Here is a 46,011-nt window from a genome sequence, read left to right on the forward strand (position 1 = left end):
AGACCAAGGACATCCCTGTCCGCGACTGGGTGAAGCTCGCCGTCAACCGCGCCCGCGCGTCGCAGACCCCGGCGATCTTCTGGCTCGACGAGTCCCGCGCCCACGACGCCGAGCTGATCAAGAAGGTCGCCAGCTACCTGCCCGAGCACGACACCGACGGGCTGGACATCAAGATCCTCAGCCCCACCCTCGCGACGGCGTACTCGCTGGAGCGGATGCGGCGCGGCGAGGACACCATCTCGGTGACCGGCAACGTGCTGCGCGACTACAACACCGACCTCTTCCCGATCCTCGAGGTCGGCACGTCGGCCAAGATGCTCTCGATCGTCCCGCTGATCGCCGGCGGTGGCCTCTTCGAGACCGGCGCGGGCGGCTCCGCGCCGAAGCACGTGCAGCAGCTGGTGGAGGAGAACTACCTGCGCTGGGACTCCCTGGGCGAGTTCTTCGCCCTGGCGCCCTCGCTCGAGCTGTACGCCGAGCAGGCCGGTGCCCCGGCCGCCAGGGTGCTCGCCGCGACGCTCGACCGGGCGACCGGCACGTTCCTGGAGAACGACCGCTCGCCGGGGCGCAAGCTCGGCACGATCGACAACCGCGGCTCGCACTTCTACCTGGCGCTCTACTGGGCCGAGGAGCTGGCCAAGCAGGAGGACGACACCACCCTGGCGGCTGCGTTCGCGCCACTGGCCAAGGAGCTGCGCGAGAAGGAGCAGCGGATCGTCGACGAGCTCCTCGCCGTCCAGGGACAGCCCGCCGACATCGGCGGCTACTACTTCCCGGACGCCGAGAAGGCCTCCGCCGTGATGCGGCCGAGCACGACGCTCAACGAGGCGCTGGCCTCGCTCTGAGCCCGACGCTCGACTCCGACGCCCCGGTCGTCCGCGCCCGGGGCGTCGGCGTCTCCGAGCACGGCCGGACGAGCAGAAAACGGGGAGAGAAGTGTCGGCCATCGGACGTAGCGTCAGCACCCTGATGACCGACACCCTGGCTCCGCCCTCTCCGACCGACCGGACCGCTCCGGCCGCGTCGTCCGACGACCCCTCCAGACGCGTCGACTGGCGCCGGCTGCGCGGCCCGGTCACCGTTGCCGCCCTCATCGCGGCCGCGATCGCCTCCATCAGCGCCACCCTGGGCACGGTCGTCGCCGGCCGTCTGGTCGAGCACCCGAGCGGCCACCTCGTCGGCCTGCTGGCGCTGTGCGTCGTCGGAGCCGCCGTGATCGACACATCCGGCAAGGTCGCCTGGGTCGGCATCTCCGACCGGGTCGAGGGCAGGCTGCGCGAAGACGTCCTGCGCGCCGCGATGCGCCAGCCGCTCGCCGCGCTCAGCGAGCAGGCGGTCGGCGAGATCCTCGACCGGGTCGACGACGACTCCCACGAGGTCGGCAACCTGATGCGCTGGCAGTTGTGGATGATGTTCCGCTCGCTCTTCGGAACGGTCCCGATGTGGATCGTCGCCGGGCTCACCTGGTGGCCGGCGTGGCTGCTCTTCCCCCTGCTCGGAGCCGTCACCTGGCTGGCCATCCGTCGGCTGCTCCAGGAGATCGCCAGGCGCAAGGTCGTCGAGGAGATGGCGTGGACCGACCACGCCGCGGTCCTCGAGGAGGGGATCGCCGGCCGGGACGACATGCGCACCAGTCTCGGCCAGGCTCACGTCATCGCCCGCGTCGCGCGCCTGTCGGCGACGGTGCATGCCAGGTTCGTCGAGGTGGTCGACCTGGAGAGCAGGCTGGTCCGGCGGGCCGGCGTCCTCCTGCACGCCCTGCTAGCCGGCGTCGCCGTCGCGGGCGTCGCGCTCGCCGAGGGCGGCAGCCTGTCCCCGGCCCGGCTGCTCACCCTCTTCCTGGTCACCTCGACGTTCGTCGGCCAGATCGCGATGCTCGCCAACCACCTGCCGGACCTCCAGGCAGGGCTCGGCGCGGTGATCCGGCTGCGCCAGATGCTGGCCGTGCCGTCCGAGCCCGAGGGCGGCCTGCCGCTCCCCGACGGTCCGGCAGGGATCGAGGTGCGCGGGCTGGACTTCGCCTACGACGAGGGCACCTTCGGCTTGCGCGGCATCGACCTGACGGTCCCGGCGGGCCAGACCATCGCGCTCGTCGGGCGCACCGGCTCGGGCAAGTCGACGCTCGCCTCGCTGGTCTCGCGGGCGGTCGAGCCGCCGCGCGGCGCTGTCTTCGTCGGTGGCGTCGACGTCCGCGACCTCGACCTGCAGCGGCTTCGCGCGGCCGTCGGCGTGGTCACGCAGCGGACCGAGATCCTCGCCGGCACGCTCGCCGACAACATCTCCCTCTTCGACGACGACCTGCCACGGTCAGTCCTCGAGTCGGCCGTTGCCCGGCTCGGGCTCGACGGCTGGGTCGCCGGGCTCCCCGAGGGCCTCGACACGCTACTGGGACCCGGCGGGACCTCGCTCTCGGCGGGGGAGGAGCAGCTCGTCGCGTTCGCCCGGCTCCTCGTCCGCGACGTGAAGGTCGTCGTCCTCGACGAGGCCACCGCCCGGATGGACCCGCTCACCGAGCGTCGCGTGGTCGCTGCCTCCGACCGGCTGCTCGCCGGCCGCACGGGCGTGCTGATCGCCCACCGGCTCTCGACGATCGAGCGCGCGCCGCTCGTCGCCGTGCTCGACCACGGCCGGGTCGTCCAGCGCGGCTCGCGCGCCGAGCTGGCGGTCGTCCCCGGCGCGTTCCGCGACCTGCTCGAGGCGAGCCGCGACAGGCACGGCGACCCGGCCACACCGATCGACCACGCCGGCGACGACCGTGCGGGCGACGACCACGCCACGGACGCGCCCGCGGTGGACCCCGCCACGCTGGACCACGCCACGCTGGACCACGCGGCAGGCGTCGGCGGCCGCCGACGCTCCGGCCCGGCGCCGGTGGTGCCCGAGGTCGGGACCGGCCCCACGCTCGGCCGCGGGATCGCGCACGCCCTCGCCGTCCGCCCGGCCTGGGGCGTGCTCGGCGCCCTGATGTTCCTGCTCGCCTCGCTGGCCGGTGCGCAGGGCGCGGTCACCGGACTCGTCTGGGGCCGCATCATGGAGTCGCTCGAGGACGGCGGGACGCCGCGCCTGCTCGTCGCTGCCCTCGTGGTCAGCCTGATCGCCGCCCCGCTGATGCTCGCCGACGCGTTCTGGCGCTACCCGCGCTGGTGGATCGAGGTCATGCTGCGCGCCCGGATGGCCGTGCTCCACGGTCAGACCCAGCAGCACCGGCTGGCCCGCACGCCCGCCGGCGAGGTCGTCGCCCGGTCGATGGACGCCGACCGCTACGCCCGCTACGCCGACCGCTGGGTCGACTTCCTCAACGGCCTCATCATCGCGGGCGTGACGGCCCTGTTGGGTGGGACCTGGCTGGCCGGCACGGTCCTGCTCGTCGTGATGGTGTCCTCGGCGCTGGCCTCCAGCGTGGGCCGGCCGATCGCCGGTCGCTCCGCGGCCGCGTCGTCGACCGCCCGTGCCCAGTTCGGGCGGGCGCTGGTCTCCGCGCTCGAGTCGGCTCGCACGGTGAAGCTGGCCGCCGCCACGCCGCAGGTGCACGCCCACCTGCGCAAGGTCGACGGCGGCCGCGTCGCCGCGGCCGTCAAGGAGCACCGCGTGCAGGCCGTGCTCGACGGCGTCCCCGTCGTGATGGTGCAGTGCGGCGTCGTCGCCGCGTGGTGGTTCTACGTCGGGGGCGGCTGGCCGCTCGCGACAGCGCTGCTCGTCGCGAGTGCGGTGTCCGGCTTCGACTGGTTCGGTCGAGTGGCGGGCATGGTCGTCACCGAGGCGCCCGGCACGCGAGCCTGGCAGAAGGAGACCAGCCGCTTCGCCGGGGGAGCCGACCTCATGGACCTGCCGCCCGGCGTCGACCTGGTGTCCGGGCAGGCGCCGGCGCCCGCGCCGGTCGAGCCGGTGCCGCTGCGCCGGCTGAGCCTGGCCGGGTTCTCCGCCGTGCACGAGGACGGCACCATCGGCGTCACCGACGTGGACCTGACCGTCGAGGCCGGCGAGCTGGTGCTGCTCGTCGGGCAGGTCGGCTCGGGCAAGTCGAGCCTCCTCTCGTCGCTCGCCGGGCTGATCGACCACGGCGGCACGATCCGCTGGAATGACACCCCCGTCGAGGACGCGCAGGCGTTCCTGCGGCCCGGGCAGGTCGCCCACGTTGCGCAGGTGCCGCGGGTGCTCTCCGGCACCTTCGCCGACAACGTCCGGCTGGGCCACGAGCGCGCCTTCGACGGGCCGGTCGCCGACGCCCGGCTCGAGCCCGACATCGACGAGGCCGGTGGCAAGGACGCCCTCGTCGGGCACCGCGGCGTGCGGCTCTCGGGCGGTCAGGTCCAGCGCCTGGCGCTCGCTCGGGCGCTGGCCACCGACGCCGAGCTGCTGCTCGCCGACGACGTCTCCAGCGCGCTCGACGCGGCCACCGAGATCGAGCTGTGGCGGGCCCTGCGCGAGCGGCGGGCGACCGTGATCGGTGCGACCTCGAAGCGGGCGGCGCTGGCGCAGGCCGACCGGGTCGTCGTACTCGTCGACGGGGAGGTGGCCGCGACCGGGCCGTGGAGCGAGCTCGCCCCGGCGTGGGGGCACCTCGCGGGGTGACCGGGCCCGACCGGACCTCGTAGTGTCCCGCTGTGACCACCACTGCGGAGCAGCCGACGTTCGTCCGGTCTGACCTCGTGATCCTGGGGGGCGGAGGCGCGGCCGTCGTCCTGGCCGGCCTGTCGCACTACCTCGACTGGGGCGGGGTGCCGTCGTTCGTGCTGGCGGCCGTCGCGGTGACGCTGCTCGCCAGCATGGTCGGCCGGTCGGTCGAGCAGCTCGGGGACCGGTTCGGCCCGGGCGCCACCGGCGTTCTGCAGAGCGCGCTGGGCAACCTGCCGGAGCTGTTCATCTGCCTCTTCGCGCTCAAGGCCGGCCTCGTCGCGGTCGTCCAGGCCGCGCTGATCGGCTCGATCCTGGCCAACCTGCTGCTCGTCATGGGCATCGCCTTCGTCGTCGGCGGCCTCAAGCACGGCTCGCAGGCGATCGACTCCGCCCGTGCCCGCACCATCTCGGTGCTGATGCTCGTCGCGGTGACGGCGCTGGTGTTCCCCTCGCTCACCAGTCAGCTGCACACGCCTGCCGCAGGCCACGAGGGCGCGCTCTCCGCCATCGCCTCGGTCGTGCTGCTGGTGCTCTTCGCGCTCACCCTGCCGGCGTCGCTGAAGAAGGAGAGCTCGACCGGGATGAGCAACGACACCGCGGAGACCGAGGCGCCGCGGTGGCCGGTGCCGCTCGCGGTCGGGCTGCTCGCCCTGGCGGGGCTGCTCGCCGCCTTCGTGTCGGACTGGTTCGTCAACGCGCTCGAGCCGGCGATGGACTCCTGGGGCGTGTCCGACGCGTTCGCCGGTCTGGTCATCGTCGCGATCGCGGGCAACGCGATCGAGAACGTGGTCGGCGTCCAGCTCGCTGCCCGCAACCAGTCCGACTACGCCTTCCAGCTCATCATCAACTCGCCGCTCCAGATCGCGCTCGTGCTCGCGCCCGCGCTGGTGCTTCTGTCCAAGCTGCTCGGCTTCACGGCGCTCACGCTGGTCTTCAGCCCATTGCTCGTCGTGGCCGTCTTCCTGGCCGTGCTGGTCGCGGTGATCATCACGGTGGACGGTGAGTCCAACTGGATCGAGGGAGCCGCGCTCATCGGCGTCTACATCGTGGTCGCCGCGACCTTCTGGTGGGGCTAGTAGCGGAAGGTCGCCACCAGCTCCTGCAGTCGCGTCGACATCTCGGACAGCTCGCCGACCGCTGCGCTGATCTCGTGGACGCCGTCGGTGGTGGCCCGGGAGGTGCCCGCGAGGGTGTCGATGGCGGAGGCGATCTCGCCGGTACCGCCGGCCGCGTCCGAGACGCTGCGGTTCATCTCCTTGGTCGTCACCGACTGCTCCTCGACGGCGGCGGCGATGGTGTTCTGAGAGTCGCTGATCCGACTCACCACCTCGCCGATGCGGTCGATGGCCGCCACGGCGCCTCCGGCGTCGGCCTGGATGGCGCCGACGCGTGCTGAGATGTCGTCGGTCGCCTTCGCCGTCTCCTGGGCCAGGTCCTTGACCTCGTTGGCGACGACGGCGAAGCCCTTGCCCATCTCGCCGGCGCGGGCCGCCTCGATGGTGGCGTTGAGCGCGAGCAGGTTGGTCTGCTCGGCGATCGAGCTGATCAGCTTGACGACGTTGCCGATCTCCTGGCTGGACTGGCCGAGCTGGTCGATCGTGCGCCGGGTCTCGTCCGCCTCACGGACCGCCTCGTCGGCCACGCCGACGGCGTGCTGGGCGCTCCGGGCGATCTCGTGGATCGAGGCGCCCATCTCCTCCGATGCGACGGCCACGGTCTGCACGTTGGCCGACACCTGGGTCGCCGCGGCGCTCACGTCGGCCGCGCGCGCCGAGGCCTCGGCCGCCGAGCCGGAGATCGTGGCCGTCGTACGCTCGATGCCCGCGGCGGTGCCGCCGAGGCTGCGCGCGGAGTCCGCGAGGGTCGACACGATGCCGCGCAGTGACGCCATCGTCGCCTCGAACGCGGCGGCGAGCCGGCCGACCTCGTCGCGCTGGTCGATGCCCGGGGACGCGGTCAGGTCGCCGTCGGCGACCAGCGTCAGGGCGTGGATCGACCGACGCAGCGGACGGACGATGGACCGGGTGACGATCAGGCCCAGTGCCAGCGCCGCCAGCAGCGCGAGGACCGCGACGATGACGATGGTCGTCCGGGCGAGCCCGGCCGCGTGGCCGGCCTCGTCGGCCAGCGCCGTGTGCCGGGCGTCGAGCGACTTCATCACCTTGTCGGTGCTGTCGAGCAGGTTCGACCACGCGGTGTCGAGGTCGTTGTTGAGGATCTGGTACGCCGCCGCCATGCTCGCCGGCGTGCCCTGCTGGATCTTGGCGACCATGTCGTCGTTGATCCGGAAGTAGTCGTCCCACAGCTTGCGCATGTGGTCGAGCTCGGTCAGCTCCTTGGCGGTGTAGGCCTGCCGGTCGATGCCGTCCAGCAGCGCGTACGCGGCCTTGCGCGACTCGGTCAGGCCGGCCACGTTGGTGTTGTCGGGCGCCACCGCGCCGGCGGGGTCCTCGACGACGGCCTCGGCGTAGATGTAGCCCTGCCAGCCGCTGATGTCGGCGTCGAGGTAACGCAGCTGCTGGACGTCGTCGCGCAGGCTCTGCAGGTGCTGGATGTCCTGGAGCTTGTGCTGCTGGGTCAGGGAGGCGTAGATGCCGGTCCCGGCGACCACGACGAGCAGCAGGCAGACGAGGCCGAAGGCGGCCGTCAGTCGTCGTCCGATGGAGACATCACGCAGCAGGGTTCTCACGGCTGACTGGATCGGCGGGCCGGCGCCCGGTCTGAGGTCAACGCGTGTGGGCCCTCACACGTCGCGGTTCCGGGGAATACCCGGGTGGACCCACGGGGTTGGCGCAGCGTCCGCCTGGAACGATCGAAAGCGACGCGATGACCGTCACCACCGAGCTCACCGCCCCGCCCGAGCGGACGGCGAAGCACGCCGTGGTGGCCATCCTCGCCCTCGGGGTCGGCGGGTTCGCCATCGGCACGACCGAGTTCGTCACGATGGGCGTGCTGCCGCAGATCGCCGACGGCGTCGACGTCTCTGTCCCGACCGCCGGACACATCATCTCGGCGTACGCCCTCGGCGTCGTCGTCGGCGTCCCACTGCTCTCCTTCTTCGTCGCGCACCTGCCGCGCAAGGGCCTGCTGCTCTCCTTCATGGCGACGTACGCCGCCTTCAACGTCCTCTCCGCAGCGGCGCCGAGCTATCCGGTGCTGATGGTCGCGCGCTTCGTCGACGGCCTGCCCCACGGCGCCTACTTCGGCATCGCGTCACTGGTCGCCGCCGGCCTGGTCTCCGAGGAGCGGCGCGGCCGGGCGGTCGCCAGCGTGATGATGGGCATCTCCGTGGCCAACGTGGCCGGTGTCCCGGCTGCCACCTGGCTGGGCCAGCACGTCGGCTGGCGCGCGACCTACCTCGCCGCCGCGCTGCTGGCGGCGCTGACCGTGGCGTTGATCGGCTGGTCGGTGCCGCGCTCCCCGGGCAACCCCGGGGCCACCGGCCGCTCGGAGGCCCGCGGCTTCTTCTCCAACGCACAGGTCTGGCTGACGATGGCGGCGGGCGCCGCCGGGTTCGGCGGCATGTTCGCGATCTACTCCTACATCGGCAAGATCGTGCCCGACGTCGCCGGGCTCTCCGAGCACGTGGTGCCGGTCTTCGTGCTCGTCCTCGGCCTGGGCATGGTGGTCGGCACCCTGCTGGCCGGCGAGCTGGCCCGCTGGTCGGTCTTCCGCACCCTGCTGGCGGCCAGCTCCGGGTCGCTGCTCGTGATGCTGCTGACCTGGCTGGTGGCCCCGCACGGCTGGCTGCTGCTGCCGGCGGTCTTCCTGGTGACGGTCTGCGCCTCGATCCTCGCGGTCAACCTGCAGATCAGGCTGATGGACGTCTCCGGCGACGCGGTCACCCTCGGGGCGGCGATGAACCACGCGACCCTCAACATCGCCAACGCGGCCGGCGCCTACCTCGGCGGCGTCGTCATCGCGTGGGGCTTCGGTTACCGCTCGACGGCGCTGGTCGGTGCGACGCTGGCGGTCTTCGGCATCGCGCTGCTCGGCTGGAGCGCGGTGCTCCACCGGCGTACAGCCCGCTAACGGTCCGCGGCGATCTCCCAGGCCTCGCGCGGCTGCAGCGGCTCGCTGGCCAGCAGGGTGCCGACCCACGCGTCGCGCATCTCGCCGCGCTGCGGGAGCCACTGGCGCACGCAGCCGTCGAAGGAGAAGCCGACCTTCCAGGCCAGCTTGCGGGACGCCCAGTTGCCTGCGTGCGCCCACCAGATGACGGTGGTCAGCGACCGGGCCTCGAAGCCCCAGGCCAGCAGCAGGCGGAGCGCGCGCTCCATCGCGCCCGTGCCGCGGATGTCGGGATGTGACCCGAACGCCACCTCGGCGCGGCCCGGCCCCTCGTTGCGCAGCTCGACCGAGCCACCGAACCGGCGGTCCACCTCGACGGCGAAGGGCCACTCGGTGTCCTCGAGCCACGCCCTGGCCCGCGAGCCGATGTAGTCGCGCGCGTCGTCGAGCGAGTACGGCGTCGGGACCGTCGTCCACCGGACCGACTCGGCGTCGACCGACTGCTCCACGGACCGCTCGACGTCGGAGGGCCGGTGGGCGCGCAGCGTGACGGGGCCGTCGGTCAGGGTCGGGATCGCACCGGGAAAGGTCATGGGTCCATCCTCCCCGTGTGATGCGCGACACTGACACCGGATGGCCGACCCCCTGACAGGCACCGGAGGTGCTCGATGACCCTGACCTCATCAGTGACGCAGGCCCCCGTGGGGGAGCACAACCTGGCGGTGCTCGCCGAGCAGTGGCTCGACCGCGTCGGCGACTACGAGATGCTGCTCTTCGAGGGCACGGGCCACACCTCGGGACAGATCCTCGACCGGGCGAGGCGCGCGGCCGGCGGACTGCGGAGGATGGGCGTCGAGGCCGGCGATCGGGTCGTGGTGCTGACCATGAACACCCCCGAGGTGTTCGTGTCCTACCACGCGCTCTGGCGGGCCGGAGCGGTCGTCACGCCCGTGATCTTCCTGCAGACCCCGCCCGAGCTGCGCCACATCCTGGAGGACTCCGGAGCGGTGGCCGCCGTGGTCAGCCCCGAGCTGGTGCCGCTCATCGGCGCTGCGGCGCAGGGGCTCGACCTGCAGGTGATCGTCGCGGGCGAGGTACCCGACGGGGTGGACGCGATCCCCTTCATGCAGCTGGAGCGGGCCGAGCCGCTCCCGATCGAGCCGCGCGGCGACGACGACCTGGCGGCGCTGCTCTACACCGGCGGCACCACCGGCCGGGCCAAGGGCGTCATGCTGAGCCACCACAGCCTGTGGGAGGCGGGCAGCGGGCTCGCCGTGGTGGCAGAGTCGATGGACACCAGCCGGCTGCTGCTCCCGCTGCCGCTCTCGCACGTCTACGGGCTCAACGTGCTCGTCGCCGGTCTGCACTCCAAGCGCCAGCAGGTCTCGGTCATGCAGCGCTGGTTCGACCCCAAGGGCTGGCTGGAGCTGGTCCAGGAGCACCGCATCGACAACAGCCCGGTCGTCCCGTCGATGTTGCAGATGCTGCTCGACCAGCCGTACGCCGACTACGACCTCAGCTCGCTGCGGACCTTCGGCTCCGGGGGCGCCCCGCTGCTGCCCGCGCTGCGCGAGAAGGTCGAGAAGGCCCTCGGCGTCGCGATCCTGGAGGGCTACGGCTGCACCGAGAGCAGCTCGGTGGTCACCGCCTCCACTCCTGCAGCGAGCAAGGCGGGCAGCGTCGGGAAGCCGGCGCCGCACGCCGAGGTCGCGATCCTCGACCCGACCGGCCGGCCGCTCCCGGTCGGCGAGGAGGGCGAGATCTGCGTCCGGGGCGCGGGCGTGATGATGGGCTACTGGAACGAGCCGGAGCTGACCGCGAAGACGATCGTCGACGGCTGGCTGCACACCGGCGACGTCGGACGGCTCGACGAGGACGGCTTCCTCTACGTGGTCGACCGCGTCAAGGACCTCATCATCCGCGGCGGCTTCAACGTCTACCCGCGCGACGTCGAGGACGCGCTGCTGGCGCACCCGGCCGTCACCGCCGCGGCGGTGGTCGGCAAGCCGGACGAGAAGAGCGGCGAGGAGGTCGTCGCCCTGGTCTCGCTGCGCCCGGGCGCGAGCGCCGATCCCGAGGAGCTGATGGAGTTCGCCAAGGGGCGGCTCGCCCGCTACAAGTACCCGCGCGAGGTCCGGATCGTCGACGCCGTGCCGGTCACGAGCGTGGGCAAGACCGACCGCAAGGCTGTGCGCGTGATGGTGCGCTCGCTGGAGAGCTGAGATCTCGGCCGCGGTCGCCCACCTGCTCCGCCCCACCAAACCCGGTTGGGCCGGTCCCAGGTCCATCAGCGACAATGACCTCATGTCCTCCACCACCCCTGAGGTCCGGCCCCGGGTGCTCTCCGGCATCCAGCCGACCGCCGACAGCTACCACCTCGGCAACTACCTCGGCGCGGTGCGGAACTGGGGCATCCTGCAGGCCGACTACGAGCCGTTCTTCTTCATCGCCGACCAGCACGCGATCACCGTGGAGGTGGACCCGAAGGTCCTGCGCCGGCGCACCCTCGTCGCCGCCGCGCAGCTGCTCGCCGCGGGCGTCGACCCGGAGCGCAGCGCGATCTTCGTCCAGTCCCACATCCCCGAGCACGCCCAGCTCGGCTGGGTGATGCAGTGCCTCACCGGGTTCGGCGAGGCGCGGCGCATGACGCAGTTCAAGGACAAGTCGGCGAAGGGCGGCGAGGGCTCGTCGTCGGTCGGGCTGTTCGCCTATCCGATGCTGATGGCCGCCGACATCCTGCTCTACCGGCCGGCGTACGTCCCCGTCGGCGAGGACCAGCGCCAGCACCTCGAGCTCACCCGCGACCTCGCGCAGCGGTTCAACAGCCGTTACAAGAAGACCTTCCGCCTCCCGGAGCCCTACATCCTCAAGGAGACCGGGAAGATCTACGACCTGCAGGAGCCGACCAGCAAGATGTCGAAGTCGGCCTCGAGCCCGGGCGGCATCGTCGAGATGCTCGACGACCCCAAGGTGAGCGCCAAGAAGATCCGCAGCGCGGTCACCGACTCCGGCTCGGAGGTGCGCTTCGACGAGGCGGAGAAGCCCGGCGTCTCCAACCTCCTGCGCATCTACTCCGCGCTGACCGGCAGCACCATCGAGAAGCTCGAGGACGAGTACGCCGGCCGTGGCTACGGCGACCTGAAGAAGGACCTGGCCGACGTGGTCGTGGACTTCGTGACGCCGTTCCGGAACGCGACCCACGAGCTGCTCGACGACCAGACGCACCTCACGTCGGTGCTCGCGCAGGGCGCCGAGCAGGCCCGCGAGGTCGCGTCGCGCACCCTCGCCGACGTCTACGATCGCGTCGGCTTCGTGGCGCCCGCGGCACGGTAGTGTCGAACACCGTGCGGACGATCGGCGTGGCCGTCGCGATCCCGGAGCCCTGGGCGACCCAGCTCCAGGACTACCGTACGGGGCTCGGCGACGAGACCGCGACGATGATCCCGACCCACATCACCCTGGTGCCGCCGACCGAGGTCGACGAGGCCGTCGTCGGCGACATCGAGGCGCACCTGGAGTCGGTCGCGCGGACCCTGGCCGCCTTCGACGTGCACCTGCGCGGCACGGGCACCTTCCGCCCGGTCTCGCCGGTCGTCTTCGTCGCCGTCGTCGAGGGCATCTCCTCCTGCGAGCAGCTCGCCAACGCCGTGCGGCGCGGGCCGCTCGAGGTGGACCTCTCCTTCCCGTACCACCCGCACGTGACCGTCGCCCACGACCTTCCGGACGAGCTGCTCGACCAGGCGTTCGACGAGCTGGCCGGCTTCGAGTGCCGCTTCGAGGTCGACCGCTTCCACCTCTACGTCCACGACGACGAGGACGGATGGCGCCCGACCCGCCACTTCTCCCTTCCTGCGACCGCACGGCGCTGACCGGACGACGCCGGGGTACCGGCGCGCCATGCCCGGACTGAAGCAGCGCCTCGCCGACCTGCGCGACCGACGACCCCTCGTCGACCACGCCCTGCGCACCCAGGAGCACTACGGGGCGTCCCAGGCGGGGCAGCAGGCCGGTGCGGTGACCTACTTCGGCTTCCTGTCGTTCTTCCCGGTGCTCGCGCTCGCGGTCTTCGTGGTCGGTTGGCTCGCCAAGGTCTACCCCGACGCCCAGTCCGACCTCACCGACGCCATCGACCAGGTCATCCCCGGGCTGGTGGGCGGCGGTGCGGGCCAGATCTCCCTCGACGACGTGCAGCGCTTCTCGGGGGTGGCCGGCATCGTCGGCCTCCTCGGCGTGCTGTACGCCGGCCTCGGCTGGCTCGACGCGACCAGGACCTCCCTCCAGACGGTCTTCGAGATCCCGCCCCGGGAGCGTCCCGGCTTCCTGCGGGCGAAGCTGATCGACCTGCGCGGGCTGGTCGTGATCGGCGGCGTCCTCTTCGCGAGCGTCGTCGCAGCCGGGCTCGTGACTGGCTTCTCCAGCGACGTGCTCGACTGGCTCGGCCTCGACCAGGGGCTGTCCTGGCTGCTCTACGTCCTCGCCCGTCTCGTCGGCTGGGGGATCAACACCGTCCTCTTCTTCGTGCTGTTCCGCCTCGTCGGCCGGCCCGACGTGCCGGCCCGCTCGCTGTGGGTGGCCGCCGCGATCGGCGGTTTCGTCTTCGAGGTGCTCAAGGCCATCTCGTTCCTGCTGTTCGACGTCGCGCAGGGCAATGCGGCGTTCCAGGCGTTCGGTGTGGCCCTGGTGCTCGTCGTCTGGATCAACTACTTCGCGCGCGTGGTGCTCTACTCCGCGGCCTGGGCGCACACCTCGCCGGCCGCTCGCGCACTGCGGGACTCATCGCAGACCGCTGCGCCGGTGCAGGGCCCGCAGACGCCGCCGCTGGTCACGGCCGACGGTGTGGCGCAGGACTCCTCGGGCGGTGGTCGCAGCGTCCCGGTGGGGCCGTTCCTGGCCGGCGCTGGGACCATGGTGGCCGCACTCGGACTGATCAAGAAGGTGGGACGAAAGTGACGTTCTCGAAGAAGCACGCTTGGCTGCTGATCGGCGTCGGGATCTGGAACTTCTTCATCTGGATCACCTTCGCCAAGAACCTCTCCGCGGCGCACTCGCGCGGCGAGGACCACCCGTCGGGCTACTGGATCGCCCACACGGTGCTCATCGTGGTCGACCTGGTGATCGGCGCCATCCTCGCCACCGTCGGCCTGCGCGCGCTCCGGTCCGCCAAGAAGGCCTGAGAACGCCGAGTCGGCAGAGGTTCGCAGCGCTGCTGCGAACCTCTGCCGACTCGGCTCAGGATCAGAAGCCCTGCTTGATCGCGGTTCGCAGGTCCCTGTTGAGCTGCGAGATCACGTCGAGCGGGATCTCCTTGGGGCAGGCGGCGGCGCACTCGCCGATGTTGGTGCAGCCGCCGAAGCCCTCGTGGTCGTGCTGGGCGACCATCGAGGCGACGCGCGAGTAGCGCTCCGGCTGGCCCTGGGGGAGCTCGCCGAGGTGGGTGATCTTCGCGCCGAGGAACAGCGAGGCCGAGCCGTTGGGGCAGGCCGCGACGCAGGCGCCGCAGCCGATGCAGGTCGCCGCGTTGAACGACCGCATCGCCTTGTCACGTGGAGCAGGCACCGAGTTGGCCTCGGGCGCCGAGCCGGTGTTGGCGGAGATGTAGCCGCCGTTCTGGATGATCCGGTCGAAGGCCGTGCGGTCGACGACGAGGTCCTTGAGCACCGGGAACGACGACGCACGCCACGGCTCGATGGTGATCGTGTCGCCGTCCGTGAAGGAGCGCATGTGCAGCTGGCAGGTCGTGGTGACCTCCGGGCCGTGCGCCTGGCCGTTGATCATCAGCGAGCACATGCCGCAGATGCCCTCGCGACAGTCGGAGTCGAACGCGACCGGCTCCTCACCGGAGGTGAGCAGCTGCTCGTTGAGCAGGTCGAGCATCTCGAGGAACGACATGTCCGAGGAGACGCCGTCGAGCTCGTAGGTGTGCATCGCCCCTGCGGCCGACGCGTCGGCCTGCCGCCAGATCTTGAGGGTAAGTTTCACTTGTAGCTCCGGGCCTTCATCTCGGTGGCGGTGTAGATCAGGTCTTCCTTGTGCAGGACCGGCGCGCCGTCCTCGCCGCTCCACTCCCAGGCCGCGACGTAGGCGAACTCCTCGTCGTGACGCAGCGCCTCGCCGTCCTCGGTCTGCGACTCGGCGCGGAAGTGGCCGCCGCAGGACTCCCGTCGGTTGAGGGCGTCGATGCACATGAGCTCGCCGAGCTCGATGAAGTCCGCGACGCGGTTGGCCTTCTCCAGGTCCTGGTTGACGGAGTCCGGGGAGCCGAGCACCTTGACGTTGGTCCAGAACTCCTTCTTGAGCTCGCGGATCAGGCCGATGGCCTTGGTCAGGCCCTCCTTGGTCCGCTCCATGCCGCAGTACTCCCACATGATCTGGCCGAGCTCCTTGTGGATGGACTCCACCGAGCGCGCGCCGTTGACGTTCATCAACCGGTCGACGCGCTGCTTGACCGAGGTGAGGACCTCCTGGACGGCCGGGTGGGACTCGTCGAGCTTGTCGAACGGGCCGTCGGCCAGGTAGTTGGCGACGGTCTGCGGCAGCACGAAGTAGCCGTCGGCCAGACCCTGCATCAGCGCGGAGGCGCCGAGGCGGTTGGCGCCGTGGTCGGAGAAGTTCGCCTCGCCGGCGCAGAAGAGGCCGGTGATGTTGGTCTGCAGCTCGTAGTCGACCCACAGGCCGCCCATGACGTAGTGCACGGCGGGGTAGATGCGCATCGGCACCTCGTAGGGGTTCTCCCCCGTGATCCGCTCGTACATGTCGAGGAGGTTGTCGTACTTCTCCTCGATCTTGTCCTTGCCGAGCCGGTTGATGGCATCGGCGAGGTCGAGGTAGACACCGCGTCGCATCATCTTGACCGACCCGTCGGCCTGCTTCTCCTCGACCTGCGGTCCGACGCCGCGACCCTCGTCGCACATGTACTTCGCGGCGCGGGAGGCGATGTCGCGGGTGACCAGGTTGCCGTAGGACGGGTAGAGCCGCTCCAGGAAGTAGTCGCGGTCCTGCTCGGGGATGTCGCGCGGGTCCTTGTCGCAGTCGGCGGCGTTCTTCGGGACCCAGACGCGACCGTCGTTGCGCAGCGACTCCGACATCAGGGTCAGCTTCGACTGGTGGGCGCCGGTCACCGGGATGCAGGTCGGGTGGATCTGCGTGTAGCAGGGGTTGGCCATGTAGGCGCCCTTGCGGTGCGCCCGCCAGGCGGCCATCACGTTGGAGCCCATGGCGTTGGTGGAGAGGTAGAAGACGTTCCCGTAGCCGCCGGTCGCGAGTACGACGACATCCGCCAGGTGCGTCTCGATCGCGCCGGAGACCATGTCGCGGGCGACGATCCCGCGGGCCCGGCCGTCGACGACGATCAGGTCGAGCATCTCGTGGCGGGTGAACTGCTCCACCGTGCCGGCGGCGACCTGGCGCTCCATGGCCTGGTAGGCACCGAGCAGCAGCTGCTGGCCGGTCTGGCCGCGGGCGTAGAAGGTCCGCGAGACGAGTACGCCGCCGAAGGAGCGGTTGTCGAGGAGCCCGCCGTATTCGCGAGCGAAGGGGACGCCCTGTGCGACGCACTGGTCGATGATGTTGGTCGACACCTCGGCGAGCCGGTAAACGTTCGACTCCCGCGAGCGGAAGTCACCGCCCTTGATGGTGTCGTAGAAGAGCCGGTAGTCGGAGTCGCCGTCGCTCTTGTAGTTCTTGGAGGCGTTGATGCCGCCCTGGGCCGCGATGGAGTGCGCGCGGCGCGGGGAGTCCTGGTAGCAGAAGGACTTCACGTTGTAGCCGGCCTCGCCCAAGGTCGCGGCCGCGGCGCCTCCGGCCAGGCCGGTGCCGACGATGATGATGTCGAGCTTGCGCCGATTGGCAGGGTTGACCAGGCGGTTCTCGAACTTGCGAGTGGTCCAGCGCTGCTCGATCGGGCCGGTCGGGGCCTTGGGGTCGACCAGCTTCTCGCCGAGGGTGTAGTAGCCCGCGGCGTCGTCGGACTTCTGCACGGAAGGTTCGTTGGTGGGCGTGAGCCCGGGGAGGTAGTGAGTGCCAGCAGCCACGATCGGTCCTTACTTGTCGATGACGCCGAAGAGCGTGAACAGGGGCACCAACGAGAAGCCTCCCGCGATCACGATCGCGACGGTCCAGCCGAGGACGCGGGCGCGGGTGCGGGAGGTCAGGGTGTTGGTGAGGCCGAGCGTCTGCAAGGCGCTGAAGGTGCCGTGGTGCAGGTGCAGGCCGAGAGCCAGCATCGCGATCAGGTAGATCACCGTCAGCCACCAGGTGTCGAAGCTGTCGACCAGGAGGTTGTAGGGGTCGTTCGTGGCGCCACCGCTGACGTTGACCTTGCCGATCGTGAAGTTGATCAGGTGCCAGATGATGAAGAGGAGCAGGGTGATGCCGCCCCAGCGCATCGTGCGCGAGGACAGCGACGAGGACAGGTTCCGCTTGACCTCGTAGCGGACCGGCCGCGCCTTGCTCGCCCGCTGCCACAGCGCGACGGCAGCCGCGACGTGCGCCACGAGCGACACGATCAGCATGACGCGGAGGACCCAGAGCGCCCCGGTGCGGGGCAGGATCGGGGTGCCGATGGTGCGGATGTGCTCGGCGTACTCGTTGTAGGCGTCGTGGCCGGCGAAGGCCTTGAGGTTGCCGTACATGTGCACGAGGACGAACAGGATGAACACGATTCCGCTGGCCGCCATGAGCAGCTTCAGCGCGATCGTCGAGCGCGTCGTGCGCACTCCCTTGACGAGGTCGGTGGTTGCCACAGCGCAGCACGATACGCGCGGTGACGGGCGGCATGGCATCGGGGGCGGTGTGACATATGCCCGGTTACCGACGGGTTCCGGCCAGCTGCGGTCGAGCGACGGCTCGCGGCTCCGGCGACGGTTGAGGTGGCTACTGGTTGGAAACCTCACACTCGGTGGCGATCCTCGCCACCGGCTTCCTAAGGTGCCCCGCATGACCGACACGCCTGCGCATCTCGACCTCGCGCAGCCAGACGACGACCACAGCGTCTCCGAGTGGGAGACCGCGGCTGCGGGCGTGCTCCGCAAGGCGCGCCGGCTCAGCGACGAGGACGCCGACTCCGCCGTCTGGGACAAGCTGACCCGGACGACGCTCGACGGCATCGCCGTCACGCCGCTGGGCGTCCCCGCGGACCTGGAGGGACGCTCCACCGCCGGCCGGCCGACCCGGGTCGGCGCCTGGGACATCCGCAGCCACGTCGTCGACCCTGACGCCGGGCGCGCCAACGAGAGCGCGCTGCTCGACCTCGACGGTGGCGTCACCAGCCTGTGGGTGCGCTCCGACGCGGACACCGACCTCGCGACGACCCTGGACCGCGTCCTGCTCGACCTCGCGCCGGTGGTCCTCGACGCACCCACCGCACCACTGCAGGCGGCCCGGTCGCTGCTCGCCCTCCTCGCCGACAAGGGCGTCGAGCCGCACCCCGCCACCAACTTGGGTGTCGACCCGATCGGCGCGGTCCACCGCGGCCTGCGCGAGGGGCCGGGCTGGCAGGACGACCTGGTCGCCGTCGCCGGGCTGGCCGAGGAGCTCGGCGTGCTCGGTGTGGTGGTCGACGCGACCGCCGCGCACGACCTCGGCGCCAGCGACGCGCAGGAGCTCGGCTACGCGATCGCCGTCGGGGCGGCGTACCTCCGTGTGCTGGCCGACGCGGGCATGAGCGTGGCTGCGGCCGCGAAGCTGGTCGAGTTCCGCTTCGCCGCCACCGATGAGCAGTTCCCGACCATCGCCAAGCTGCGCGCCGCGCGCCGGCTCTGGGCGCGGGTGCTCGAGCTGAGTGGTGCGGAGGGTGTCCCGATGCGCATCCACGCCGTCACCAGTCGGCCGATGCTCAGCAAGTACGACCCCTACGTCAACATGCTGCGTGGGACGGTCGCGGCCTTCGCCGCCGGCGTCGGAGGTGCCGACGCCGTCACCGTCCTCCCCTTCGACAGCGCCAACGGCAGGCCCGAGGCGTTCGGCCGCCGGATCGCGCGCAACGTCAACCACCTGCTGATCGACGAGAGCCACGTGGCGAAGGTCGCCGACCCGGCTGGCGGCGCGTACGCCGTCGAGCGCCTCACCGACGACCTGGCCGTGGCCGGCTGGGCCGAGCTCGGCGAGATCGAGGAGTCCGGCTTCGACACCTTCCGCGGCCGCGTGGCCGCGATCGTGGAGCGTCGGGAGGCCGAGATCGCCGCCCGGAAGCGGCCGATCACCGGCCTGACCGAGTTCCCGAACCTCGAGGAGTCGCTGCTCGAGCGCGCCCCCGATCCCGCCGGCGGCGACGTCCGGCGCTACGGAGCGAGCTTCGAGGAGCTGCGCGACGCCCCGCCGGCGCAGCACGTCTTCCTCGCCACCCTCGGCACGGTCGCGCAGCACACCGCCCGCGCCACCTTCGCCAGCAACCTGTTCGCGGCCGGAGGCGTCGCGGTGGACGTCGCCGGCCCGACTGCCACGCCCGCCGAGCTCGCCGAGGCGTACACCGGCCAGCCGGTCGTCTGCCTGGCCGGCTCCGACCCGGCCTACCAGGAGTGGGGTGCCGAGGCGGCCGCCGCCCTGCGCGAGGCCGGCGCCCGGCGCCTGATCGTCGCGGGCAGACCGGTCGGCCCACTCGCCGACCTCGTCGACGACTCCTGCGCCGTGGGCGTCGATGCGCTCGCGTTCCTGCACCGCACCCGAGAGGCACTGGCATGAGCATCCCGGAGACCTTCGCCGGACTCCCGCTGACGAGCGAGGGCCTCACCATCGGCAACGCCGGCCTCGCGCTCGGCGGGGAGCCCTGGCACAGCCCCGAGGGGATCGAGGTCAAGCCGCTCTACACCGCGGCCGACCTCGGCGGCCTCGACGCCCTGGCGACGTACCCGGGCCTCAGCCCGTTCCTGCGCGGGCCCTACCCGACGATGTACACCACCCAGCCCTGGACGATCCGGCAGTACGCCGGCTTCTCCACCGCCGAGGAGTCGAACGCGTTCTACCGCCGCAACCTCGCGGCCGGCCAGAAGGGGCTGTCGGTGGCGTTCGACCTGGCGACCCACCGCGGCTACGACTCCGACCACCCGCGGGTGCGCGGCGACGTCGGCATGGCGGGCGTGGCGATCGACTCGATCTACGACACCCGGACGCTCTTCCACGGCATCCCGCTCGACGAGATGTCGGTGTCGATGACGATGAACGGCGCGGTGCTGCCGGTCATGGCGCTCTACATCGCGGCGGCCGAGGAGCAGGGGGTGAAGCCGGAGCAGCTCGCGGGGACGATCCAGAACGACATCCTCAAGGAGTTCATGGTCCGCAACACCTACATCTACCCGCCCGAGGCGTCGATGCGGATCATCTCCGACATCTTCAGCTTCACCGCCGAGCGGATGCCACGCTTCAACTCGATCTCGATCTCCGGCTACCACATGCAGGAGGCCGGGGCGACCGCCGACCTCGAGCTGGCCTACACGCTCGCCGACGGCGTGGAGTACATCCGCGCCGGGCTCGCCGCGGGTCTCGACATCGACGCCTTCGCCCCGCGGCTCAGCTTCTTCTGGGCGATCGGCATGAACTTCTTCATGGAGGTCGCCAAGCTGCGCGCCGCCCGCGCGCTCTGGTCGCGGCTGGTCCGCGAGTTCGACCCGAAGAACCCCAAGTCGCTCTCCCTGCGGACCCACTCGCAGACGAGCGGCTGGAGCCTGACCGCGCAGGACGTCTTCAACAACGTCGGCCGCACCTGCATCGAGGCGATGGCGGCGACCCAGGGCCACACCCAGTCGCTGCACACCAACGCCCTCGACGAGGCGATCGCGCTGCCGACCGACTTCTCCGCGCGGATCGCTCGCAACACCCAGCTCCTGCTGCAGCAGGAGAGCGGTACGACGGGCACGATCGACCCCTGGGGCGGCTCCTACTACGTCGAGCGCCTGACCCACGACCTGGCCGAGCGGGCGTGGGCGCACATCCAGGAGGCCGAGGCCGCCGGCGGGATGGCGAAGGCCATCGAGCAGGGCATCCCGAAGATGCGCATCGAGGAGGCCGCCGCCCGCACCCAGGCGCGCATCGACGCAGGAAGCCAGAAGGTCATCGGCGTCAACACGTTCCGGCTCGCCGCCGAGGACAAGCTCGACGTGCTCCGGGTCGACAACGACGAGGTCTACCGCCAGCAGGTCGCCAAGCTGGAGCGGCTGCGGGCCGAGCGGTCCGCCGACGACGTCGAGCGTGCCCTCGCCGCGCTGACGAGCAGCGCCGAGTCCGGCCGGGGCAACCTGCTCGAGCTCGCGGTGGACGCGGCCCGCGCCAAGGCGACCGTCGGCGAGATCTCCGACGCGGTCGAGAAGGTGTGGGGTCGCCACCAGGCGGTGATCCGTACGATCTCCGGCGTGTACAGGTCCGAAGCCCAAGGGTCGGGCGACGCCTCGGTTCAGGAGGTCCTGGACGCCACCGCCGCGTTCGAGGAGGCGGAGGGCCGTCGTCCCCGCATCCTGGTCGCCAAGATGGGCCAGGACGGCCACGACCGCGGCCAGAAGGTGGTCGTCACCGCGTTCGCCGACCTCGGCTTCGACGTCGACGTGGGCCCGCTCTTCTCCACGCCCGAGGAGGTCGCCCAGCAGGCCGTCGACGCCGACGTGCACATCGTCGGGGTCTCCTCCCTCGCCGCCGGCCACCTGGCGCTGCTGCCCGCCCTGAAGCAGGCGCTGGCCGAGCAGGGTCGCCCGGACATCATGATCGTCATCGGCGGCGTCATCCCGCCCGACGACGTACCGACGCTGAAGGAGATGGGCGCCGCCGAGGTGTTCCTGCCCGGCACGGTCATCGCCGAGTCGGCGCTCGACCTGCTGAGGCGTCTGCGCGAGCAGCTCGACGAGGTTGATGGTTGAGCAGGGCGCGCCGCGCCCCTCCCGAAGCCTCGACCTCGACACGCTGGTCGACGGCGTCTCCGAGAGTCGGCGGGCAGCCGTCAGCCGGGCGATCACGCTCGTCGAGTCGACCAAGCCGACACATCGCGAACAGGCGCGTGAGCTCCTCACCGCGCTGACGGAGGTCGAGCGGCCGGCCGCCGTACGCGTGGGCATCTCGGGCGTCCCCGGCGTCGGGAAGTCGACCTTCATCGAGGCGCTCGGGTCGCGGCTGACCGCCGCCGGCCACAAGGTCGGCGTGCTGGCGGTCGACCCGTCCAGCCTGCGCACCGGCGGCTCGGTGCTCGGCGACAAGACCCGCATGCCACGGCTCGCCGTCGACCCGAAAGCCTTCATCCGGCCCTCGCCGGCGGCCGGGACGCTCGGTGGTGTCGCCCGCGCGACCGTTCAGGCGATGGCCGTCCTCGAGGCGGCCGCCTACGACGTCGTGCTGGTCGAGACGGTCGGCGTCGGTCAGTCCGAGGTGACCGTTGCGGGCATGGTCGACACGTTCCTCTTCCTGACCATCGCCCGCACCGGCGACCAGCTGCAGGGCATCAAGAAGGGCATCCTCGAGATCGCCGACGTCGTGGCGGTGAACAAGGCCGACCCCGACGACCCGGCCCGTGAGGGCGAGGCCCGCGCCGCTGCGCGCGAGCTGGCGGGCGCGCTGCGGCTGGTCCGTGGCAAGGGGGAGTGGGCGCCGCCGGTCGTCACCGCGAGCGGCCTGCACGATGTCGGAGTCGACGGCGTCTGGGACCAGGTGCTGCGCCACCGCGAGCACCTCGGCGACGACGGGCTGCGCGACAAGCGGGCCCACCAGCAGCTCGACTTCGCCTGGGCGCTGGTGCGCGACGAGCTCGAGCAGCGGCTCCGCCACGCACCGGCCGTCCGGGCCCTCCGCGACGAGATCCGCGCTCAGGTCCTCTCCGGCGAGCTCCCCGCCACCGTGGCCGCCGACCGCATCCTCGAGGCGTACGACGGCTGACGGCCGTCGCGGGTGGGCGATCGAGAAGGGTTGAGGGCTTTTCGAGTTGTCCCGATCGCCCATCAGCGCCGGAAGATCGGAGCCTGTGGAGAGCGTCCGGCGACTGCGGCCGGACTCATCCATCCTGGCTGCATGACCCAGGTCGCAGCAGTGCTCGACGTCACCCGGCCCTTCTCGCGCGCCGAGGCCGCGGCGGCCGGCCTGGCCCTCGCCGAGCTGCGCCGGGTGACCTACCGCGTGGTGTTCCCCGGGGTCTACCTCGGCGCCGGCACCGAGCTCACACCCGCGCTCCGCGCCGAGGCGGCGCTCGTCCCGTTCCCCGCGAACGCGGTCGCGAGTCATGCCTCTGCCGCGCGGATCCTCGGGCTGCCGATCCCGACGCTTCCGGACGAGCACGTGACCGTGCTGCAGCAGAGGGACCGGCGCCACCGTCGTGGTATCCGCTGCCACCTCGCGACGACGACGTGCGTCATGAACGTGCGCGGAGTTCGCGTGTCGACCTACGAGCAGACGTTCGTCGAGCTGGCCGAGCTGATCCCGCTGGTCGACCTCGTCGTCGTGGGTGACCATCTCGTCCGCAAGGGTCAGACAACCATCGAGAAGCTGGTCGGGTTCTGCGCGACGAGCCCGCACCCGGGCGCGGCCGGCAGCCCGGGTAGCCGCGGGATACGTGCGCCGAGACGTCGACTCGCCCATGGAGACGCGGCTGCGGATGCTCATCGTTCTGGCGGGGCTGCCCGAGCCTGCCGTCAACCGCACCATCCGGGACGTCTACGGCCAGCGGGCATCTTCGAGCACCCCGAGCGCACGCTGGCCAAGATCCACCGGCTGCTGCAGGAGCGCGGCGAGCCGGGCGCTCCGCTCAGGCCCTCGGACGCCTGGCGACCGCACTTCCCCGGACGCTCCTGACTCGAGTGCTGATGGGCGATCGAGACAGCTCGAAACGCCCTCGACCCGTCCTGATCACCCACCCGCACTCGAGCGGCCGACCGCATCCTCGAGGCGTACGACGGTTAACCTGCAAAGGATGGACACCGCTGCGCTGATCACCCAGGTCGTCGACGAGAGCGCCGACGAGCTGATCGCGCTGCGCCGCGACATCCACGCCCACCCGGAGCTCTCGTGGGCCGAGCAGCGCACCACCCGGCTCTGCGGCCATCAGCTGGACCGGCTCGGCTGGACGGTGACGCCGATGTCGCGCTCCGGGCTCGTGGCCGAGCTCGGCCAGGACGGGATCACGCGTCAGCCGACCGTCGCGCTGCGCGCCGACATGGACGCGCTTCCGGTCCAGGACGTGACCGCCGACCCCTGGGTGAGCACCGTCGACGGGGTCGCGCACGCGTGCGGCCATGACCTGCACGTCGCCTGCCTGCTCGGCGCCGCCCGCGCGCTGGCCGAGCTGCATCGCAACGGCATGCTGCCCGGGCCGGTCCGGCTGCTGCTGCAGCCGGCGGAGGAGTCGATGCCGGGCGGCGCGCTGCACCTGATGAACCAGGGCGCCCTCGACGGAGTCGGGCGGATCTTCGCTCTGCACGCCGACCCGACCATCGAGGTCGGCCAGGTGGGCCTGCGCGGCGGCCCGATCACCAGCGCCTCGGACCACGTGACCATCCGGGTCAGCGGCGCCGGCGGCCACACCTCACGGCCGCACCGCACCGCCGACGTCACCTTCGCACTGGCCGTCCTGGCCACCCAGCTGCCCGCGGTGATGTCGCGCCGGCTCGATCCCCGCGCCGGCGCGAGCGTCGTCTGGGGGATGATCCGCGCCGGGTCGGCACCCAACGTCATCCCGCAGGAGGGTCTGCTCAGCGGCACCGTGCGCATCCTCGACGCGGTCGCCTGGGCCGAGGCCGAACCCATCGTGCAGGCCGCGGTCGCCGACCTCGTCAGGCCGTACGGCGTCGAGGCGGTCGTCGACTACCACCGCGGCGTGCCCCCGGTCGTCAACGACGACGCCTGCCACCAGGTGCTCGTCCGCGCGGTCGCCGACGTGCTCGGGCCGGCCGGCCAGGTGGCGACCCACCAGAGCCTCGGCGGCGAGGACTTCGGGTGGTACCTCGAGCGGGTCCCGGGCGCCATGTTCCGGCTCGGCGTCCGTACGCCGGGCGGGCCGACGTACGACCTGCACCAGGGCAACCTCCGGGTCGACGACCGCGCTGTCGCCGTCGGCGCGAAAGTGCTGGCCGCCGCTGCCGCCGAAGCACTTGCTGGATAGGGCAGATCTCGCCGAAAACCGGTAGGTAACAACTTGATTGCGGGCATGCGCCGGGGCCGTGAATCACCCTAGGGTGCCTCCCATGCGCCCTCGGTCCGGGGGCGTCCAGGAGGATCAGAGGAGGCGTCTTGCGACGCAGCACGAAGTTCGCGGCAGCGCTGACTGCCGGCATCCTGTCGCTCGCGCTCACCGCGTGTGGCGGCAGCAGCGACGACAACGGATCGGCCAAGGAGTCGACCGGCTCGTCGGGCGCCAAGTCCGACATCAAGGTCGGTCTCGCCTACGACATCGGTGGCCGTGGCGACCAGTCGTTCAACGACATGGCTGCGGCCGGTCTCGACAAGGCGAAGTCCGAGTTCGGCGTCAAGGCGTCCGAGTCCGAGGCGACCCCCGACGAGGCCGAGTCGGCCAAGGAGGACCGGCTCATCCAGCTCGCCGACGGCGGCTACAACCCGGTCATCGCGATCGGCTTCGCATACTCCGAGGCGGTCGGCAAGGTCGCCAAGCAGTTCCCCGACACCAACTTCGCGATCGTCGACGACACCGCGAACACCGACGCCAACGTCACCAACCTCGTCTTCGCCGAGGAGCAGGGCTCGTTCCTCGTCGGCGCGGCTGCCGCGCTGAAGTCGAAGACCGGCGACATCGGCTTCGTCGGTGGCGTCAACGTCCCGCTGATCAACAAGTTCGAGGCGGGCTACGACGCGGGCGCCAAGGCGGTCAACCCGAACATCAAGATCGAGTCGGCCTACCTGACCCAGCCGCCGGACTTCACCGGCTTCAACGACCCGGGCAAGGGCAAGACGGCCGCTGAGGGCCAGTTCGACGGCGGCGCTGACGTCGTCTACCACGCCGCCGGCGGCTCCGGCCTCGGCGTCTTCCAGGCCGCGAAGGCGGCCAAGGGCCTCGCCATCGGCGTCGACTCGGACCAGTACCTCACGGCTGCTCCGGATCTCCAGCCCTCGATCTTGACCTCGATGATCAAGCACGTCGACGTCGCGGTCTACAACTTCATCAAGTCGTTCAAGGACGGCGACCCGCTCACCGGCACGGTCACCTTCGACCTCAAGTCCGGCGGCGTGGACTACTCCACCAGCGGTGGCCAGGTCGACGACATCAAGTCGAAGCTCGACGACTTCAAGAAGCAGATCATCGACGGCACCATCACCGTGCCGACGACCGTCAAGTAACACACCTGCATCACCCGGGCCCGGGTCGCACGCGGTAGCGTTCGGCCCGGGCCCGGGCTGTCACCGGCCAGGCTTCCTCAGGACTGTCAGCACCGAACAGGAGGGTTCGTGAGCGAGCCTGACCTCATCGCCGTCCGCCTCACCGACATCGGGAAACGGTTCCCGGGTGTCATCGCGAACGACCAGGTCAACGTCACCGTCAGACGCGGCACCGTGCACGCCGTCGTCGGCGAGAACGGCGCCGGCAAGTCGACGCTGATGAAGATCCTGTACGGCGTCCAGAAGCCCGACTCCGGCACGATCGAGGTCGACGGCCAGGAGATGTCCTTCCACTCGCCGTCCGACGCGATCGCGGCCGGCATCGGCATGGTCTTCCAGCACTTCATGCTCGCCGACAACCTCACCGTGCTCGAGAACGTCGTGCTCGGGGCCGAGAAGCTCTACGGCAGCGGCGACCGGGCCCGCACCCGCATCCGCGAGCTCTCGTCGGCCTACGGCTTCGACGTGGACCCCGACCGGCTGGTCGAGGACCTCGGCGTCGGCGACCGGCAGCGCGTCGAGATCCTCAAGGTGCTCTACCGAGGTGCCCGCACGATCATCCTCGACGAGCCGACCGCGGTCCTCGTCCCGCAGGAGGTCGACGAGCTCTTCGAGAACCTGCGCGGCCTCAAGGCCGAGGGCCTCACCGTGCTCTTCATCTCCCACAAGCTCGACGAGGTGCTCGCCGTGGCCGACGACGTGACCGTCATCCGCCGCGGGCGGACGGTCACCACCGTCGACCCGAAGCACACGACCGCCCGCCAGCTCGCCGAGCTGATGGTGGGCTCCGAGCTGCCCTCGCCCAGCACCGAGACCTCGACCGTCACCGACGTCGTGCAGCTCTCCGTCCGCGACCTGTCGCTGACCGACCCGCTGGGTGGCCGCGACCTGCTGACCGACGTCTCCTTCGACATCCACCGCGGTGAGGTGCTCGGCATCGCCGGCGTCGAGGGCAACGGCCAGGCGGAGCTCGTCGAGGCGATCATGGGCATGCGCAAGGCCACCGGCACCGTCGCCCTCGGCGACGTCGACATCTCGGCCTGGTCGACCGCCCGCCGCCGCGAGGCCGGGGTCGGCTACATCCCCGAGGACCGGCACCGGCACGGTCTCCTGCTGGACGCGCCGCTGTGGGAGAACCGCATGCTCGGCCACCAGACCCAGGAGCCGAACCGCACGGGCCCGTTCGTCGACCGGCGCGGCGCCCGCAACGACACCGACCGGATCGTCGCCGCGTACGACGTCCGGACGCCGTCCATCGACACGACCGCCCGGGCGCTGTCCGGCGGCAACCAGCAGAAGCTGATCGTCGGCCGCGAGATGTCGGGGAACCCCGTGCTGCTGATCGCGGCGCACCCCACCCGCGGCGTCGACGTCGGCGCCCAGGCAGCGATCTGGGACCACATCAAGACCGCCCGACGGGAAGGCCTCGCCGTGCTCCTCATCTCCGCGGACCTCGATGAGCTGATCGGGCTCTCCGACAGCATCCAGGTGATGCTGCGCGGGCGCCTGGTCGGCAGCGTCGACCCGCAGACCGTGACCCCCGAGCAGCTCGGCTCGGCCATGACCGGTGCGGGGGTCCCCGCATGACGTTCGACCCCCGCAAGGCGGGCCTGACGCTCGCCGCGCCCCTGCTCGCGATCGTCTTCGCCGTCCTCGTCACCAGCATCGTGCTGGCGGCGGCCGGCGACCCGGTGGGCACGGTGTGGCAGACGATCTTCACCCAGCCCCGCCCGCGCAACGTCGTCAACATCATCAACGCCGCCTCGGTGCTCTACCTCTCGGCGCTGGCCGCGGCCGTCGGCTTCCGGATGAACCTGTTCAACATCGGCGTCGACGGTCAGTACCGGATCGCCGCCTTCGCGGCGGCCTACGTCGCCGGCGAGGCCTGGATGCCGGGCAAGCTCAACGTGCTCTTCAGCATCCTGGTCGCGGTCGTCGTCGGCGCGCTGTGGGCGGGCATCGCCGGCCTGCTGAAGGTGACGCGTGGCGTCAGCGAGGTCATCTCGACGATCATGCTGAACTCGATCGCGACGGCGCTGGTGGCCTACTTCCTGCGCCAGGTGGCCGAGAAGGGCAGCAACAACATCCACACCACGACCATCCCGGCGAGCAGCCAGCTGGCCGGCTTCAAGCTCGTCGGTGATGCCCCGAACGCGATCTACACGCTGTCGGTGCTCGCCGTGCTGGCCGGAATCTTCTACTGGCTGCTGCTCAACCGCACGGTGTTCGGCTTCAACCTCCGCGCGACCGGCATGTCCGAGTCGGCGGCCGTCGCCTCCGGCGTCAGCGTCAAGAAGATGGTCGTCGTGTCCATGCTCATCAGCGGCGGTGTCGCCGGCCTGATCGGCATGCCCCTGCTCTTCGGTGACGCCTACAACTACGGCCTGACCTTCCAGACCGGTCTCGGCTTCGCCGGCATCGCCGTCGCGCTGCTGGGCCGCAACCACCCGGTCGGCATCGCCCTGGCGGCCCTGCTCTTCGCCTTCCTCAACGAGCAGTCCAACTCGCTCCAGCTCAAGGCCGGCGTCTCCAACGACATCGTCAACATCATGCAGGGAGTCATCGTGCTCTCGGTCGTCATCGCCTACGAGGTGGTACGCCGCTACAACAACGCCGCCGAGCAGCGCCGGGTCGCCGCGCAGCTGGCGGCCTCGCGCCAGGCCGAGGAGGTCCCCGCATGAGCTCGACCGTGGAAGGGGCCCTGGAGAAGGCGGCGACGACCGTCCGCAAGGTACGTCCGACCTGGCCGGTCGTGCTGCTGGCACTCGCCGGCGTGATCCTGCTGCTCGCGCTGCTCCGCGTGATCACCGGCGCCGACGACGTGGCGTCGTCCGGCACCGTGCGCGCCGCCATCCGGGCGGCCCTGCCGATCGGTCTCGCCGGTCTCGGCGGTCTCTGGGCGGAGCGCTCCGGCGTCGTCAACATCGGCCTCGAGGGCATGATGATCATGGGCACCTTCGGCGCCGGCTGGGCCGGCTACCAGTGGGGCATGTGGGCAGGTGTCGCGTTCGCGCTGCTCTTCGGTGCGCTCGCCGGCGGCGTCCACGCCATCGCGACCGTGGGCTTCGGGGTCGACCACATCGTCTCCGGTGTCGCGATCAACGTGATCGCGCTCGGTGCGGCGCAGTACCTCGCCGGGCTCGCCTTCACCGGCCACCCCGGCGGTGGCCCGACGCAGTCGCCGCAGGTCACCCCGATGTCGACCTTCGACGTGCCGGGTGTCGCCGACGCCGCGCACTCGATCGCGGAGAAGAACTGGTTCTTCGTCTCCGACCTCGCCGGGATCGTCAACGGCCTCACCAGCCGCCTGACGGTGCTGACCCTGATCGGCGTGCTCCTCTTCGTGCTGACCTGGTGGGTGCTCTGGCGCACGACGTTCGGCCTCCGGGTCCGCTCGGTCGGCGAGAGCCCCGCGGCCGCGGAGTCGCTCGGCGTCAGCGTCTACCGCTACAAGTACATCGCCGTGATCATCTCTGGCGCCCTGGCCGGCCTGGCCGGTGCCTACCTGGTGCAGGACTCGACGGTCTATCGCGAGGGCCAGACCGGCGGCCGCGGTTACATCGGCCTCGCCGCCATGATCTTCGGCAACTGGCGACCCGGTGGCCTGGCCGCCGGCTCCGGCCTGTTCGGCTACACCGACGCCCTGCGGCTGCGGTCCGGCGGCGAGTCGGTGCACGCGCTGCTCCTGCTGCTGGCCGTGCTGCTCGTGGTCTTCGGCCTCGCGCTCTTCCGCAAGAACCGTCGCCAGGCCCTGGTCAGCGCCGGTGCCGCGGTGCTGCTCGTCGTGCTGTTCCTGGTCACCGACGAGATCGCCGGCGACTTCACCGGCATGACGCCCTACCTCACCACGCTGCTGGTGCTCGCGCTGTTCTCGCAGCGGCTGCGGATGCCGAAGGCCGACGGACAGGTCTACCGCAAGGGCAGCGCGGGATGACGGACGGCGACTTCGACTGGGAGGGCCTGCGGGAGAAGGCGATCGAGGCGGCGACCCACGCCTACGCGCCCTACTCCCACTTCCCCGTGGGGGTGGCCGGGATCGTCGACGACGGCCGACTCGTCACGGGCTGCAACGTCGAGAACGCGTCGTACGGCGTCGGGCTCTGTGCGGAGTGCGGGATGGTCTCCCAGCTGCACCTCACCGGTGGCGGCCGGCTGACCCACGCCGTCTGCGTCAACGGTGCGGGCGAGGTGATCATGCCCTGCGGCCGCTGCCGCCAGCTGCTGTGGGAGAACGGCGGCGCGTCGATGCTGCTCTGGACCGTCTCGGGCGTGAAGCCGATGAGCGAGGTGCTGCCGGATGCGTTCGGCCCCGACGACCTCGCTTGACCTGAGCTCAGCCGCCTTCGCCGCCGACCCCTACCCGTCCTTCGCGCAGGAGCGGCACCGCCACGAGATCGCGTGGTCCGGATCGACGGGGCCGGCCGGGACCTGGCTGACCTTCAGCCACGCCGCGGCCTCGGCGGTGCTGCGGGACCGCCGCCTGCAGCGGCTGTGGCGCGACCGCACCCCGGAGGACCAGCTCGAGCCGTTCAACCTGCTCCATCGCAACCAGATGATGGAGAACGAGCCGCCGGTCCACACGCGACTGCGCCGACCGGTCGCCGCCGCCTTCAACCGCGGGCACGTCGAACGGCTCCGCCCGCGCGTCCGGGCGCTCGCCGCTCAGCTGCTCGACGAGGTCGACCCGTCCGCCGGCTTCGACGTCATCGGGTCGTACGCCGAGCCGCTGCCCGTCCTCGTCATCGCCGAGCTTCTCGGTGTGCCGGCGACCTACGCCCCGCAGCTGCGCGACTGGTCGCAGGCGATCGTGCGGATGTACGAGGTGGCGCCGTCGCAGGCCACCATCGACGCGGCGGTCGCTGCCGCGGCCGACTTCGCGGGGCTCGTCCGCGAGCTGGTCGCCGAGCGGCGGACGCAGCCGGCCGACGACCTGATCTCCGACCTGGTGGCGACCGAGCTGACCGAGGGCCTCTCCGATGACGAGGTCGTCGCGTCCGTCGTCCTCCTGCTCAACGCGGGTCACGAGGCGTCGGTCAACGTCTTCGGCAACGGCCTGGTGTCGATGCTGCGCGCCGGCGCCCGGCCCGCGGATGACACCGCGCTGACCGTCGAGGAGATGCTCCGCCACGACTCGGCCCTGCAGCTCTTCGAGCGGACGGCGGTCGAGCCGGTCGAGATCCTGGGCGTGACCGTCGAGCCGGGCCAGAAGGTCGCCGCCCTGCTGGGCGCGGCGAACCGTGACCCCGCCGTCTTCGACGCGGCCGACGAGTTCCGGCCCGACCGGGACCCCAACCCGCACCTCGCGTTCAGCGCGGGAATCCACTTCTGTCTCGGGGCGCCGCTGGCGAGGATGGAGCTCACGGAGTCGCTCGCCGCGCTGTTCGCGCGGTTCCCCCGTCTGGCGCTCGCGGCCGAGCCGGAGTCGCGCGGGACGTTCGTACTCAAGGGTTATCGGAAGGTGGTTGTCAGTGGCGGAGCATGACGCGGTCGAGGTGATCCTCGCCAAGCGCGACGGCGGGGAGCTCAGCGACAGCCAGATCGACTGGGTCATCCGGAACTACACCGACGGTGTCGTCGCGGACGAGCAGATGGCGGCGCTCAACATGGCGATCCTGCTCAACGGGATGAACCGCCGGGAGATCGCCCGCTGGACCAACGCGATGATCGCGACGGGGGAGCGGATGTCGTTCGCGTCCCTGTCGCGACCCACCGCCGACAAGCACTCGACAGGTGGCGTCGGCGACAAGATCACGCTCCCCCTCGCGCCGCTCGTCGCTGCCTGCGGCGTGGCCGTGCCGCAGCTGTCCGGCCGCGGTCTGGGCCACACCGGCGGCACGCTCGACAAGCTCGAGGCGATCCCGGGCTGGCGCGCCGCGCTGTCCAACGAGGAGATGTTCGCCCAGCTCGAGGACGTCGGCGCGGTCATCTGCGCAGCCGGCACGGGCCTGGCGCCGGCCGACCGCAAGCTCTACGCGCTGCGCGATGTCACCGGCACCGTCGAGTCCATCCCGCTCATCGCCTCCTCGATCATGAGCAAGAAGATCGCGGAGGGCACCGGGGCGCTGGTGCTGGACGTGAAGGTCGGCTCGGGGGCGTTCATGAAGTCGCTGTCCCAGGCGCAGGAGCTCGCCCGCACCATGGTCGACCTCGGCACCGACGCGGGCGTCCACACCGTCGCGCTGCTCACCGACATGTCCACGCCGCTCGGCCTCACCGCGGGCAACGGCCTCGAGGTCGCCGAGTCGGTCGAGGTGCTCGCCGGCGGCGGCCCGGCCGACGTCGTCGAGCTGACCGTCGCGCTGGCGCGGGAGATGCTGCTCGGCGCCGGCATGACCGACGTCGACCCCGCGGACAAGCTCGCCGACGGCTCCGCGATGGACGCCTGGCGCCGGATGATCTCGGCCCAGGACGGCGACCCGTCGGCGCCCCTCCCGGTGGCGGCCGAGCAGCACGTCGTCACGGCGCCCTCGTCCGGCGTACTCACCCGGCTGGACGCGATGGCCGTCGGCCTGGCCGCCTGGCGCCTCGGCGCCGGCCGGGCCCGCAAGGAGGACCCGGTCTCGCCCGGCGCCGGCGTCGTCTGGCACGCCCGCCCCGGCGACACGGTCATCGCCGGCGCTCCGCTGCTCACCTTGCACGCCGACGACCCGGCCCGCTTCGAGCGGGCGCTGGCGTCCCTGGAGGGCGGTTTCGACATCGCCCCGGCCGGAACGGCCTTCACCCCTGACCCGCTCGTGATGGAGAGGATCGCCTGATGCCCACCTACGAAGAGATCCAGGCGGCGCCGAAGGTCGTCCTGCACGACCACCTCGACGGCGGCCTGCGCCCGGCGACGGTCCACGAGCTCGCCACGGCCATCGGCCACGAGCTGCCCGCCGACGACCCCGAGTCGCTCGGTCAGTGGTTCCACGAGGCCGCGACGTCCGGCTCGCTCGAGCGCTACCTCGAGACGTTCGTGCACACCATCGCGGTGATGCAGTCGGCGGAGAACCTCACCCGCGTCGCCCGCGAGTTCGCCGAGGACCTCGTCGCCGACGGGGTGGTGTACGCGGAGGTGCGCTGGGCCCCGGAGAACCATCTCGCCGGCGGGCTGACCCTCGACGGGGCGGTCGCCGCCGTGGCCGCCGGGTTCGCCGAGGTCGAGGCCGGCGGTCGGATCGTGGTCCGGCAGCTGCTCACCGCCATGCGCCAGTTCGCCCGCGCCCGCGAGATCGCCGAGCTGGCCGTCTTCTGGCGCGACAAGGGTGTCGCCGGCTTCGACATCGCCGGGCCGGAGAAGGGCTTCCCGCCCACCCGCTTCCTCGACGCCTTCGAATATCTCGCGGGGGAGAACCTGCGCTTCACCATCCACGCGGGTGAGGGCTTCGGGCTGCCGTCGATCTGGGAGGCGGTCCACCCCTGCGGCGCCGACCGGCTCGGCCACGGCGTCCGGATCGTCGACGACATCACCGTGTCCGCCGACGGCTCGGTCGAGCTCGGTCGGCTGGCGTCGTACGTCCGCGACCGACGTATCCCGCTCGAGCTCTGCCCGACGTCCAACGTCCAGACCGGCGCGGTCGGCTCGATCGGCAAGCACCCGTTCGGCTTGCTCGCCTCGCTCGGCTTCCGCGTGACCATCAACACCGACAACCGGCTGATGAGCGACACCTCGATGACGCAGGAGACCTTCCTCCTCGCCGAGGCCTTCGGCTACGACTGGGCCGACCTCGAGCGGTTCTCCGTCAACGCGATGAAGTCCGCCTTCCTGCCGTACGACGAGCGGGTCGAGATCATCCACAAGATCAAGGACGGGTACGCCGGCCTGCGCGGGTGAGTTCGGCGCCTCGGGTTGCGCTGGTCGGCCGGGACGGGCCCGTGGGCACCTGGTCGGGGTCGCGCTGCCGGGTGCGGTCGGTCCGTTGCGATGGCAGCGGTCGCGCGGCACTCACCTCGGCAGCACGACGAACCAAGGAACGTCCCAGCCGGCGACGTGAAGCGTCGCGTCGACGAACCAGTCGCGGGGGACGGTGACCAGGCCGCCGGATGCCGGGTCGTAGACCGACAGCCCGGAGTCGGACGAGCCGATCGCCAGCACGACGTGCCGGGGCAGCGTCGTCGACCCGATGTAGAGCGCGACGGGGTGGTGGGCGACGGCGGCCGAGACGGCCGAGAACGCCGACGGGCGCGACCAGCGGGCGAGGCGGGTGCGGTAGCGGACAACCTCGATCGAGCCCAGCGCATCGGCGACCGCCCACGGCGGAGTGCCGAGCGCAGCCGGCCAGGGCAGCTGCGCCCGACCGGAGTGGCCGACCGGCCGCACCAGCCGACGGTGCTCGGCGAGCACGTCATCGGCGAACGAGTCGGGCGAGTCGGGCGAGTCGGGCGGTGCGGGCGAGCGCAGCAGCCGTGCCACGACGACACAGGCCGCGCCGCAGGAGGTCTGGTCGGGCTGGCGCAGAGCAGCGCCGAAGGGCAGCGTCACTCAGACAGTCTGCAGCAGCCGCTGCACGTCGGCGTACCCCTCGTCGGGGGTGACCACGACGCACCCCTTCGCCACGGCGTCGGCGACGACGGCGTTCTGCCCGCGCGTCAGCGCCCAGCCGCGCCGGACGAGCATCAGCGGCGGCTTGCGGCGCTCCTTCAGGTCACGGAGCAGCCGGCGGACGAAGGTGGTGACGGGTCGCTGGTTGACGCAGTACGCCGCCGCGAGGATGCCCGACTCGCGGCACTCGCCGACGATGTCCTGGGCGAAGATCCCCTCGGCGACGAAGAGCGGGGAGCTGCCCAGGTCGAGCACCTGGTGCCCGGTCCGCCCGTTGCGGGCGATGTCGTAGACGGGGACGTCCGCGCACCCCGCGGCGCACAGCGACCGCAGGGCCGCGATGGCGTCGGAGGCCAGCCACGAGTCCGGGTGGTCCCAGTCGATCAGCCCGGCGTTGGGGCCGTCGACGATGCGCGGCAGCGTCGGGTCGCCGCCGTTCTTGTAGAAGTCGTCCAGCCGCAGCACCGGCAGCCCGAGCCGCCGAGCGAGGCGCGACTTGCCGGCCCCCGACGGTCCGGCCAGGACGACCACCCGCGCGTGACTCACAGGCCGATGGGGTGCCAGACCGTCTTGGTCTCCAGGAAGTCGGTCATCGCGCCGAGGTCCGGCTCGTCGGTCCAGTCCGGCTCGGCGGCCGGCGCCCGGCGTACCCGCTTGAGGTTGTCGGCGGCCGCCACCTCGAGCTCGGTGGCCAGCGCCGGACGACCCGCCACGCCCCCCAGGTCGATCGCGTTGACGTCCATGTGGCCGGCCAGCCAGGGGCCGACGGTGGCGGCGTCCCCGGTGAGGATGTTGACCACGCCGCCGGGGACGTCGGAGGTGGCGAGCACCTCGGAGAACGTCACGGCGGGCAGCGGCCGGGCGTAGGAGGAGACCACGACGGCGGTGTTGCCGGTCACGATGACCGGCGCGACCGTGGAGACCAGGCCGAGCAGCGAGGACCCCTGGGGCGCGAGCACCGCGACCACCCCGGTGGGCTCGGGCGTGGAGAGGTTGAAGAACGGCCCGGCGACCGGGTTGGCGTTCCCGAGGACCTGGGTGATCTTGTCCGCCCAGCCGGCGTACCAGACGAGCCGGTCGATCGAGGCGTCGACGACCTTCCCGGCCGGCCCGTCACCGATGCCCTCGGCACGGGCGACCGCGTCGACGAACTGCGGCCGACGGTCCTCCATGATCTCGGCGACGCGGTAGAGGATCTGCGCGCGGTTGTACGCCGTCCGGCCGGACCAGCCGCCGAACGCCTTGCGGGCCGCCACGACGGCGTCGCGGGCGTCCTTGCGCGAGGCGAGGGCGGCGTTCGCCACGAACCGGCCCTTGCCGTCGAGCACCTCGTAGGAGTGGCCCGACTCCGAGCGCGGGAACGCGCCGTCGATGTAGAGCTTGTAGGTCTTGCGGACATCGAGACGCGTCATCGCAGGTAAGCCTCCAGCCCGTGCCGGCCGCCCTCACGGCCGTATCCGGACTCCTTGTAGCCGCCGAAGGGCGAGGTGGGGTCGAACTTGTTGAACGTGTTGGCCCAGACCACGCCGGCGCGGAGCTTGTCGGCGATCTTCAGGATGCGCGAGCCCTTGTCGGTCCACACGCCGGCCGACAGCCCGAACGGCGTGTTGTTGGCCTTCTCGACCGCCTCGGCGGGCGTGCGGAACGTCAGCACCGACAGCACCGGGCCGAAGATCTCCTCGCGAGCGATGCGGTGGGCCTGGGTGACGCCGGTGAAGACCGTCGGGGCGAACCAGAAGCCGGTGCTGGGCAGGTCGCACGGAGCGGACCAGGCCTCGGCGCCCTCGGCCTCGCCGACCGAGCTGAGCTCGCGGATCCTGGCCAGCTGGGCGGCGGAGTTGATCGCGCCGACGTCGGTGTTCTTGTCGAGCGGGTCGCCGACCCGCAGCGTCGCCATCCGTCGCTTGAGCCGCTCGAGGACGTCCTCGGCGACGCTCTCCTGGACCAGGAGGCGCGAGCCGGCACAGCACACGTGCCCCTGGTTGAAGAAGATGCCGTTGACGATGCCCTCGACGGCCTGGTCGATCGGCGCGTCGTCGAAGACGATGTTCGCGGCCTTGCCGCCGAGCTCGAGGGTGACTCGCTTCCGGGTGCCGGCCACCGACCGGGCGATCGCCTTGCCGACCGCGGTCGAGCCGGTGAAGGCCACCTTGTCGATGCCCTCGTGCTCGACCAGTGCCTGCCCGGTGGCACCGGCTCCGGTGACGATGTTGACCACGCCCGGCGGCAGGTCGGCCTGCTGGCAGATCTCGGCGAAGAGCAGCGCCGTCAGCGGCGTCGTCTCGGCCGGCTTGAGCACAACGGTGTTGCCGCATGCCAGTGCCGGCGCGATCTTCCAGGCCAGCATCAGCAGCGGGAAGTTCCACGGGATGACCTGGCCGGCCACGCCCAGGGGAGTGGTGCCGAAGCCGGCGTACTCGAGCTTGTCGGCCCAGCCGGCGTAGTAGAAGAAGTAGGCGGCGACGAGCGGTACGTCGACGTCGCGCGACTCCTTGATCGGCTTGCCGTTGTCGATCGACTCCAGCACCGCCAGCTCGCGCGAGCGCTCCTGGATGATCCGGGCGATCCGGTAGAGGTACTTCGCCCGCTCGGCGCCAGACAGCTTCGACCAGACCTTGTCGTAGGCCCGGCGGGCCGCCTTGACGGCGCGGTCGACGTCCTCGGAGGACCCCTCGGCGACCTCGGCGAGCACCTCCTCGGTGGCCGGGTTGACCGTCTTGAAGGAGGCGCCGCCGCCGTCGACGAACTCACCGCCGATGAACAGGCCGTAGGACGGCTTGATCTCGACGATCGAGCGCGACTCGGGGGCCGGCGCGTACTCGAACACGTTGCTCATCAGGTCCTCAGTCCAGCGTGAAGTAGTCGGGACCGGAGTAGCGGCCGGTCGTCATCTTGGTGCGCTGCATCAGCAGGTCGTTGAGCAGCGTCGAGGCGCCGAAGCGGAACCAGTCGGGGTCGAGCCAGTCCTGCCCGGCGACCTCGTTGACCGTCACGAGGTACTTCACCGCGTCCTTGGCCGTGCGGATGCCGCCGGCGGGCTTGACGCCCACCATGCGGCCGGTGGCCTCGCGGAAGTCGCGGACCGCCTCCAGCATCACCAGCGTGACGGGCAGCGTCGCGGCCGGCTGCACCTTGCCGGTCGAGGTCTTGATGAAGTGCGCGCCGGCCAGCATCGCCAACCAGGACACGCGGCGGACGTTGTCGTAGGTCTGGAGCTCGCCGGTCTCGAAGATGACCTTCAGGTGCGCGCTGGTCCCGTCCGGGCGCGCGCACGCCTCGCGGACGGCCGCGATCTCCTCGAAGACCTGCAGGTAGCGGCCGGAGAGGAACGCGCCCCGGTCGATGACCATGTCGATCTCGTCGGCGCCGGCCTCGACCGCGTCGCGGGTGTCGGCGAGCTTGATGTCCATCGCCGCCCGTCCGCTCGGGAAGGCGGTCGCTACCGCGGCGATGTGCACGCCGGAGTCGCCCAGCACCTGCTTCACGTCGGCCACCATGTCGGGGTAGACGCAGACGGCGGCCACGCTCGGGCACGTGGGGTCGGCCGGGTCGGGCCGCATCGCCTTCGCGGCGAGCGCCCGCACCTTGCCCGGGGTGTCCTGCCCCTCGAGGGTGGTCAGGTCGACCATCCGGATCGCCAGGTCGAGCGCGAACGCCTTGGCCGTCGTCTTGATCGACCGGGTTCCGAGGGCCGCGGCACGCGCCTCGGCACCGACCTGGTCGACGCCCGGAAGGCCGTGGAGGAACCGGCGGAGGGTGGCGTCGGAGCGGGTCACGTCGGCGACGAGGCCGTCGAGATCGGCGCCCCGCGCCGGGTAGGTGGCTGTCACCGGAACAGCATATGGCCGCCCCTAGAGTGGTGCCTCATGGACGATGACAGCGTGACCTGGTTCGCGGTGACGAGCGGCCGTTTCACCGGATTCCTGGGTCTGGTCGCGGCGGCCATCGTCGGGGTGATCGGCGTCTTCGATGGTGCGCCCGCCGGTGTCGTCGCGGGCCTCCTCCTCGCCCTGCTGTCCTGGGTGGTCCTCCTGCGGCCGCGGGTCGGCACCCGGGGCTCGGACCTCCTCCTGAGGGGCATGGTCTCGACGGTCGTCATCCCGCTCGCCTCGATCGAGAGCCTGGTCGTCCGGCAGGTGCTGTCCATCGGCGTCGGCGGCCGCCGCTACGTGAGCGGCGCCGTCGGGCACGCGATGCGCGACCTGCACCGCACCCGCCGCGCTGTGGACAAGATGGCGTTCGGCACGGGGCAGCAGGAGATCCCACCTGCGCAGGACAAGTACGCCGACCAGGTCGGCGAGATGATCACCGAGCGCTCCCGTGCCGCCCGGCGTGACGGCGCCCCCATGGGACCGGCCCGGCGGGACTGGGCGTGGCTGGAGATCGGCGGCCTCGGCGTCCTCCTCGTCGCCCTGGTCGTCACGCTCCTGATCTAGATGCCGGCCGCCGCCTTGATGTCGGCCCGCAGGGTGTCGAGCCTCTCCGCGGCCACGATCCGCGCCGCGTCCACGCCGTCCTCCGCGTCGACGGGGACGACGACCTCGAGGTAGCACTTCAGCTTCGGCTCGGTGCCGCTGGGCCGCACGACGACGCGCCCGACGGTGTGCCCCGGACCGGCGGGGCCGGTCGACGGGTCGGCGAGCCGGTAGCGCAGCCCGTCGGTCGCGGGCAGGTCGGCCGATCCGACCGCGAGGTCGTCGACCCCCTCGACCGCGAAGCCGCCGAGCGACGTCGGCGGGGTGGCCCGCAGGCGGTCCATGGCGGCGCCGATCTCGGCCAGGTCGGTGACCCGGGCGGACAGCTGGTCGGTCGCGTGCAGACCGTGGGCCAGCGCGATCTCGTCGAGCAGGTCGACCAGCGTGCGGCCCTCGGCCTTGAGGGCGGCGGCCACCTCGCACAGCAGCAGCAACGCGGAGATGCCGTCCTTGTCGCGCACCCGGCCGGGGTCGACGCAGTAGCCGAGCGCCTCCTCGTAGCCGAAGACCAGCCCCGGGACGCGGCTGATCCACTTGAACCCGGTCAGCGTCTCGGCGTACGGCTGGCCCGCCGCGGCGGCGAGCTTGCCCAGCAGCGTGGAGGACACGATCGAGGCGGCATAGGTGCCGGTCGCACCCCGGGCGAGCAGCGCCGCGCCGAGGATCGCCCCGACCTCGTCGCCGCGCAGCATCCGCCAGCCGCCTCCGCTCGTCGAGGCGGCCGGGACCGGGACGGCCGCAGCGCACCGGTCGGCGTCGGGGTCGTTGGCGACGACGAGGTCGGCGCCGGTCTCGGACGCGAGCGCCATGGCGAGGTCCATCGCGCCCGGCTCCTCGGGGTTCGGGAAGGCCACGGTCGGGAAGTCCGGGTCGGGCGCGGCCTGCGCGGCGACGACGGTCGGGGCGGGGAAGCCGGCCTCCTGCAGCACGTGGGCGGTCAGGTCGCCGCCGACGCCGTGCAGCGGCGTGTAGACGATGTCGAGGTCGCGCGGGCCGCCACGAGCCACCCCGAGGACCGCCGTCGTGTAGCTGCTCACGATCGAGTCGTCGAGGACCGTGCCGCCATCGCCGAGCGGAACCTCGGAGAGCGACCCCACGGCGGCGATCCGCTCGGCGATCCCGGCGTCGGCCGGCGGGACGATCTGCGAGCCGTCGCCGAGGTAGACCTTGTAGCCGTTGTCCTGCGGCGGGTTGTGGCTGGCCGTCACCATCACGCCGGCCGCGCAGCCGAGCTCGCGGATCGCGAAGGCGAGGACGGGGGTGGGCAGCGGCCGCGGCATCACCAGCGCCGGGATCCCCGCGCCGGTCATCACCTCGGCGGTGTCGCGGGCGAACACGTCGGAGTTGTGCCGGGCGTCGAAGCCGATGACGACCGGCCCGGAGGCTCCCGTGTCCCGCAGGTACGCCGCCAGGCCGGCTGCCGCCCGGATGACGACCACCCGGTTCATCCTGTTCGGGCCGGCTCCGAGGGCGCCGCGCAGCCCGGCGGTGCCGAACTCGAGGGTCCCGGAGAAGCGATCCTCGAGCTCGGTGAGGGCGTTCGCGTCGATCAGAGCGGCGAGCTCGGAGCGGGTCTGGGGGTCGGGGTCCTCGGCGAGCCAGGCCCGCGCCTGCGAGAGCACGTCGGTCATGGGCGTCACGCTATCGGCAGAATGGGCGCATGTTCTTGTTCGAGGAGGAGTGGTGGCTGCCCGCGCCGCCCGAGGCGGTCAGGGACGTGCTCGTCGACCTCGAGCACTATCCGGAGTGGTGGCCGCAGATCCGCGCCGTCGCCTCGCTCGGCGCCGACGACGCCCGGGTGCTGTGCCGCTCGACGCTGCCGTACACGCTCGACCTCGTGATGCACGCGGTGAGCCGGGAGCTGCCGCTCCTCGAGGTCGAGCTCGCCGGTCACCTGAGCGGGTGGGTCCGCTGGCGGCTCGACGCGGTCGACGGCGGGACCCGCCTCCACCTGACCCAGCAGGTCACCGTGCACGGCCCGGTCGCTCCGTTCGCGGCCGTGCTGCGGCCGCTGGCGAGCTGGAACCACCGACGGATGATGGCCGGCGGCCGCGCCGGCCTCCGTCGCCGGTTGGCGGCGGAGGCCGTCGGCCGTCAGCCGTAGCGGATCGCTCAGCCGTCGATCGTGCTCATGTCGCCGTACCGCTCGCCGGCGACGGCCTCCCGCGGCACGGCGGCGGTCAGCTCCTCGAGCTCCTCGGCCGTCAGGGTGACGTCGGCAGCGGCGACGTTCTCCTCGAGGTAGCGGACCCGCTTGGTGCCCGGGATCGGGACGACGTCGTCGCCCTGCGCGAGGACCCAGGCCAGCGCCAGCTGACCGGCCGTCGCGCCCTTGCTCGCAGCCAGCTCGCGCACTCGTGCGACGAGTGCGAGGTTGGCGTCGAGGTTCTCACCCTGGAACCGCGGGAAGTACGCCGTCGAACGGCTGTCACCCTGCGCGAGCGTCTCCGCGGTGACGGCGCCGGTGAGGATGCCGCGACCGAGCGGGGAGTAGGGCACCAGGCCGATCCCGAGCTCGCGGAGGACCGGGAGCAGCTCGTCCTCCAGGTCGCGGGTGAACAGCGAGTACTCCGTCTGCAGGGCGGTGATCGGGTGGACGGCGTGCGCGCGCCGGACGGTCTCCGCGCTCGCCTCCGAGAGGCCGAGGAAGCGGACCTTGCCCGCCTCGACGAGCTCCTTCATGGCGCCGACCGTCTCCTCGATCGGGACGGTCTTGTCGACACGGTGCTGGTAGTAGAGGTCGATGTGGTCCACGCCCAGCCGGGCGAGGCTCGCATCGCACGCGGCGCGGACGTACTCCGGTCGGCCGTTGACGCCCACCCGGGTGCCGTCGGGCAGCCGCTCGTTGCCGAACTTGGTGGCCAGCTGGACGTCGTCGCGGCTGTGCGAGCTGGCGGCGATCGCCTTGCCGACGAGCTGCTCGTTGGTGAAGGGGCCGTACATGTCGGCGGTGTCGAGGAAGGTCACGCCGAGGTCGAGCGCCCGGTGGATGGTGTCGATGCCGCCCTGCTCGTCGGGGGTGCCGTAGAACTCCGACATGCCCATGCAGCCCAGACCGAGGGCGGAGACGGTCAGAGGTGCGGCGGTGCCGAGGGTGCGTCGTGGAAGGCTCATGTCTCCACTCAACGACCTGGAGCGCACTCCAGGTCAAGCCGGTGCTCTAATGATCGTTGACGCATCTATTCGAACACGTGTACGATAGACGAGACGACGACACAACCTCATCGCCCAACCGACAGCCGTCGCGCTGTCCTCTCGGAAGCTGTCGTGATCATGTCTCTTGCAGAGCCCCAGCAGCCGCCTCGGCCGGCTTCGGTGCGTCGCCATGCGCTGCACCGGTTCCTGGGCCGGTTGCACGAGGTGCTCGACGAGGTCACCACCGACACCGCGTGGGCGCTGACGCCGGAGGAGCTCGCCGAGTGCGTGGAGGAGGCCTACGCGGCGGGGGCTCGGATCGCGTCGTTGGCGTTGGGCCTGGTGGCGGAGGCCGATCGCGTCGACCTGCCCGCCGACGGCGCCGCTCCGAACATGGTGGCGTGGCTGCGCGAGCACGTCCTGCTGGCGCCCGCTGAGGCGAGGCGGCACGTCCGGCTCGCCGGCGCGCTGCAGGAGCATCCGCTCACCGCCGGCGCCCTCGCGGCCGGCTCCTTCCCGGTCGCGTCCGCTGCGGTGATCGTGCGTGCCTTGGACGGCCTGCCCGACGAGCTCGACGCCATGAAGGCCGCTGACGCCGAGGAGTTCCTGGCCGGTGAAGCCCACGTCCACGACACCGCTGCGCTGCGCCGCCTGGCCGAGCACCTGGATGAGGTGATCAACCCTGAGGGTGCGGACGCCCGGTTGGCCGAACAGCTGGCCCGGGCCGAGGAGAAGGCCGCGCGGGAGACGTTCCTCTCGCTGCGCCACGACGAGGCCGGCCAGGTCACCGACGGCGTCTTCCGGGTGCCGCTGATGCAAGGATTCGCGCTGCAACGCATGCTCGAGTCATTGACCAACCCCGGGCGGCCCGACCCGATCCCGCTCAACGACGCAGCCACCGGCGTGCGGCTCGCGCCCGAGGAGCGGCGGGGCCGAGCATTCTGCGAGCTCCTCGAGCGGCTCCCCACCAAGAAGCTGCCGAAGCTCGGCGGGTCCGACCCGGCCGTGGTCGTGACGATGGACCTGGCGTCCCTGATGGGTGGGCTCAAGGCCGCGCACCTCGACACCGGACTCGCGATCAGCGCAGGCCTCGCCCGCCGTCTGGCCGCCCGGGCCGGGGTCATCCCCGTCGTCCTCGGCTCGGACAGCGAAGTCCTCGACATGGGCCGCAGGTGCCGGTTCCAGAAGCCTCGGCAGCGCCTCGCCCTGGTGGTCCAGCAAGGCGGGACCTGCGCCGTCCAGGGTTGCGCCCGCTCCGCCGTCGGCAGTGACGGTGCCCACCTGACCGCCTGGAGCGAAGGCGGCCCCACTGACCTCGTCAACAGTGCCCTGCTCTGCTCCCGACATCACACCCTGGCCGACCACCCCGACTACCAGGTCACGCGCCTCCGCCCGGGCCGCATCGAGATCCACCGACGCTGCTGAGACGGAACGGGTTGCTGCATTTCGCCCAGATCGACGTGGCTGGCAACTTGGAATGAGACACCCACGGCCTGCCTTTCCGTTGAACTTCCGCACCCCGCCGAAGCGCACTTGATTTCTCGAGGCGTTTCAAGGGGCGGGGCTGAGCAGCGGATACCACTTCCGAGCATAGGTCTACCCGGGTAGCGGAGGGGAAACCTTATAGTAGAAGAAGGCGCGACCGTCCGAGCCACCCTCGTTGTACCTTCGGTACTCGGAGGGCTCTGGCCACATCGCGATCATTACGGTACAAGCCGCGCCGATGTCGGCCGTCGCTACATTCCATGTAAGCGTGGTCTCGTTACCAGTTCCAGCGTCGACCCTTCGATGTCGAACGTGAAGGCCCCAGTGGAGCTCTCTGCCCTGCGCGTCCCACCCGACGACGTCGAACTGCACGCGTTCACTTGGCCTGACGGTTAATCCCGTCCGACAGCCGCCTATGCTGCCGGTGTCTTGCATCGGCCCGTTTACCTGATTTCCGAATGAGTCTCGAGCGGTCTCGATGCGAGCGAAATACTGACCGTCTTGGTCCTGCGTGCTCATGAAGATGGTCACTCTGTTCCTGATATCGCCTGCGATTCCAGCGGCAAGAGCATGCTCGAACGGAAGCAACGGTCTCCCGTGGGCGATTGCATCACGGAGTGTCTCTAACCGGCCAAGTAGGGGGATGAACGACCGCTGGCTGCCCAGGGCCGGCGCTAACGGCTCCCAGTGCGTCTTCAGAATGAGTATCAAGTCATATAGATTGGAATAATCGAGGAGGTTCTCAGGAACCGCCGCCACTCCGCGCACGGCACGCTTTTCTCGTTCGGCGTCTCGCCGGCGCTCCCAGGCTTCTAGTTTGCCACGGGGCACGATATTGGCCAGCCAATCATCGCCCCACCTCTGGCGGTACGACCATGTCATGAGTTGGCGCAGCGCGTTCTCAGCGGTTTCGAGCGCACTCTGCGACTCCACAGGAGCAACGTACGACGAACCGGCGCAGCGCGCGATGTATGAAACGTGGCGCAGTCCGATCGAGCACCACCTTTCCGTGTCGGCTCGGCACCTTCATCATGGGCGCGTTCGATACCTGCGTCCATCCGCCGCTGGTGCAGCGATACGGTACGGCACGCGAGCGAGAGCCGTGATCAGCTGATCGCGGCGGCGCTTTCGGCGCTGGTGCAGCCCAGGTCCGAGCTGCAAAGCAACTTGTGGGAGCTTTCGACACTGGCCGGGACTAAGGCTCCGAACGGTCCCGCTCCCCGCGCTTGTCGAGATCCTCCGACAACCAGATCAGTTCTCGCGTCCCGGCCTCGTAGCCCGGCTTGCCGAGGTTCTCGAACGGGTTGCTGCCGGGCCCGGGTAGGTGCAGCCGGTAGCCGTCGTTGTGCAACTCCCGACCCTCCTTGCCGCGGCGCTGGGCCTCGAGGATGGTCTCCAGCACCTCGGGCTTCACGCCGCTGAACAGCTTGCGTGTCTCCTCCAGCTCTTCCTCGGTGGCAGGCGGAATCTCCTCCGCCCACTGCGCCTGCTGCTTCGCCTCAATGTGCTCGCCCAGCCGTAGCTGCCAGCCAATCTGGTGAACGTGCCGGACGACGTCTGCCAGCGACTCCTCCTCGGCGACGTCTTGCGGGGCGACCGCATCTCCGTTGTCATCAAGGTCGACGTAGAAGCCCTGCTGTTTCAGGGTGTTGTGCCTCTCGGTCCACCGTTCGATGGTCCCCAGATAAGCAGCGGTCCCGTCGCGGTCGGGCTCGATGGTGTCGAACCAGTACGGCTCGTCCACCAGGAAGCTGTGGACTAGCCGAAGCTTCTTCGGGTGGCTGGCCCACAAGTGATTGAGCTGCTTCGTCACGAACGGCTCGCCCTCGGGGGCGTAGGCCATCTCGACCCGTCGCTCGTGGATCGCAATGGCCTTCCCGGACTCCTCCATGCCGAGGATCGCGAGAGACCGAGCAAGCCCGAAGCTTCCAAGGTCGAGCACCGCGAGGGCCGCATTGAGCAGCCGATCCGCATTGGCAAGCAGGGCGTCCTCCACCGCGACCACCTGCTCCGGCGACATGTCAGGGAGCTGCTTCCGTTGAGGCACGGGCACAGTTTGCCTTGTGGCTCGGACACACACATGGAGACCAATCAGGGGCTCCCCGCCCAGCGGGCGGCGGGAGCCCTCCGTCAAGGCCGAGCGTTGATGGCGCGGTCGTAAGGGTCTGCCCCGAGTTTGGTTGACACCTGACCTCTGAGGTTTCGGCCTCAGGCGGAAGGATGTCCCCGTGGCAAAGCCCTACCCCAAGGAGTTCCGCGACGACGTCGTGGCCGTGGCCCGCAAGGGCCAGGCGCCGCTGGCACAGATCGCGAAGGACTTCGGCGTCTCCGAAGGCTCGCTGACCAACTGGTTGAAGCAGGCCGACATCGAGGACGGCAACCGTCCCGGTATCACCGAGGACGAGCGCAAGCAGCTGCGTGAAGCGAACAAGCGGATCCGACTCTTGGAGCAGGAGAACGAGGTCCTCCGCCGTGCGG

General features: G+C 71.1%; 40 protein-coding genes (1 of these 40 running past the window's edge). 26 read left to right on the forward strand and 14 right to left on the reverse strand.

The annotated features are described in order from the left end of the window. The 3 genes from BM236_RS14080 to cax form a co-directional block, all read left to right on the forward strand. Positions 1–845 carry the end of an NADP-dependent isocitrate dehydrogenase gene (locus tag BM236_RS14080; RefSeq protein ID WP_091124947.1) on the forward strand. It extends 1,354 nt beyond the left edge of the window, so only the last 845 of its 2,199 coding nucleotides appear in the window; its start codon lies off the left edge, out of view; it ends in the stop codon at positions 843–845. A gap of 124 nt (positions 846–969) precedes the next feature. Next, the gene (locus BM236_RS14085; protein ID WP_091125047.1) at positions 970–4,572 is read left to right on the forward strand and encodes an ATP-binding cassette domain-containing protein; all 3,603 of its coding nucleotides are present in this window, start codon (positions 970–972) and stop codon (positions 4,570–4,572) included. 32 nt (positions 4,573–4,604) lie between these two features. Continuing rightward, a complete protein-coding gene (gene cax, locus BM236_RS14090) occupies positions 4,605–5,693 on the forward strand; it encodes a calcium/proton exchanger (RefSeq protein WP_217645342.1) in 1,089 nt (362 codons plus the stop codon). Here the strand turns inward: cax and BM236_RS14095 are convergent. Then, positions 5,690–7,306, reverse strand: a complete 1,617-nt coding sequence (locus tag BM236_RS14095; RefSeq protein ID WP_091124949.1) for a methyl-accepting chemotaxis protein — start codon at positions 7,304–7,306, stop codon at positions 5,690–5,692. The two genes, cax and BM236_RS14095, sit on opposite strands and share 4 nt — an antisense overlap. 137 nt (positions 7,307–7,443) lie before the next feature. Between BM236_RS14095 and BM236_RS14100 the strand changes: the two genes are divergently transcribed. Then, positions 7,444–8,649 carry an MFS transporter gene (locus BM236_RS14100; protein WP_091124951.1) on the forward strand — a complete coding sequence of 402 codons (1,206 nt, stop codon included), beginning with the start codon at positions 7,444–7,446 and terminating at the stop codon, positions 8,647–8,649. Here BM236_RS14100 and BM236_RS14105 read toward each other — a convergent pair. Continuing rightward, complete coding sequence (locus BM236_RS14105; RefSeq protein WP_091124954.1) at positions 8,646–9,221, reverse strand: GNAT family N-acetyltransferase; 576 nt, start codon at positions 9,219–9,221, stop codon at positions 8,646–8,648. The two genes, BM236_RS14100 and BM236_RS14105, sit on opposite strands and share 4 nt — an antisense overlap. Positions 9,222–9,296: 75 nt before the next feature. Between BM236_RS14105 and BM236_RS14110 the strand changes: the two genes are divergently transcribed. From BM236_RS14110 to BM236_RS14130, 5 genes are all read left to right on the forward strand, one after another. Then, positions 9,297–10,850, forward strand: coding sequence for a class I adenylate-forming enzyme family protein (locus tag BM236_RS14110; protein ID WP_091124955.1), 1,554 nt, complete (start codon positions 9,297–9,299; stop codon positions 10,848–10,850). 82 nt (positions 10,851–10,932) lie between these two features. Then, the gene (trpS, locus tag BM236_RS14115) at positions 10,933–11,961 is read left to right on the forward strand and encodes a tryptophan--tRNA ligase (RefSeq protein ID WP_091124958.1); all 1,029 of its coding nucleotides are present in this window, start codon (positions 10,933–10,935) and stop codon (positions 11,959–11,961) included. A gap of 11 nt (positions 11,962–11,972) precedes the next feature. Further along, positions 11,973–12,497, forward strand: a complete 525-nt coding sequence (locus tag BM236_RS14120) for a 2'-5' RNA ligase family protein (protein ID WP_091125052.1) — start codon at positions 11,973–11,975, stop codon at positions 12,495–12,497. A 28-nt stretch (positions 12,498–12,525) separates the two neighbouring features. Continuing rightward, the gene (locus BM236_RS14125; protein WP_091124959.1) at positions 12,526–13,578 is read left to right on the forward strand and encodes a YihY/virulence factor BrkB family protein; all 1,053 of its coding nucleotides are present in this window, start codon (positions 12,526–12,528) and stop codon (positions 13,576–13,578) included. After that, positions 13,575–13,802, forward strand: coding sequence for an SCO4848 family membrane protein (locus BM236_RS14130; protein WP_175507693.1), 228 nt, complete (start codon positions 13,575–13,577; stop codon positions 13,800–13,802). The genes BM236_RS14125 and BM236_RS14130 overlap by 4 nt, the downstream gene beginning before the upstream one ends. A gap of 61 nt (positions 13,803–13,863) precedes the next feature. On the opposite strand, the gene BM236_RS14135 is transcribed toward BM236_RS14130, so the two are convergent. The 3 genes from BM236_RS14135 to BM236_RS14145 form a co-directional block, all read right to left on the reverse strand. Continuing rightward, positions 13,864–14,607 (reverse strand): succinate dehydrogenase/fumarate reductase iron-sulfur subunit, encoded by a 744-nt coding sequence (locus BM236_RS14135; RefSeq protein WP_091124962.1) that lies wholly within the window; start codon positions 14,605–14,607, stop codon positions 13,864–13,866. Next, positions 14,604–16,604, reverse strand: coding sequence for a fumarate reductase/succinate dehydrogenase flavoprotein subunit (locus BM236_RS14140; RefSeq protein WP_217645349.1), 2,001 nt, complete (start codon positions 16,602–16,604; stop codon positions 14,604–14,606). Before BM236_RS14140 ends, BM236_RS14135 begins: the two co-directional genes overlap by 4 nt. Before the next feature lie 63 nt (positions 16,605–16,667). Beyond that, a complete protein-coding gene (locus BM236_RS14145) occupies positions 16,668–17,369 on the reverse strand; it encodes a succinate dehydrogenase cytochrome b subunit (protein WP_091124967.1) in 702 nt (233 codons plus the stop codon). 193 nt (positions 17,370–17,562) lie between these two features. On the opposite strand from BM236_RS14145, the gene BM236_RS14150 reads away from it, so the two are divergent. From BM236_RS14150 to BM236_RS14210, 13 genes are all read left to right on the forward strand, one after another. Further along, positions 17,563–19,305 (forward strand): methylmalonyl-CoA mutase family protein, encoded by a 1,743-nt coding sequence (locus BM236_RS14150; protein WP_091124969.1) that lies wholly within the window; start codon positions 17,563–17,565, stop codon positions 19,303–19,305. After that, positions 19,302–21,467: a methylmalonyl-CoA mutase gene (scpA, locus tag BM236_RS14155; RefSeq protein WP_091124972.1), complete on the forward strand. Its 2,166-nt coding sequence runs from the start codon at positions 19,302–19,304 to the stop codon at positions 21,465–21,467. Before BM236_RS14150 ends, scpA begins: the two co-directional genes overlap by 4 nt. Then, on the forward strand, positions 21,460–22,473 hold the full coding sequence (meaB, locus tag BM236_RS14160) for a methylmalonyl Co-A mutase-associated GTPase MeaB (protein ID WP_091124975.1): 1,014 nt from the start codon (positions 21,460–21,462) through the stop codon (positions 22,471–22,473). Before scpA ends, meaB begins: the two co-directional genes overlap by 8 nt. Positions 22,474–22,605: 132 nt before the next feature. After that, the gene (locus tag BM236_RS14165; RefSeq protein ID WP_139230115.1) at positions 22,606–23,382 is read left to right on the forward strand and encodes a hypothetical protein; all 777 of its coding nucleotides are present in this window, start codon (positions 22,606–22,608) and stop codon (positions 23,380–23,382) included. A 118-nt stretch (positions 23,383–23,500) separates the two neighbouring features. Then, the gene (locus tag BM236_RS14170) at positions 23,501–24,688 is read left to right on the forward strand and encodes an amidohydrolase (protein ID WP_091124979.1); all 1,188 of its coding nucleotides are present in this window, start codon (positions 23,501–23,503) and stop codon (positions 24,686–24,688) included. Between the two features lie 128 nt (positions 24,689–24,816). Then, the gene (locus BM236_RS14175; RefSeq protein WP_091124980.1) at positions 24,817–25,878 is read left to right on the forward strand and encodes a BMP family lipoprotein; all 1,062 of its coding nucleotides are present in this window, start codon (positions 24,817–24,819) and stop codon (positions 25,876–25,878) included. A gap of 108 nt (positions 25,879–25,986) precedes the next feature. Beyond that, positions 25,987–27,504 carry an ABC transporter ATP-binding protein gene (locus BM236_RS14180; RefSeq protein ID WP_217645343.1) on the forward strand — a complete coding sequence of 506 codons (1,518 nt, stop codon included), beginning with the start codon at positions 25,987–25,989 and terminating at the stop codon, positions 27,502–27,504. Next, on the forward strand, positions 27,501–28,598 hold the full coding sequence (locus BM236_RS14185) for an ABC transporter permease (protein ID WP_091124984.1): 1,098 nt from the start codon (positions 27,501–27,503) through the stop codon (positions 28,596–28,598). Before BM236_RS14180 ends, BM236_RS14185 begins: the two co-directional genes overlap by 4 nt. Continuing rightward, positions 28,595–29,851, forward strand: coding sequence for an ABC transporter permease (locus tag BM236_RS14190; protein ID WP_091124986.1), 1,257 nt, complete (start codon positions 28,595–28,597; stop codon positions 29,849–29,851). Before BM236_RS14185 ends, BM236_RS14190 begins: the two co-directional genes overlap by 4 nt. Continuing rightward, the gene (locus BM236_RS14195; RefSeq protein WP_091124988.1) at positions 29,848–30,243 is read left to right on the forward strand and encodes a cytidine deaminase; all 396 of its coding nucleotides are present in this window, start codon (positions 29,848–29,850) and stop codon (positions 30,241–30,243) included. The genes BM236_RS14190 and BM236_RS14195 overlap by 4 nt, the downstream gene beginning before the upstream one ends. Continuing rightward, positions 30,215–31,399: a cytochrome P450 gene (locus tag BM236_RS14200; protein ID WP_091124990.1), complete on the forward strand. Its 1,185-nt coding sequence runs from the start codon at positions 30,215–30,217 to the stop codon at positions 31,397–31,399. The genes BM236_RS14195 and BM236_RS14200 overlap by 29 nt, the downstream gene beginning before the upstream one ends. Further along, positions 31,386–32,672 carry a thymidine phosphorylase gene (locus BM236_RS14205; RefSeq protein ID WP_091124993.1) on the forward strand — a complete coding sequence of 429 codons (1,287 nt, stop codon included), beginning with the start codon at positions 31,386–31,388 and terminating at the stop codon, positions 32,670–32,672. The genes BM236_RS14200 and BM236_RS14205 overlap by 14 nt, the downstream gene beginning before the upstream one ends. Further along, positions 32,672–33,730 (forward strand): adenosine deaminase, encoded by a 1,059-nt coding sequence (locus BM236_RS14210; RefSeq protein ID WP_091124995.1) that lies wholly within the window; start codon positions 32,672–32,674, stop codon positions 33,728–33,730. Before BM236_RS14205 ends, BM236_RS14210 begins: the two co-directional genes overlap by 1 nt. 111 nt (positions 33,731–33,841) lie before the next feature. Here the strand turns inward: BM236_RS14210 and BM236_RS14215 are convergent, their stop codons facing one another. The 5 genes from BM236_RS14215 to deoC are packed head-to-tail and all read right to left on the reverse strand — an operon-like array spanning position 33,842 to position 38,268. Further along, the gene (locus tag BM236_RS14215; protein ID WP_091124998.1) at positions 33,842–34,378 is read right to left on the reverse strand and encodes a hypothetical protein; all 537 of its coding nucleotides are present in this window, start codon (positions 34,376–34,378) and stop codon (positions 33,842–33,844) included. After that, entirely contained in the window at positions 34,379–34,984 is a 606-nt protein-coding gene (locus BM236_RS14220) for a uridine kinase family protein (RefSeq protein WP_091124999.1), read from the reverse strand. It lies immediately after the preceding gene. Beyond that, a complete protein-coding gene (locus BM236_RS14225; RefSeq protein WP_091125002.1) occupies positions 34,981–35,850 on the reverse strand; it encodes an aldehyde dehydrogenase family protein in 870 nt (289 codons plus the stop codon). The genes BM236_RS14220 and BM236_RS14225 overlap by 4 nt, the downstream gene beginning before the upstream one ends. Beyond that, positions 35,847–37,274 (reverse strand): aldehyde dehydrogenase family protein, encoded by a 1,428-nt coding sequence (locus BM236_RS14230; protein WP_217645344.1) that lies wholly within the window; start codon positions 37,272–37,274, stop codon positions 35,847–35,849. Before BM236_RS14230 ends, BM236_RS14225 begins: the two co-directional genes overlap by 4 nt. A 7-nt stretch (positions 37,275–37,281) precedes the next feature. Continuing rightward, positions 37,282–38,268: a deoxyribose-phosphate aldolase gene (gene deoC, locus BM236_RS14235; protein WP_091125004.1), complete on the reverse strand. Its 987-nt coding sequence runs from the start codon at positions 38,266–38,268 to the stop codon at positions 37,282–37,284. 36 nt (positions 38,269–38,304) lie between these two features. Between deoC and BM236_RS14240 the strand changes: the two genes are divergently transcribed. Then, the gene (locus BM236_RS14240; RefSeq protein WP_091125006.1) at positions 38,305–38,874 is read left to right on the forward strand and encodes a hypothetical protein; all 570 of its coding nucleotides are present in this window, start codon (positions 38,305–38,307) and stop codon (positions 38,872–38,874) included. Here BM236_RS14240 and BM236_RS14245 read toward each other — a convergent pair. Further along, a complete protein-coding gene (locus BM236_RS14245) occupies positions 38,871–40,544 on the reverse strand; it encodes a phospho-sugar mutase (RefSeq protein ID WP_091125008.1) in 1,674 nt (557 codons plus the stop codon). The genes BM236_RS14240 and BM236_RS14245 overlap by 4 nt on opposite strands. Before the next feature lie 29 nt (positions 40,545–40,573). On the opposite strand from BM236_RS14245, the gene BM236_RS14250 reads away from it, so the two are divergent. Further along, on the forward strand, positions 40,574–41,017 hold the full coding sequence (locus BM236_RS14250) for an SRPBCC family protein (RefSeq protein WP_091125010.1): 444 nt from the start codon (positions 40,574–40,576) through the stop codon (positions 41,015–41,017). Positions 41,018–41,025: 8 nt separating this feature from the next. On the opposite strand, the gene BM236_RS14255 is transcribed toward BM236_RS14250, so the two are convergent. Then, positions 41,026–42,027 (reverse strand): aldo/keto reductase, encoded by a 1,002-nt coding sequence (locus BM236_RS14255; RefSeq protein WP_091125013.1) that lies wholly within the window; start codon positions 42,025–42,027, stop codon positions 41,026–41,028. A 159-nt stretch (positions 42,028–42,186) separates the two neighbouring features. Between BM236_RS14255 and BM236_RS14260 the strand changes: the two genes are divergently transcribed. Continuing rightward, positions 42,187–43,473, forward strand: coding sequence for an HNH endonuclease (locus BM236_RS14260; protein WP_139230116.1), 1,287 nt, complete (start codon positions 42,187–42,189; stop codon positions 43,471–43,473). Positions 43,474–43,644: 171 nt separating this feature from the next. Here BM236_RS14260 and BM236_RS18735 read toward each other — a convergent pair whose 3' ends face one another. Together BM236_RS18735 and BM236_RS14265 are read right to left on the reverse strand one after the other, a co-directional pair. Next, the gene (locus tag BM236_RS18735) at positions 43,645–44,466 is read right to left on the reverse strand and encodes a hypothetical protein (protein ID WP_139230117.1); all 822 of its coding nucleotides are present in this window, start codon (positions 44,464–44,466) and stop codon (positions 43,645–43,647) included. Between the two features lie 262 nt (positions 44,467–44,728). Next, positions 44,729–45,553 (reverse strand): AbiV family abortive infection protein, encoded by an 825-nt coding sequence (locus BM236_RS14265; protein ID WP_175507695.1) that lies wholly within the window; start codon positions 45,551–45,553, stop codon positions 44,729–44,731. 208 nt (positions 45,554–45,761) lie between these two features. Between BM236_RS14265 and BM236_RS14270 the strand changes: the two genes are divergently transcribed. Beyond that, a partial coding sequence (locus BM236_RS14270; RefSeq protein ID WP_217645323.1) for a transposase occupies positions 45,762–46,011 on the forward strand: 250 nt, incomplete at its 3' end.

It is taken from the genome of Nocardioides terrae (assembly GCF_900112345.1).
Lineage (GTDB): Bacteria > Actinomycetota > Actinomycetes > Propionibacteriales > Nocardioidaceae > Nocardioides > Nocardioides terrae.

What these genes read in the sequence shown, in the direction of transcription:
- BM236_RS14085 (WP_091125047.1), top strand. Translation starts at nt 970, where the DNA reads ATGACCGACACCCTGGCTCCGCCCTCTCCGACCGACCGGACCGCTCCG.
- BM236_RS14100 (WP_091124951.1), top strand. Translation starts at nt 7,444, where the DNA reads ATGACCGTCACCACCGAGCTCACCGCCCCGCCCGAGCGGACGGCGAAG.
- BM236_RS14105 (WP_091124954.1), bottom strand. Translation starts at nt 9,221, where the DNA reads ATGACCTTTCCCGGTGCGATCCCGACCCTGACCGACGGCCCCGTCACG.
- BM236_RS14110 (WP_091124955.1), top strand. Translation starts at nt 9,297, where the DNA reads ATGACCCTGACCTCATCAGTGACGCAGGCCCCCGTGGGGGAGCACAAC.
- trpS (WP_091124958.1), top strand. Translation starts at nt 10,933, where the DNA reads ATGTCCTCCACCACCCCTGAGGTCCGGCCCCGGGTGCTCTCCGGCATC.
- BM236_RS14125 (WP_091124959.1), top strand. Translation starts at nt 12,526, where the DNA reads ATGCCCGGACTGAAGCAGCGCCTCGCCGACCTGCGCGACCGACGACCC.
- BM236_RS14150 (WP_091124969.1), top strand. Translation starts at nt 17,563, where the DNA reads ATGACCGACACGCCTGCGCATCTCGACCTCGCGCAGCCAGACGACGAC.
- scpA (WP_091124972.1), top strand. Translation starts at nt 19,302, where the DNA reads ATGAGCATCCCGGAGACCTTCGCCGGACTCCCGCTGACGAGCGAGGGC.
- meaB (WP_091124975.1), top strand. Translation starts at nt 21,460, where the DNA reads ATGGTTGAGCAGGGCGCGCCGCGCCCCTCCCGAAGCCTCGACCTCGAC.
- BM236_RS14165 (WP_139230115.1), top strand. Translation starts at nt 22,606, where the DNA reads ATGACCCAGGTCGCAGCAGTGCTCGACGTCACCCGGCCCTTCTCGCGC.
- BM236_RS14170 (WP_091124979.1), top strand. Translation starts at nt 23,501, where the DNA reads ATGGACACCGCTGCGCTGATCACCCAGGTCGTCGACGAGAGCGCCGAC.
- BM236_RS14185 (WP_091124984.1), top strand. Translation starts at nt 27,501, where the DNA reads ATGACGTTCGACCCCCGCAAGGCGGGCCTGACGCTCGCCGCGCCCCTG.
- BM236_RS14190 (WP_091124986.1), top strand. Translation starts at nt 28,595, where the DNA reads ATGAGCTCGACCGTGGAAGGGGCCCTGGAGAAGGCGGCGACGACCGTC.
- BM236_RS14195 (WP_091124988.1), top strand. Translation starts at nt 29,848, where the DNA reads ATGACGGACGGCGACTTCGACTGGGAGGGCCTGCGGGAGAAGGCGATC.
- BM236_RS14200 (WP_091124990.1), top strand. Translation starts at nt 30,215, where the DNA reads ATGCGTTCGGCCCCGACGACCTCGCTTGACCTGAGCTCAGCCGCCTTC.
- BM236_RS14210 (WP_091124995.1), top strand. Translation starts at nt 32,672, where the DNA reads ATGCCCACCTACGAAGAGATCCAGGCGGCGCCGAAGGTCGTCCTGCAC.
- BM236_RS14225 (WP_091125002.1), bottom strand. Translation starts at nt 35,850, where the DNA reads ATGACGCGTCTCGATGTCCGCAAGACCTACAAGCTCTACATCGACGGC.
- BM236_RS14230 (WP_217645344.1), bottom strand. Translation starts at nt 37,274, where the DNA reads ATGAGCAACGTGTTCGAGTACGCGCCGGCCCCCGAGTCGCGCTCGATC.
- BM236_RS14240 (WP_091125006.1), top strand. Translation starts at nt 38,305, where the DNA reads ATGGACGATGACAGCGTGACCTGGTTCGCGGTGACGAGCGGCCGTTTC.
- BM236_RS14245 (WP_091125008.1), bottom strand. Translation starts at nt 40,544, where the DNA reads ATGACCGACGTGCTCTCGCAGGCGCGGGCCTGGCTCGCCGAGGACCCC.
- BM236_RS14250 (WP_091125010.1), top strand. Translation starts at nt 40,574, where the DNA reads ATGTTCTTGTTCGAGGAGGAGTGGTGGCTGCCCGCGCCGCCCGAGGCG.
- BM236_RS14255 (WP_091125013.1), bottom strand. Translation starts at nt 42,027, where the DNA reads ATGAGCCTTCCACGACGCACCCTCGGCACCGCCGCACCTCTGACCGTC.
- BM236_RS14260 (WP_139230116.1), top strand. Translation starts at nt 42,187, where the DNA reads ATGTCTCTTGCAGAGCCCCAGCAGCCGCCTCGGCCGGCTTCGGTGCGT.
- BM236_RS14265 (WP_175507695.1), bottom strand. Translation starts at nt 45,553, where the DNA reads ATGTCGCCGGAGCAGGTGGTCGCGGTGGAGGACGCCCTGCTTGCCAAT.